Here is a 53,752-nt window from a genome sequence, read left to right on the forward strand (position 1 = left end):
GGATACGGCCTGCCGATGTCGCTGTGCCTGTTCAAGCCCGAGCTGGACGTGTGGGAGCCGGGCGAGCACAACGGCACCTTCCGCGGCAACAACCCGGCGTTCGTCACCGCCACCGCCGCGCTGGAGACGTACTGGGCCGACGGCGCCGCCATGGAGAAGCAGACCCGCACCCGCGGTGAGCAGGTCGAGCAGTGGATGATCTCCATCACCGAGGAGAACCTCGCCGACGTCAAGGAGTACCGCGGCCGCGGCCTGGTGTGGGGCATGGAGTTCCACGACAAGGCCCGCGCCGGACGCATCGCGCACCGCGCCTTCGAGCTGGGGCTGCTGGTGGAGACCTCCGGTCCCGAGTCCGAGGTCGTCAAGCTGCTGCCGGCCCTGACCATCACCCCGGAGGAGCTGGACGAGGGTCTGAAGACCCTGGCCCGCGCCGTCCGCGAGACCGCCTGAGACACCCCTCACCCGCCCGCACCCGTACACCCCTATCTAGGAGGCATCGCACCACCGTGATCGTCCGTTCGTTCAAGGAGATCGAAGGCACCGACCGCCATGTGAAGGCCGCGTCCGGCACCTGGGAGAGCAAACGCATCGTCCTCGCCAAGGAGCGCGTCGGCTTCTCGCTGCACGAGACGATCCTCTACGCCGGGACCGAGACGTCGATGTGGTACGCCAACCACATCGAGGCCGTGGTCTGCACCCGGGGCGAGGCCGAGCTCACCGACCACGAGACGGGGAAGACCCACACGATCACCCCCGGCACCATGTACCTCCTGGACGGCCACGAGCGGCACACGCTCAAGGTCAAGGAGGACTTCCACTGCATCTGCGTGTTCAACCCGCCCGTCACCGGCCGGGAGGACCACGACGAGAACGGCGTCTACCCGCTGCTCACCGAACCCGAGGAGGTGTGAACCGCATGACGGCCACCACGACCAGGAGCACCGTCACGGACCTGTACCCCACCCGCGGCGCCACCGAGGTGACGGTGCCCCGGCAGGACCCGGTCGTCTGGGGAGCCCCGGACGCCCCGGGCCCCTTCCAGCCGGCCGACCTCGGCGCCTTCGAGCGCGACGGCTTCATCGCCGTCGACCAGATCATCACGCCCGGCGAGGTCGCCGAGTACAAGCGTGAGCTGGACCGGCTGGTCACCGACCCGGCGATCCGCGAGGACGAGCGGTCCATCGTGGAGCCGCAGTCCAAGGAGATCCGCTCGGTCTTCGAGGTGCACCGCATCAGCGAGGTGTTCGCGAAGCTCGTGCGTGACGAGCGGGTCGTCGGCCGCGCCCGGCAGATCCTCGGCTCGGACGTGTACGTCCACCAGTCCCGGATCAACGTCAAGCCGGGCTTCGGCGCCAGCGGTTTCTACTGGCACTCCGACTTCGAGACCTGGCACGCGGAGGACGGTCTGCCGCGGATGCGGACGGTGTCCGTGTCGATCGCGCTGACCGAGAACTTCGACACCAACGGCGGTCTGATGATCATGCCGGGGTCGCACAAGACGTTCCTCGGCTGTGCGGGCGAGACGCCGAAGGACAACTACAAGAAGTCGCTGCAGATGCAGGACGCGGGCACCCCGTCCGACGGGGCGCTCACGTCGCTCGCGGGCGAGTACGGCATCCGGCTGTTCACCGGCAAGCCGGGCTCGGCGACCTGGTTCGACTGCAACGCCATGCACGGCTCCGGCGACAACATCACGCCGTACCCGCGCAGCAACGTCTTCATCGTGTTCAACAGTGTGGAGAACACGGCCGTGGAGCCGTTCGCGGCGCCGATCCGGCGGCCGGAGTTCATCGGGGCGCGGGACTTCACTCCCGTCCGGTGAGCTGACCGGACACCGACCACCGGGCCGGGACCTCCTCGTGTGGGACGGGGGGTCCCGGCCCGGTCGTGTGCGCCGGGCCGGGCAGGTGCGCTCAGCCGGACAGCACGTCGAGCAGCCGGTCCACGTCGGCCGTCGTGGTGTACAGGTGGAACGCGGCGCGCAGGTTGCCCGCCCGGTTCGAGACCTCGATGCCCGCGTCGCTCAACTCGCCCTGGCGGCCGCCCAGTCCGGGCACCGACACGATCGCGGAGCCGGGTGCCGGGACCGGCTCGTGGCCGAGGGAGCCGAGCCCCTTGCGGAACCGCTCGGCGAGCGCCACGTCGTGTGCGTGGACGGCGTCCACGCCGATCTCCTCGATCAGTTCGAGGGAGGTGCGCAGTCCGGCGTAGGAGAACAGGGCGGGGCTGACGTCGAAACGCCTCACCGCGTGGGCGAGTTCGGTGACGGGGCCGTAGCAGCTGTCCCAGGGCTGCTCGCCGGAGGACCAGCCGGCGAGCAGCGGCGTGAGCCCGCCGAAGTCCCGCGTGGCGTCCGGGGCGACGAAGAACGCGGCGCCGTGCGGGCCGAGGAGCCATTTGAAACCGACGGCGGCGAGGAAGTCGTAGTCACCCGGGTCGACGGGCAGCCAGCCGGCCGACTGGGAGGCGTCGACGTAGACGCGGGCCCCGTGCGCGCGGGCCGCCTCCCGCACCGCGGGCAGATCGGCGAGGCGGCCGTCGGCGGACTGGGCGGCGCTGACCGCGATGAGCGCGGTGCCGGGCCGGACGGACGCGGCGAGCTCCTCCAGCGGTACGGCGCGCACGGTGAGGTCGGCGCGCATGTGGAAGGGGTTCACCAGGGAGGAGAAGTCGGCCTCGGCGGTGAGGACTTCGGCTCCGGCGGGCAGCGAGGCGGCGATCAGCGCGCCGTACTCGGCGACCGAGCCGCCCATCGCCACGCGTTCGGCGGGGACGCCGGTCAGCCGGGCGAAGGAGGCGCGGACGGCCTCCACGTCCTCGTACAGGGAACCGAGCGGCCTGCCCTCGGCGCGCAGCCGCACCGCCCGGTGCAGGGCGGTCACGGTGCGGGCCGGGAGCAGGCCGTTGCTCGCGGTGTTCAGATAGGTGTTCTCCGGGGCGAACTCGGCGCGGACGAGGCTCTCGAAGGTCTCCATGGGACCACTGTGCGGCCCCGTGAAGTCGCCGTCCATCGCGTATTTTCGCGCGGTACCGTCAAGGCATCCTTATAGGTACGCGCTGACCTGCCGTTTTCTCCGCGTCAGCCGTGCTGCGGCACCGCGCAACCGTCCGGACCGCACGCCTCGGCGCCGCCGCCGTCCAGGAGGGTGAGCGGGGAGCGTTCGCCCCATGCCTGGGTGAGCGCCTGGGTGAAGACCTCGGCACTCTGGGCGCCGGAGACGCCGTAGGTGCGGTCGAGCACGAAGAACGGCACCCCGCGCGCGCCGAGCCGGGCGGCCTCGCGCTCGTCCTCGCGGACGGCGTCGGCGTAGGCCTCGGGGTCGGCGAGGACCGCGCGGGCGGCGTCGGCGTCGAGGCCGGCGGTGACGGCCAGGTCCACGAGCCGCTCGTCGTCGTTGAAGACGGACCGCTCCTCGGCGAAGTTGGCCTTGTACAGCGCGTCCAGCAGTTCGTCCTGCTTGCCCTGCTCCTCGGCGAAGTGCAGCAGGCGGTGCATGTCGAAGGTGCTGCCGTGGTCGCGGCCGTGGGTGCGGTAGTCCAGGCCCATGGCGGCGGCCTGGGCGCCGAGGTTGTCCTCGCCGGCCTGCGCCTGCGCCTCGCTCATGCCGTACTTCTTGGTCAGCATGGTGAGCACGGGCTGGACGTCGTCCTTGGCCCGGCCGGGGTCCAGTTCGAAGGAGCGGTGCACGATCTCCACCTGGTCGCGGTGCGGGAAGGCCGCGAGCGCCTGCTCGAAGCGGGCCTTGCCGACGTAGCACCAGGGGCAGGCGAGGTCGCTCCAGATCTCGACGCGCAGGGTCACGGCTCACTCACTCCAGGGGTCGCGTGGGGGGGGGAACGGGATGCACCGCCCTCTGATATGTGAACGTTCAAGGAGAGGGGTTCATTCCCCGGCGGGTCTCGCGCCCCGGTCCTGTGCGCGGGCCAGGAGAGCCTGTCCCTGTTCGCGCGCGTGCTCGATGGGGTCCGCGAAGGTGTTCAGGCCGTGGGCGACGAGCGCCCCTTCGTGCAGCAGCATGAGCGTGCGGCCCAGTTCACCGGCCCGGTCCGGGGCGATGCCGGCGGCGAGGCCGGTGAACAGGTCGAGCATCCACCGCTTCTGCTCGGTGATGATCGCGTGGGCAGGATGCGACGGGTCGCTGATCTCGGCGTGCGCGTTGACCATGCTGCAGCCTTTGGGGCTGTTCAGCACCGCCCACGCGCGTGAGGCGTCGAAGACGGCCAGGACGCGGGCCACCGGCAGGGCTGCGGCGTCCAGGTACGGGGCGAGGAAGGCCCGCCAGCGTTCATCACGGTCCGCGAGGTACTCCACGACGATCTGCTCCTTGGAGCCGAACCGGTCGTAGAGGGTCTTCTTCGTCACGCCGGCCTCGGCGGCGATCAGGTCCACCCCGACGGCATGGATGCCGCGCTCGTAGAAGAGTCTCGCGGCGGCTTCCAGGACGCGTCGCGCGGCAGGCGTCATCGTGATCCGTCGCGGCCCTTCAGTGGTACTCACACCTCGAGAGTATACCGATCTGTATAGTACGCTGACGGATGGCGGGTATACCGATCTGTTTAGTGGAGGTGGGGCGTGAACATCCTTCTCTCGACCGCCTTCGTGCTCTGCTGGAGCTCCGGGTTCATCGGCGCGAAGCTCGGCGCCGGCAGCGCGGCCGCCGTCACGATCCTGATGTGGCGCTTCCTGCCGGCGACCATCGCCCTGTTAGCCGTCGCCGGCGTCCGCAGAGCCGCGTGGCAAGGGCTCGGCAGGCGGGATGTGGCCCGGCAGGTCGTGATCGGCGTCCTCTCGCAGAGCGGCTATCTGCTCACCGTCTACTACGCGATCCAACTCGGGGTCTCCAGCGGCACCACGGCCCTGATCGACGGCGTTCAGCCCCTTGTCGCCGGAGCGCTCGCCGGACCGTTGCTGCGTCAGTACGTCTCACGTGTGCAGTGGCTCGGCCTGTGCCTGGGAGTGGGCGGCGTCGCCGTCGTCACCCTGGCCGACGCCTCGGTCGGCGCCGGAGTCGCCTGGTGGGCGTATCTCATCCCCTTCCTCGGCATGTTCTCGCTCGTGGGCGCCACGTTCATCGAGGGCCGTTCCCGCGTGCGGGTCGCCCCCGTGGTGTCGTTGACCGTCCACTGCGCCACCAGCGGCGTCGTCTTCACGGCACTCGCCGTGAGCCTCGGGGCCGCGGAACCGCCCGTCGAGCCGTCGTTCTGGGCAGCGATCACCTGGCTCGTGACCTTGCCGACCTTCGGCGGATACGGGCTGTACTGGCTCATCCTGAAGCGCTCCGGAACCACCCGGGTCAACACGCTCATGTTCCTCATGGCTCCGGTCACGGCGGTCTGGGGAGCCCTCATGTTCGGCGAACCGTTCGGCGCGCAGACGGCTCTCGGCCTGGCGATCGGCCTCGCGGCGGTCGTCATCGTCCATCTCGGCGACACCTCGTCCGCCGGGGCGCGGCTCAGCCGGGCCGCCGGCGAATGATCAGGCCACAGCCTCCAGGCGGTGGAACGGGCCCCGGTACGCGCCCGGGGTCGGGCCGGTGCGGCGGACCAGGTGGGGGCGCGCAGGGAGTCCGCCGTGCCCAGGCCGCAGGCGCGGGCCACCTGGTCCATCGGGGGTGCGGCGGTCTCCAGCAGTTCACCGGCCGGCTCCCATGCGCTGGAGCCTGGTTGCCGCGGCAGCACTCTTCGCGGTGACGGCTGTGTTGAGCACACGGCTCGGGCAACGCCGCCGAGGGGCGCGGGAACTGCGCGACCCGCCGCGGCGAACCCGCGGCCGGAGGAGTCCCGCGCCCCTGCGGTGAAACCGCTACCGCTCCAGCCGCCCGTCGAACCGGCGCGGCAGTCCCAGCGGGTTGTCGTCCCGCAGCTCCGGCGGCAGCAGCGCCTCGGGCGCGCCCTGGTACGCCACCGCCCGCAGCCACCGCTCGATCGCGGTGCCGCCCACCGACGTGGACGTGGACGTCGTCGCCGGGTACGGCCCCCCGTGGTGCTGCGCGGGCGCCACCGCGACGCCCGTCGGCCAGCCGTTGACCAGCACGCGGCCCGCCAGCGGCGTCAGCTCCTGGAGGAGCTCCGCCCCGCGGCCCTCCCCGGCGGCCTCCTCCGACGACAGCTGAACGGTCGCGGTGAGGTTGCCCGGCAGCCGGGACAGCACGCCCTTGACCTCGGCCTCGTCCTCGTAGCGGGCCACGACGGTGACCGGGCCGAAGCACTCCTCCAGGAGCAGGTCGTACGCCCCCTCCTCGGCCAGCCTGCTCGCCGGCACCGTGAAGAAACCGGCGCTGACCGTGTGCTCGCCGCCCGCGCCCGGCGTCACCGGCGTCTCGACGTCGGGGAGCTGGGCGCGCTCGGTCACCCCGGCGAGGAAGTTGTCCCGCATCCGGTGGTCGAGCAGGACGCCGGCGTCGGTGTCGCTGACGGCGTCGGTGAGGGACTTGACCAGTCCGTCGCCGGCCGCGCCGGAGGGTACGAGGACCAGGCCGGGCTTGACGCAGAACTGGCCGACGCCGAGGGTCATCGATCCGGCGAGCCCGGTGCCGATGGCCTCCGGGCGCTCGGCGGCCGCGGCCTCGGTCACCACGACCGGGTTGAGGGAGCCGAGTTCACCGTGGAACGGGATGGGCACCGGGCGGGCGGCGGCCGCGTCGAACAGTGCCCGGCCGCCGCGCACCGAACCGGTGAAGCCCGCGGCGGCGACCAGCGGATGCTTGACCAGCTCGACGCCCGCCTCGAAGCCGTGGACGAGACCCAGGACGCCTCCCGGGATGCCGTGCTCCGCGGCGGCGTCCCGCAGGACCTTCGCGACCAGCTCGGACAGCCCCGGATGATCGGGGTGGGACTTGACGACGACCGGGCAGCCCGCGGCGAGCGCGCTCGCGGTGTCGCCGCCGGGCACGGAGAAGGCGAAGGGGAAGTTGGACGCGGAGTAGACCGCGACCACCCCGAGCGGGATCTTGTAGCGGCGCAGGTCCGGGACCGGCGGGGTGGCGGTGTCGTCGGGGTGGTCGATGACCACGTCGAGGAAGGCGCCCTCGTCGACGATGTCCGCGAAGGCGCGCAACTGGTAGCAGGTGCGGGCGAGTTCACCGGTGAGCCGGACCGGGCCGAGCGCGGTCTCGGCGTCGGCGACCTCGATGAGGTGGTCCTTCGCGGCGTGCAGCCGGTCGGCGGCGGTGCGCAGGAAGGCGGCGCGGACGGTGCGGTCGGCGAGCGAGTCGCGGGCGGCGTGCGCGGCGCGGACGGCGGCGTCCACCTCCTGGGCTGTGGCTTCCACCGCAACCTGTTCCCGCTGCTTCCCGGTTCGGGGGTCGACACTCCAGACTGGTGCTGCTGCCACCGTGGGTCCCTCCCAGTATGTCTCCGCCCACCAGGGCGTTCGATATACTGAACACTGTCTTCGATGATGAACAGTTCGGAGACTATTTCCCGTCGAACGAAGGGGTCAAGGGCGATGTCGGCAGGCGAGACGGGCGGCGGGGCGCAGGTCAAATCGGCGGTACGGACGGTGGAGCTGCTGGAGTACTTCGCGGCACGCCCCGGCATGCACTCCCTCGCATCGGTGCAGGAGGCCGTCGGATATCCCAAGTCCAGCCTCTACATGCTGCTGCGCACCCTCGTGGACCTGGGCTGGGTGGAGACCGACGCCACCGGCACGCGGTACGGCATCGGGGTGCGGGCGCTGCTGGTCGGCACCTCCTACATCGACGGCGACGAGGTGGTCGCGGCGGCCCGGCCGACGCTGGACCGGCTCTCCGACGACACCACCGAGACCATCCATCTGGCCCGGCTGGACGGCACCAACGTCGTCTACCTCGCCACCCGGCAGTCGCAGCACTACCTGCGCCCCTTCACCCGGGTCGGCCGCCGGCTGCCCGCCCACTCCACCTCCCTGGGCAAGGCGATCCTCGCCACGTACAGCGACGAGCAGGTCCGCAAGATGCTCCCGGAGACGCTGCCGGCGCTGACCGAGAACACCATCACGGACCGCGAGAAGCTCATCGAGGAGCTGCACCAGGTGCGTGAGCAGGGCTTCGCCGTGGACCGCGAGGAGAACACCCTGGGGCTGCGCTGCTTCGGCGTGCCGATCCCCTACCGCACCCCCGCGCGGGACGCCATCAGCTGCTCGGTGCCGGTCGCGCGCCTCACGCCCGCCCACGAACAGCTCGTCAAGGACGCCCTGTTCGACGCCCGCGACCGGCTGACGCTGGCCACCCGCCGGCTCTGAGACCTCGGCAATCCCGCGGGGCGGCCCGTAGGCTCTGGCGGCATGAACGTCGTCATCCGCGAGGTCCACGACAGTGATCTGCCGGTGTTCTTCCGGCACATGAACGACCCGGAGGCGCTGCGCATGGCCGCCTTCACGCCGAAGGACCCGGCCGACCGGGACGCCTTCGACGCACGCTGGCGGAGGATGAGGGCGTCCTCCGTCGTGCTGCGTACGATCCTCGCCGACGGTGACGTGGTCGGCTCGGCGGCGGTGTACGGGGAGCCGGGTGAGCGCGAGGTGACGTACTGGGTGGACCGGGCCTACTGGGGGCGCGGGGTGGCCACGGCCGCGCTGCGGGCCCTGATCGGCGAGGTGCCCGAACGCCCGCTGTACGCGCGGGCGGCCGCCGACAACGTCGGCTCGCTGCGGGTGCTCGGCAGGTGCGGCTTTCTGGAGACGGCCCGGGCCACGGGGTTCGCGCAGGCGCGCGGCGAGGAGATCGAGGAGGTCGTGCTCCGGCTGCCGGGCTGACGAGTCCGGCAGCCGGTCCGCTGTGCCGGGCGGCCCTGTCCGCCGGGCTGACCCTCTCTCCCCCGCGCGGCGGAGGCGGATCGTCACCGCGCAGGAGGCGAGGCCGCACGGGAGGCGGGAGCGTGGGGGCATGACCCGGTCACTCACCCCTGCACCGGCCGACCGGCCGCGCCGCCTGCTGCGGGCCGTCGCCATCGCCGCCTGCGTGCCGTATCTCGCCCTCAAGGCCGTCTGGATCAGCGGGAGCCGCCTCGGGATCCCGGACGGCAGCCCGCTGCTGGAGCACCCCACCACCATGGCCGTGGCCAACGGGGTCACCGTTCTCATGGACGGCGCGGTGATCGTGCTCGTGCTGCTGCTGACCCGGCCGTGGGGGCGGCGGGTGCCGGCCTGGCTGCTCGTCCTCCCCGCCTGGGTGGCCACCGGGCTGCTCGCGCCGATCATGGCCGGATACCCGCTCCAGCTGCTGGTCACGGCGCTGGGCGGGCGCGCACACGCGGCCGGTGGCGGTGAACCCTTCCTGGACGCCTGGGTGTTCGCCGTGGTGTACACCGGCTTCATCGCGCAGGGCCTGTGCCTGGGCGCGTTGTTCGTGCGGTACGCCGGCGAGCGATGGGGCGGTCTGTGGCGCGGCCGCATCGGGCTGCGGCCGTCCGGAGCTGCGGGGTCCGCCCGGCGGACGGCCGCCGGTGCGGCAGCCGTCCTCGCGCTGCCCGTCATGGCCCCGCATCTGGTCTGGCTGTGCGGCGGCACGGCCGGGCTCAGCGCGGGCCGCGTCACCGGCCGGGACAGCGGCTTCTACGTCATGGAGGCCCTGTACGTCGTCTTCCTCGCGTCGGCCGTCGCCGGTGGCCTGCTGCCGGCGTTCCGCCGGAGCCACCGGCTGCCCGCCGCGCTGCCGTTGGCGCCGGCCTGGCTCGGCTCCGGCGCGACGGCCTGCTGGGGCGGCTGGCTGGCGGTGGCCTCGCTGACCGGCGTGGGAAAGGCCGCCGACCGGCCCACGCCCCTGATGAACCTCACCTACGCTGGCCACATGATCGTCGGGCTTCTGGTCGCCGCCGCCGGCGCGTCCTTCCTCGCGGAGCGGTCGGCGCGGCTCGGCGGACGGCCCGCGCCGGGCGCCGGGCCTGCGGCGGCGCCCGCCGGAGGGGCGGGTGCGGGCGCGGGGCGGGCGACGCCGGGCATCGTGCGCGCGGCCTCCGGCACCGGCCGGGTGCGCTCGGCCCCGGGCCGGCCGGCGGGGGGCCAGGAGCGGCCGGCCGCCACGGCGGGCGCGTCGGACACCGGAGCGACGGCGACCGGGGGGCCGGGCGCGTGAGATCCGGGGCCCGGCTGCTGTTCGGGAGGCGGGCGCGCCGCCGTTGGGTCCATCTGATCCTCGGCGGTGCGCTCGCCATGCCGTACGTCCTCGTCGGCGAGGTGATCATCGGTCCCGCCCTGGGCTCCCGGTACGTCTTCGGTGATCTGCCGCTGCAACTGCTCTCGTTCGCCGTGGGGTTGCCGCTGGCCGCGCTCACGGCCGCCGTGTTCCCGATGACCCGGCCGCTGGAGGCGGGTGCGGCGCGCGCCCTGTGCGGCATCGACGCCGACGCCCTGTCCCCCACGCCGGCCCGGGGCCGTGCCGCGCGCGGCCGGTCGGCGACCTGGTTCACGCTGCATCTCGGGCTCGGCGGGGTCCTGTCCGGGATGTCGCTGGCCGTGCCGCCGTTCGCGGTCGTCCTGATGACGCTGCCACTGTTCGCGGGGCTGCGCGGCGACGGGCTGGGGCTGCCCGGCGTCCTCGTCCACGGCTGGGGCCTGGTGCTGGCCCCCGTCTGCGGGCTCGCCATGCTGCTGGCGCTCGCCGGGTGCGCGGCCGTCTGCGGTGCGCTGCTCGCCCGGTGCGCGCCCGCGCTGCTCGGGCCGGCCCCGGAGGACCGGCTGGCGGCCGCCGAGGCGCGCGCCGCCGACCTCGCCGTGCGCAACCGGCTCGCCCGCGAGCTGCACGACTCCGTCGGGCACGCCCTCAGCGCGGTCACCCTGCAGGCGAGCGCGGCGCGCCGGGTGCTGGACAGCGACCCGGACTTCGTCCGCGAGGCGCTCTTTGCGATCGAGGACACCACCCGGCGTACCGTCGGTGAACTCGACGCCGTCCTCGGCGTGCTGCGCGCCGGGGACGCGCCCGGTACGGCGCCCGCGCCCACCCTCGCCGCCGATCTCGAGGCCCTGCTGCGCCGCACCCGCGCGGGCGGACTGCGGGTACGCGCCGAGGTCGGCGTCGACCCCGCCGGGCTGCCCGCCCTGGTGTCCCGGGAGGCGTACCGGATCGTGCAGGAAGGGCTGAGCAACGCCCTGAGGCACGGCGACGCGGGGACCGCGGTGGACGTGCGGATCGCGGCCGCCGGGGCCCATCTGGAGATCACCTTGACCAACCCCCTCGGCGCCTCGCGCACCCCGGCCGTCCGGCCCGGCGGCGGCCACGGTCTGCGCGGCATCGCCGACCGGGCCCGGCTGCTGGGCGGCGCCGCCGAGGCCGGCCCGGCCGGGGAGGCATGGCGGCTGCACGTCCACCTGCCGATGCGGGAAGCCGCATGACCCGGCCGAGCGGCCGCACGACCCCGCCGAGAGGAACCGCATGACCGCGACGAAGGGTCCCGTATGAGCGTCAAGCCGATCCGGATCGTCCTCGCCGACGACGAGCGCATGGTCCGCACCGCGCTGCACGCCATCCTGTCCGCGGAGCCGGACCTGGAGGTGGTCGGGGAGGCGGCGACCGGAGCCGAGGCCGTCGCCGTCGTGCGCGACCGGCGGCCCGACGTGGTGCTGATGGACGTGCGCATGCCGCAGATCGACGGCATCCGCGCCACCGAGCAGATCCTCGCCACGCTCGCCGACCCGCCCCGCATCGTCGTCGTCACCACCTTCGAGAACGACTCCTACGTGTACGACGCTCTGCGCGCCGGCGCCGCCGGGTTCCTGCTGAAGCGGGTGGACGCCGACACGCTGGTGCAGGCGGTACGGCTGGTCGCGCACAGCGACACCCTGCTGTTTCCCGCGGCCGTGCGCACCCTGGCGGCCGCCCACGCGGGAGCCCGGGCCGCTCCCCCCGCCTGGGTGGCGCGGCTCACGGACCGCGAGCGCGAGGTGCTGCGCCTGATGGCGGCCGGGCTGACCAACGCGGAGATCGCCGGGCGCATGGGCGTCGGCCCGGCGACGGTGAAGACCCATGTCGCGTCGGTGCTGGCCAAGACCGGCACCCGGGACCGCACCCAGGCTGTGATCGCCGCGTACGCGGCGGGCTTCCTGAGCGGACGATGAGAAATCCGGGCGCGAGGGAACGATCGACGCCCTCCTGCTCGTCTTCTGATCGGGATGAACAAGACGATCAGGCGCGCATCGGTCTTCGCGCTGCTCCTGGTGCTCGCCCTGCTGGTGCGGGCGACCTGGGTGCAGTTCTACGACGGCAAGGCGCTCGCGGACGACAAGGACAACCGGCGCAACGCGATCCAGACCTACGCGGAGCCGCTCGGCAACATCATCGTGGCCGGGCGCTCCGTGACCGGCTCGACCCGGACGTCGGGCGGTGACCTGGAGTACAAGCGCACGTACACGGACGGGAGGCTGTACGCGGCGGTGACGGGCTACGCCTCGCAGGCGTACGCCCCGACGCAGCTCGAGGGCATCTACTCGGACCTGCTCAACGGCACGGACCCGCGGCTGCGGACGGTGATGGACACGGTCACCGGCAAGCGGGCCGATCCGGGCGACGTGCTGACGACCATCGACCCGGACGTGCAGAAGGCGGCGTACAAGGCCCTCGGCGGCAAGAAGGGCGGGGCGGTCGCCATCGACCCGAAGACGGGCCGGCTCCTCGCCGTCGTCTCCACGCCGTCGTACGACCCGTCCGCGCTCACCGACGCCAACACCGCGGGCACGGCGTGGAAGGAGCTGAACGCCGATCCGGACAAGCCGCTGAACAACCGGGGGCTGCGCCAGCCGCTGCCGCCGGGCTCCACGTTCAAGCTGGTGGTGGCCGCGGCCGCGCTGGAGGACGGGCTGTACTCGTCGGTGGACCAGCGGACGGTGAGCCCGGACCCGTACCGGCTGCCGTTGACCTCGCAGGACCTGAGCAACGAGAACCCGTCGGCGCCCTGCGAAAACGCCTCCATCCGGGTCGCCCTGCAGTACTCCTGCAACAACGTCTTCGCGAAGATGGCGGTGGATCTGGGGCAGGACAAGGTGCGGGCCATGGCCGAGAAGTTCGGCTTCAACGACGAGCAGCAGGACGTGCCGGTGCGGGCGTACCCGAGCGTGTACCCCAAGGACATGGACAAGGCGCAGACCGGCCTGAGCGGCATCGGCCAGTTCGACGTGACGGCGACCCCGCTGCAGATGGCGATGGTGTCGGCGGCGATCGCGAACGGCGGCAAGCTGGTGGCGCCGCACATGGTGTCCCAGGTCACCGACAGCGGCGGCGATGTGCTGCAGAACTACGACAACGACGCGCAGAGCAAGGAGATCGTCAGCTCCCGCACCGCCGAGCAGCTCCAGTCGGCCATGCAGACGGTCGTCGAGGAGGGCACGGGCACCAACGCCCGGATCTCCGGCGCGACGGTCGGCGGCAAGACGGGTACGGCGCAGCACGGCGAGAACAACAGCAAGACGCCGTACGCCTGGTTCACCTCCTACGCCAAGGCCGGCGACAAGGAGGTCGCGGTGGCGGTCATGGTCGAGCAGTCCGACGCGGCGCGCTCCGAGGTCAGCGGCAACGGGCTGGCCGCGCCGGTGGCCAAGGCCATGATGAAGGCGGCGCTGAATAAGTAGCGGGGCGTGGGGACTTGGGGGCAGCCGCTCGGGGGCTGCCCCCTCACCTCGTGGCCCCCTCGCCCGACGGCGTGGTTCATAGCGCCCGAGAGCGCCCCCGCCGGTGACGACCGGCTGGGGCGCTCCTCCCTGCTGACGTGCGCCGCGCCTAGCCCACGTAGTACGTCGGGTTCGGCAGCTTGTACGTCCGGTCGGCGTAGCCGCCCTCGAGGTCGGAGTACTGGTCGCCGAAGTTGGCGATGATCTCGTAGCCGAGGTCGTCCTCGATGTGCCGGCGCGTGCCCGCCTTGTACTGCACGGTGGTGCAGTTCCAGGTGCCGGGCGTGGCGCAACCGCTCAGGTACGCCGGCGGGTTCGCCTTGTCCTTGAGGAACATGTGGCCGGCGTCCAGGTTCACGTCTGCGCCGGCCTTCTTCAGGTTGTCGACGGCGGCGGTGCGCTGGGCGTCGGTCAGGCCGGAGTTGTAGAAGACCGCGACGCCCTGGGACGCGGCGTAGCGGACCAGCTCGGGGCTGCCGAAGACGGCCGGGCGGTCGGCCTTGTCCACGTACGCGTTCCAGGTGGCGCCGTTGTACGTGTAGTTGGTCTTCTTCTCGTAGTCGAGGCTGAGCAGCAGCGTGTCGTCGATGTCGAAGACGACGGCCGGCTTCTCGCCCTTCTTCAGCGCCTTGCGGGCGGCCTTGTCGATGTACTTCCGGGCGGCCGCGTCGATCTGCGCGAGGTCCTTGGCGTACGGGCTGGTGGGCGAGGCCTGGTAGACGCCGCCCGCGTCGAGCGTCGTGCCGTAGTAGGTGTCGATGTCCTTGGCCAGGACGCCGATGTTGTACGGCTCGTGCGTGGAGTTGGCGGTCGACTGGTCGGCGGTGGCCGCGCCGGCGCCGTACAGGGCGGCACCGGCGACGGCACAGGCGGCCGCGGCGGCCGCGAAACGCAGTGGCTTATGCATGACAGGTTTCTACGCGCGTCACCCCCTCGGGCGCGAGGCCCGTGGCCCGATCGATACCTCTTTCCCAGGCAAAGATCCGGTCAAGTCACGTGTCTCACGCCCTCCCTGACCCGGTGACGCCTTTACACCGACGGTCTCCAGTCGCCGAGGCAGGTCTGCCGGGTGTGCTGCCGGGCCGCCTCCGCGTCGGGCTCCGGCCGGTTCTCCGGCACGGAGACGACGGCGCCGGGCCCCGTGGAAGTCGACCTCACCCTCGGGGTACCTGCACCGCGCGGGGGCCACGTAATCAGGTCGACGCAGGTCAGCGCGATACTCGATCATGCGTTCATGCCCCTGAGCGAGACCCTTGCCCGAGCCGAGGCAGACCTGGCCGCCGGCCGGATCCCTGTCGCACGCCAGCGTCTGCGCGGTCTCGTGTCGTCCTTCCCGCACGACCTGACGCTCCGCCGGCGTCTGGCCGAGGTGTACCGGCTCTACGGCGACGCCGCCGAGGCCGGACGCTGGATGTACCTCGAAGAGGACCGGGACGCCGACGAGACCGCCGCCTTCGAGGCGCGATACGGGTCTCCCGGGTGGCGGATGAAGGCCCTCGCCTGGCACGGTCCCGAGACGAGGGCCGCCACCGCCTTCGCGGAGCGGCAGCTGGTAGCGGTGCGGGCCGCCTGCGCCGAGGCATTGGGGCATCCCGTCGACTGGGACCACCCCGCCTCCTACCGGGACGACCTGGAAGGGGAGTACGCGGCGCCCTCCGAGCCGCGGACGGTCGGCGGTGTACTGGCGGGCGCCGGCTGCCTGATGGCGGCCCTGGCGTTCCTCGCGATCTGGGTGACCGGGCTCGTCACCCTCTTCGACTGACTCACGTCACCGAGGCCGGTGAGGAGCCCCGAGAACGCCCGACGCAGGGGCGAGTGGTCTCCAGGCTGCTGACGGTCTCGCATACGGACGAGAGATCACTGGTGCCGTCGGGCACGATCGTACGGACGGCGACTACACGGGACCGGTGGTGAGGACGAGAACGGCTGCAGCAGCCAGGAACAGACTCAGCCCTATGACCAGCCAGCCGGAGATCGCGAGCGAACGCAGTCGGGCAGGGGAGGCAGCCATGGCCGGCTCGCCCCCTGTCATCTTCTTGCGCCGCAGCCTGAAGATCATCGACGCGCTCCAGAGGCCGGCCAGAGCAGTGATCAGATATTCGACGCCCTGATTCGCCTGGTGCGCGACAGCAAGGAAGATCACGGCCTACTCCTTGAAATGATCATGACTGGTTCGCGCGATCTACTCACAGTGGACGCGGACCCGTCAAGACCAGGAGCGATCGGCGGCGGAGCCGGCCGAACCGTTCACGGGCTCAGGCTCGGGCTCGGGCTCGGGCTCGGGCAGCGAACACGAGCCTGACGACCCGGCACTACGCCCGCCCGGTGGCCGGCCGTGACACCGTTGCGTCACCCCTCCGGTCGCGTCCACTGCGGGTCGCGGCCGCTCAGGGCGACCGCGCTGTCCAGGAGTGGGGCGTCCTCGGGGACCGGGATCACCGGGCCGAAGACGCCGTTGCCGTTGTCGGCGGCGGATGCCTGGAGGAAGGTGTGCGCCGCCTGGACCGCGACCGGGTCGGGATCGTACGGCTGGCCGGTGGCGCGGGCCAGGTCCCAGGCGTGGATGACCAGTTCGTCGATGGCGACGGCCGCCGTGACCGCGGCGGGCAGGTCGATGCCGCCCGCGCGGGTCATGCCGGTCCGGGCGGCCGGATCGCGCCAGGCGTCGGCGAGTTCGTCGAGGGCCTTGGGCAGTGCCGCTCGCCAGTCGGGGGCGATGTCCGGCACATGCGCGCCCGGCGGGGTGTCCGTGGTCGGCCCGAGATCCTTGCGCGCGGCGTCCCGGAAGGCGACGGCGAGGCCGGCGAGGTGGCCGAGCAGGTTGCGGACCGCGTAGTCCGGGCAGGGCGTGGGATCCGCGAGCTGCTCGTCGCGCACGCCCTCCGCGAGGCGGGCCACGATCCGGGCCTGCGGTCCGAAGTCGAAGGTCGGCGTGTCGTCACTCATGCGGTGCTCCCGGAGCGGATCGAGGGCCACGCGGGTCGTGGGCCACTCGGAAGGTGGACCGGGGCGAGCCGCGGAACTCATCGGTGCCGGGGCGGCGGATGACGGTACGGAGCACGGCACCTTCCCGACCCGTCCCGGGGCCTCAGCCGCACGATGCCGCCTCGCCGCCCGCGTCCCCCGCGGACCGCTGTTCATCGGTGCTTCCTGCAGGGCACCGTCACCGCGCCGGACGCCGCAGCCCGCACGGTGGGCCCCGCGCGGGGCCGCCGGGGCCGCGCGTCCGGCGTGGACCGGTCAGCCCCCGCTCAACGCCTCCCGCACCGCCGCCAGGTCGGCGTCCGACGCGAGGCCCGCGTGGTACAGCCGGAGCTCGGTCGCGCCCAGCTCACGCGCGCGTGCCGTGTCCGCCGCCAGCGTGTCCGGGCTGCCGCCCATGCCGGTGACCACGGTGAGGTTGGCGGCGAGTACGCCCCGGCGCTGTTCGGCGAACGGGGCCAGGAGGTCCGGGCCGCCGGTGCAGGGGACGACCACGCCGTCCGCGACGGAGAGGATGTGCGCCGGGTCGACGCCCGCGTTGGCGCCGCAGTGGTACGACACCGGGTCGGCGTGCAGCAGCACCTGGAAGCCCTGCGGCGCGGCGGCGCGGACGGCGGCGACGGCCTCCTCCTGGAGGGTGCGGGCGGTCTCGACGCGGTACGCGCGCGTGGCGGCCGCCGTGGACTCGCCGAGCAGCTTCTCGACACCGGCCCACCCGGGCTCGCCCGGCTCCTCGCGCCACACCGGCTCCAGCGCGGTGCGCACCGCCTCGGCCAGCTCACCGGCGCCCAGCCCGTGACGGCCGTAGCCCTCCCGGCAGGCGGGGCAGAAGCACAGGGACATCAGGTACTGCCCGGCCTCGTTCAGCCCGACGCCGCCCGTCTTGTCGTGGGCGTGCAGATGGGCGAGCCCGTACCAGCCGAGGGACTCCAGCTCGGTGCCGTGCGCCCCGGGGCGTACCGCGGCCTCGGCGGCGAGCGTGACGAGGTACGCGCGGGTGGCGGGCTGCGCGATGCACGGGGCCCATGGGTAGCGGTCGCCGTAGGCGTTGACGACCGAGGTGTGCGGATGGCGGGCGCCCAGGCGGGAGTTGTGGGCGAGGACCACCCAGCTGTGCACCTCCAGGCCCGCGTCGGCGAGCGCCGCGGCGGCCTCGCCGTAGGCGTCGCCGGGCGCCCAGTCGCCGGCCGGGCAGGGACGCAGGACACGGTCCTGCCAGACCTCGCCGGGCGGGTAGAGCACGGCGGCGTACTCGGCGGTGACGACGCGGTGCCGCGGGTGGCGGGGCGTCAACGCGCGCGTGGAGTGGTAGGCGGCGGCCAGGGTCACCTGTTCCACGCCGAGGGCGGCGATCCGGGCCGCCGCCCGCGGGTCCCCGGTCACGTCCCAGGGGTAGACGAACGCCGACGCCTTCACTCGTCCTCCTCCAGCAGGGCCTGTCCGCGCTCGATGAGCCGCGCGAGCTGCTTGACATGCTCCTCGGCCGGCTCGTGCAGCGGCGGCCGCACCTGGCCCACGTCCAGCCCGCGCAGCCGTACGCCCGCCTTGACCAGGGAGACGGCGTAGCCGCGGCCCCGGGCGCGCAGCTCGACGAAGGGGCGGTAGAAGCCGTCCAGCAGCCGGTCGGCACGCGCCTGGTCGCCGTCCTGGAGCGCCCGGTAGAAAGCGAGGGCGATCGCGGGGGCGAAGCAGAACACGGCGGAGGAGTACAGCGGGACACCGACGGCCCGGTAGGCGCTCTGGGTCAGCTCGGCGGTGGGCAGGCCGTTGAAGTACAGGAAGCCGCCCGGCGCGTCGGTGCGCACGGCGCTGATGGTGCGCTGCATCAGGCCGAGGTCGCCGAGGCCGTCCTTGAGACCGATGACGCCTTCGGTGCGGGCGAGTTCGACGACGGTGTCCGGGGTGAACACGGCGTTGTCGCGCTGGTAGACGATCACCGGCAGGGCGCTCGCGGCGGCGATCTCGCGGTAGTGCCGCAGCAGCCCCTCCTGCCCGGCGACGACGAGGTAGGGCGGCATGGCGAGCAGCCCGTCGGCCCCGGCGTCCTCGGCGAGCCGGGCGTAGTGGACGGCGAGTGCGGTGCCGTACCCGGTGCCGGCGAGAACGGGGACGCGCCCGCCGGCGGCGTCGACGGCCGTGCGCACGCACGCCGCGAACTCCTCGGGCGTCAGCGCGTGGAACTCCCCGGTGCCGCAGCAGGCGAACACGGCGGCGGCCCCGTCCTCGACGCCCCGGCGCACATGGGTGCGGTAGGTGCCGAGGTCGACGGAGCCGTCGGGGCCGTAGGCGGTGACGGGGAAGAACAACGGCCCGCCGGGGACGCCGAGTCGAGCGGCGAGCGGGACTGACGTCACAGGCACTCCCTGGAGGCGCGGCACTCATGATTCCGGCCGGGCTCATGATTCTGACCGGACTCATGAGTCCGACCGGCCCACGATCCTGACCAGCGTCCATATGCATGAACATCATCAGCCTAGGGAGCCCCTTCGGCGACGGTCAAGCACGGGGGCCGGGCCGAACGCGCCGGTCACAACGTGAGGCCATACGGACTCCACCGCTCCGCGCGCCCCTTGACGACGCGGCGCACCGATCTTTAGCGTGTCCACGCATGTGAATGCCAGCCCCCCATGCGGCCGTTGACGCAAGGAGTCCGAGGATGCCCGCTCCCCGCACCGTTCTGCTCACCGGCGCCGCCGGCGGACTCGGCACCCTGATGCGGGACCTGCTCCCCGCCCACGGCTACGCGCTGCGCCTGCTCGACGTCCGCCCGGTCGAGGGCGCACCCGAGGCGATCACCGCCGACCTCGCCGACGCGGACGCCCTGCGGGAGGCCGTCCGGGGCGTCGACGCGATCATCCACCTCGCGGGCATCTCCCTGGAAGCCCCCTTCGCCCAGATCCTCTCGGCGAACATCGAGGGCACCTACCACCTGTACGAGGCCGCCCGCCAGGAGGGCGTGCGGCGCATCGTCTTCGCCTCCTCCAACCACGCCGTCGGCTACACCCCGCGGCCGCGGGGCGACGACCCGGTGATCCCCGTCGACACCCCGCGCCGCCCCGACACCTTCTACGGCCTGTCCAAGTGCTTCGGCGAGGACCTCGCCCAGCTGTACTGGGACAAGCACGGCCTGGAGACCGTCTCGGTGCGCATCGGCTCCTGCTTCCCGGAGCCGACCAGCGTGCGCATGCTGTCGCTGTGGATGAGCCCGGCCGACGGCGCCCGCCTCTTCCACGCCGCCCTGACCGCGGAGCACGTCGGCCACACCGTGGTGTACGGCTCGTCCGCCAACACCCGCCTGTGGTGGGACCTGACCTCCGCCCGCGCGCTCGGCTACGCACCGCAGGACGACTCCGAGCCGTACGCCGCGAAGCTGATCGCCGAGCAGGGCGAACTGGATCCGGACGACGAGGCCCACGCGTACCTGGGCGGCCACTTCGTCACCGACCCGCCGATCTGGCCGTACTGATCCGGCGGAAAATGTCCGTCCCCGGCGCGGGCGGGCACCGAACGGGCCCGCCCGCCGCCGTATCCGGGCACCGGACGTGCCCGATCCCACGCCCGCGCACCGCTGACCCGCAGGTCCGCGGCGGGCGCCGCGCCGCGGACACGGGCACATCCGGGCAGCATCGGGCCCGCAACAGACCTGGTCAGCGCCGGGCACCCGCTGTAGAACTTCCCCCAGGGCCCGAACGGGCACCGCGGTGAGGGAGGTGAACCGGTCATGACGACGAGGAGTGCGGAGGAACGCCAGCGGGAGATCGTGCGGGTCGCCCGCGCCACCGGGTCGGTGGACGTCACCGCGCTCGCCGCCGAACTGGGCGTGGCCAAGGAGACCGTACGACGGGATCTGCGCGCCCTGGAGGACCACGGGCTGGTCCGCCGCACCCACGGCGGGGCCTACCCGGTGGAGAGCGCCGGGTTCGAGACGACGCTCGCCTTCCGCGCCACCAGCCACGTCGCCGACAAGCGCCGGATCGCGGCCGCCGCGGCCGAGCTGCTCGGGGACGCCGAGACGGTCTTCGTCGACGAGGGCTTCACCCCGCAGCTCATCGCCGAGGCCCTCCCCCGGGACCGGCCGCTGACCGTCGTCACCGCGTCCCTGCCGGTCGCGGGCGCGCTCGCCGAGGCGCCGAACACCTCGGTGCTGCTGCTCGGCGGCCGGGTCCGCTCCGGCACGCTGGCCACGGTCGACCACTGGACGACGAAGATGCTCGCCGGGTTCGTGCTCGACCTCGCCTACATCGGCGCCAACGGCATCTCCCGCGAGTACGGCCTGACCACGCCCGACCCCGCGGTCGGCGAGGTCAAGGCGCAGGCGATGCGCGCCGCGCGGCGCTGTGTCTTCGCGGGCGTGCACACCAAGTTCGGAGCGGTGAGCTTCTGCCGGTTCGCCGAGGCCGGCGCGCTGGAGGCGATCGTGACGAGCACCCAGCTCCCGGCGGCCGAGGCCCACCGCTACTCCCTGCTGGGCCCGCAGGTCGTCCGGGTCTGAACCAAGCCAACTCCCCTCCCGGGACGCCGCCTTGCCCGCGGCGCCCCTTATCTCCCCATACCTCCAGGAGCGATCCATGCGCACCCCGAGCCGACGGAGGCCGCGAGCCGCGCTCGCCATGGCCACCGCAGGGATGCTGCTCGCCCCGCTGCTGTCCGGCTGCTGGGCCGGCGCGGGCGGGTCCGGTTCCGGCGGCGACTCCCTCAACGTCCTGATGGTCAACAACCCGCAGATGGTCCAGCTGCAGAAGCTGACCGCCACCCACTTCACCCGCGAGACCGGCATCAAGGTCAACTTCACCGTCCTGCCGGAGAACGACGTCCGCGACAAGATCAGCCAGGACTTCGCCAACCAGGCCGGCCAGTACGACGTGGCGACCCTGTCCAACTACGAGATACCGATCTACGCCCGCAACGGCTGGCTGCACGCGATGGACTCCTACGTGGCCCAGGACCCGGGCTTCGACGAGAAGGACGTCCTGCGGCCCATCGCCGAGTCCCTCACCGGCGACGACGGAAAGCGCTACGGCCAGCCGTTCTATGGCGAGTCGTCGTTCCTGATGTACCGCAAGGACGTCTTCGCGGCCAAGGGCCTGACCATGCCCGCCCACCCCACCTGGCAGCAGGTCGCCGCCCTGGCGGCGAAGGCGGACGGCGCCGAGCCCGGCATGAAGGGCATCTGCCTGCGCGGACTGCCCGGCTGGGGCGAGCTGACGGCTCCCCTGACGACGGTCGTGAACACCTTCGGCGGCACCTGGTTCGACAAGGACTGGACGGCGCGCCTCGACTCCCCCGCCTTCGAGAAGGCGACTCAGTTCTATGTCGACCTGGTCCGCGCCCACGGCGAGTCCGGCGCCGCCCAGTCCGGCTTCGCCGAGTGCCTGAACAACATGACCCAGGGCAAGGTCGCCATGTGGTACGACGCCACCTCGGCGGCCGGTTCCCTGGAGGCCGCGAACTCCCCCGTGAAGGGCAAGGTCGGCTACGCGCCCGCGCCCGTGGAGCGCACCCGCTCCGCCGGGTGGCTCTACACCTGGGCCTGGGGCATCCAGCAGGCCTCCCGCAACCCCGGCAAGGCCTGGAAGTTCGTCTCCTGGGCGTCGGGCAAGGGCTACGAGCAGCTGGTCGGCAAGGAGTTCGGCTGGTCCGACGTCCCCGCCGGCAAGCGCGCGTCGACGTACACCGACCCGGCCTACGTCAAGGAGGCGGCCGCCTTCCAGGAGATGACCCGCGAGGCCATCGAGACCGCCCGCCCCCGCGACCCCGGAGTGCAGCCGCGCCCGGCGCCCGGCATCCAGTTCGTCGGCATCCCCGAGTTCACCGACCTCGGCACCAAGGTCTCCCAGGAGATCAGCGCGGCCATCGCCGGACGCCAGTCCGTCGGGACGGCCCTGAAGAAGTCCCAGCAACTCGCCGAGCGCATCGCGAAGGAGTACGAGGGACGATGACCGCCACCACCACGACACCCGTGGCCACAGCCCCCGTCCGGGCGCTGCGGCAGCCCTCCGCGCGGCTGCGCGCATGGGCCACCCGCGCCCCGCTGCTGCCCGCCCTGATCTTCATGATCGCCGTGACCCAGCTGCCGTTCGTGGCCACGCTGGCGATCTCCTTCTTCGACTGGAACGCCCTCTACCCCAAGGGCCGCCGCTTCACCGGCCTCGACAACTACCGCCAGGTCCTCACCGACGCCGGCCTGCGCCACTCCGTGTGGACGACGGTGCTGCTCACCGCGGCCGTGGTGCTGGCGAGCCTGGTCCTGGGCCTGGCCCTCGCGCTGCTGCTGGACCGCAGGTTCCGCGGCCGGGGCGTGGTGCGCACCCTGCTGATCGCGCCGTTCCTGATCGTTCCGGTGGCGGCGGCCCTGCTGTGGAAGCACGTCCTGTACAACCCCGAATACGGCCTGCTCAACGGCCTGTTGCACTACGTCGGCGGCCCGCAGCCGGACTGGATCTCGAACACCCCGCTGCTCGCGGTCGAGGCGTCCCTGGTGTGGCAGTGGACCCCGTTCATGATGCTGATCCTGCTCGCCGGGCTGCAGAGCCTCGACCCGGAGCAGATGGAGGCCGCGCGGGTGGACGGCGCGAGCGACTGGCAGGTCTTCCGCCACCTCACGCTGCCGCACCTGCGCCGCTACCTCGAACTGGGCGGCCTGCTGGGCTCGATCTACATCGTGCAGAACTTCGACGCGGTCTTCACGATCACGTCCGGCGGGCTCGGCACCGCGAACCTGCCCTACACCGTCTACCAGAGCTTCTACCAGGCCCACGAGAACGGCCTCGCCTCCGCCGCGGGCGTCCTGGTCGTCATCGGCTCGATCGTCATCGCGACCCTCGCGCTGCGCGTGGTGTCGTCCCTGTTCCGTGAGGAGGTGGCGCGCTCATGAGCGCCGTACTGCGCCGAGGCGGCCTGGGGCTGCTGGCCTGGCTGGCCGGGATCGTGTTCTTCCTGCCCGTCGCCTGGATGGCGCTGACGTCCCTGCATTCCGAGCAGGACGCGGCGACCAACCCGCCGTCGTTCGCCGCGTCGCTGACGCTCGACGGCTACCGCGAGTTCTTCGGCGCGGGCGGCGGGGCGAGCCCCTGGCCGGCGCTGGTCAACTCGGTGGTGGCGTCGGTCGCGTCGACGGCACTGGTGCTGCTGCTGGCGCTGCCGGCGGCGTACGCGCTGTCGATCCGGCGGGTACGCAAGTGGACGGACGTGCTGTTCTTCTTCCTGTCCACGAAGATGCTGCCGGCCGTGGCGGGCCTGCTGCCGGTCTATCTCTTCGCCAGGAACGCGGGACTGCTGGACAACATCTGGCTGCTGGTCGTCCTGTACACCTCGATGAACCTGCCGATCGCGGTGTGGATGATGCAGTCCTTCCTCGCCGAGGTCCCGGTCGCGGTCATCGAGGCGGCGCGGGTGGACGGGGCCAGGCTGCCGACGATCCTCGCGCGCGTGGTCGCGCCGATCGCCCTGCCGGGCATCGCCGCCACCGCCCTGATCTGCTTCATCTTCAGCTGGAACGAACTGCTCTTCGCCCGGGTGCTCACCGGCGTCGTCGCCGAGACCGCGCCCGTCTTCCTGACCGGCTTCATCACCAGCCAGGGCCTGTTCCTGGCGAAGGTGTGCGCCGCGTCGCTCGTCGTCTCCCTGCCGGTGCTCGCCGCGGGGTTCGCCGCCCAGGACAAACTCGTCCAGGGCCTGTCGTTGGGAGCTGTGAAATGAAGGCCGCCGTCATCGAGTCCGTGGGCCGTGCCGTCGTCACCGAGGTCCCCGATCCGGCGCCGGGGCCGCGCGAGGTCGTCGTCGAGGTGGCGGCCTGCGGGCTGTGCGGCACCGATCTGCACATCCTGCAGGGCGAGTTCGCGCCGAAGCTGCCGATCGTGCCGGGGCACGAGTTCGCGGGGACGGTGGTCGCCGTGGGCACGCAGGTCACGGAGGTCGCGGAGGGCGACCGGGTCGCCGTCGACCCCTCCCTGTACTGCTACGAGTGCCGCTACTGCCGCAGCGGCCACAACAACCTGTGCGAGCGGTGGGCCGCGATCGGCGTGACGACGGCGGGCGGCGCGGCGCAGTTCGCGCTCGCCCCGGTCGCGAACTGCGTCAAGCTGCCCGAGCAGGTGCGCACCCAGGACGCGGCGCTGGTGGAGCCGCTGTCGTGCGCGGTGCGCGGCTACGACGTGCTGCGTGCCCGTCTCGGCGCGCACGTCCTGATCTACGGCTCCGGCACGATGGGGCTGATGATGCTGGAGCTGGCCAAGCGCACGGGCGCGGCGAGCGTGGACGTGGTGGACGTGAACCCGGCCCGCCTGGAGACGGCCCGCCGGCTGGGCGTGTCCGCGGCGGCCGCGGGCGCCGACGAGCTGGACCGCCCGCAGGGCTGGGACGTGGTCGTGGACGCGACGGGCAACGCGGCGGCGATCCAGGACGGGCTGGGCCGGGTGGCGAAGGCGGGCACGTTCCTGCAGTTCGGGGTCGCGGACTATGCGACGCGGGTGACGATCGACCCGTACCGCGTCTACAACCAGGAGATCACGATCACCGGTTCGATGGCGGTGCTGCACAGCTTCGAACGGGCGGCGGAACTCTTCGCGAACGGCATCCTCGACCCGGACGTCTTCATCAGCGACCGGCTGCCGCTGGAGCGGTACCCGCAGGCTCTGGAGCAGTTCGCGGCGGGGGTGGGACGCAAGATCGTGGTGGTGCCGTAACCCGTTCGGCAGGTAAGGGAACGGTAAAGGGGTGTCGTTCGTTCACCCGGCATGACAGCTATGACCCCTGGCTCGAACATCCCTCTGCCGGCCGCGCGCGTGACGGTGGACGTCGCCGCTCCGGTGCGGCTCGACGTGTCGGGCCTGCTGCTCACCGCCGACGGCAAGGTGCGCTCCGACGCCGACTTCATCTTCTACAACCAGCCCGCCGGCCCGGGCGTGGCCTACCGCTCGGGCGGCGGCACGGCCCCGGACGCGATCACGGTCGACACGGCCGCGCTGCCGCCGGGCATCGAGAAGGTGGTCGTCACCGCCAGCCCGGACGCCGCCGGGCAGACCTTCCAGGGCATCGAGCCGACGGCCACCCTGCGCAACGCGGACGACGGCTCGGTCCTGGCCACCTTCACGCCCCCGCAGCTGGGCGCCGAGACGGCCCTGGTCGTCATGGAGATCTACCAGCGCGGCGGCCAGTGGAAGGCGCGCGCCGTCGGCCAGGGGTACGCCGACGGCCTGGCCGGCATCGCCACGGACTTCGGTGTGACGGTGGAGGAGCCCGCCCCCGCCGCGGCCGCCCCGCAGCCGGTGGCCCCGCCGCAGCCGGCGGCGCCCCCCGCGCCGGTCCAGGCCCCGGCCGCGCCCCCCGCTCCCCCGGCCGCACCGGCCGCCCCCGCTCCCGGCGCCGGGAAGATCAACCTCGACAAGGGCCGCGTCAGCCTGCAGAAGAACCAGACCGTGTCGCTGGTCAAGGGCGGCCGCCCGCTGCTCAGCCAGGTGCAGATGGGCCTCGGCTGGGAGCCCGCGTACCGGGGCAAGGACATCGATCTGGACGCCTCGGTCATCGCCTACGGCCCGCAGCGCAACCACATCGACAGCTGCTACTTCGGCAAGCTGACGATCGTGGGCGGCGCGATCCGGCACTCCGGTGACAACCTCACCGGTGAGGGCGGCGGCGACGACGAGGTGATCACCGTCGACCTGGGCCGGCTGCCGCAGGAGGTCACCGGCCTGGTGTTCACGGTGAACTCCTTCTCCGGCCAGAAGTTCACCGAGGTCGCCAAGGCCTACTGCCGGCTGCTGGACGCGGCCACCGGTGAGGAGCTGGTCCGCTTCGACCTCACCCACGCCGAGGCGCAGACCGGCGTGATGATGGCCAAGCTCATCCGCCAGTTCTCCGGCGAGTGGGAGATGACGGCCCTGGGCGACTTCGTGAAGGCCCGCACGGTGCGCAACATGGTCAAGCCGGCGGCCGAGTCCCTGTAGCGCCGGCGATCCGGCGGGTTCCGTACGACGCCGGGCGCCCCCGTGCGGGGCGCCCGCGTCCGGGCTCTCAGCCGCGCGTCCGCAGGCCTTCCGTCAGCAGGGACAGGTACCGCGGAATGCACCGGTCGGCGTCGTCGGCGAGTTCCGAGGCCGTCGCGATGCCGTGGGCGAGCCGCAGGATGTCGATCGGCTCGACGTCCGGGCGCAGTGTGCCCTCGGCCTGAGCCGCGCGGACGAGGAGTTCACCGGCGCCCTTGAGCAGGGTCCCGCAGGCCGTGCCCGCCGTGGAGCCGCCGTCGGCGACGGCGGAGCCCAGCAGTGCCTTCAGGCCCCGGACCTGGATCATGCCCTCGGTGAGTTCCCGCAGCCACTGCCACAGCGCCCGGCCGGGCGGCAGCTCCCGGGCGATGGCGTCGGCCCGCGCTCCGAGCGCCTCGACCCGGTCCACGTACGCCGCCTCCAGCAGCGCCTGACGTGTGGGGAAGTGCCGGTACAGCGTGCCGGACCCGACCCCGGCCCGCTTGGCGATGTCGTCCAGCGACGCGCCCTCCCCGTGCTCGGCGAAGGCCTGCGCCGCCACGGTCAGCAACCGCTCGTAGTTGCGCCGGGCGTCCGCGCGCATGGGCTTGACCTGCGTCATCCAGCAACTCCTTGGCGAGAGGGCGGGACCGGGGAGCCTCTCCGCATGGTATGCCCCCGCGTGCTCGGCCAGGTCGTGCGGGGAGGCCGGAGAGCCATGCGGGGAGCCGGAGAACGGCGCGGCCCGGACGATCCGCGCGGATGCGCTGCTCGTCCGGGCCGTCGTGTCCCACCCGTCACAGGAGACGGGTCACCGCTTCTGGCGCTTCCAGGGCCCGGTGATCGCCAGCATGATGCCCGGCTCCTGGATGTTGGCGAACAGCGTCCGGCCGTCGGGCGAGAAGGTGACGCCGGTGAACTCGCTGTACTGCGGCTCCTCGGCGGTGCCGAGGTTCAGCTCGTTGCGGGCGATGGGGTAGGTGCGGCCGCTCTCGGTGGCGCCGAACAGGTGCTGCACGCCCTCGCCGTCCTCGGCGATCACGAGGCCGCCGTACGGGGAGACGGTGATGTTGTCGGGGCCGTCGAAGGCGCCGTCCTGTGCCGGGTCCGGGTTCACCCCGAGCAGCACCTTCAGGGTCAGGGTGCGCCGCTTGGGGTCGTAGAACCAGACCTGCCCGTCGTGCTGGACGGGGCTCTCGTCACGGGCGAAGGAGGAGACGATGTAGGCGCCGCCGTCGCCCCACCACATGCCCTCCAGCTTGCGGGCGCGGGTGACCTGGCCGGTGGTGAACTGCTTGCGCACGGAGACGGTCTTCGCGTCGCGGTCGGGGACGTCGACCCAGTCGACGCCGTAGACCGTGCCGGTCTTCGTGGCGCGGGAGAGGTCGTCGACGAACTTGCCGCCGGAGTCGAAGCACTTGAAGGCCTGCAGCACACCGGCGTCGGCGGCGAGGGTGCGCAGCTTGCCGCGGCCGTGCTCGAAGCCGTGCGGCGGAACCCAGCGGTAGAGCAGGCCGTTGGGGCCGGCGGCGTCCTCGGTGAGGTAGGCGTGGCCGCGCTTGGGGTCGATGACGACAGCCTCGTGGGCGTAGCGGCCCAGCGCCTTGATGGGCTTCGGGTCGCGGTTGGCGCGCCGGTCCTCGGGGTCGACCTCGAAGACGTAGCCGTGGTCCTTCGTCATGCCGTTCTGGCCGGCCTTGTCCTCGGTCTCCTCGCAGGTGAGCCAGGTGTCCCAAGGGGTGCGGCCGCCCGCGCAGTTGGTGGAGGTGCCGGCGATGCCGACCCACTCGGCGACGTGGTCGCGGCGCACCTCGACGACCGTGCAGCCACCGGAGGCGGCCGGGTCGTACACGAGGCCCTCGGTGAGCGGCACCGGGTACTTCCAGTTCGCCCGCGGGCCCTTGAGCTCGTGGTTGTTGACCAGCAGGGTCGCGCCGCGCGGGCCGTCGAAGGTGGCGGTGCCGTCGTGGTTGGACGGGGTGGACTCGCCGGACTCCAGCGTGGTCTTCCCGCTGTAGGTGATGACGCGGTAGGAGAAACCGGCGGGCAGGGCCAGGATGCCCTTCGGGTCGGACAGGAGCGGGCCGTAGCCGACTCCGTGGTGGGCGTCGGCCGACGCCTCGTCCGCCGTCTCGGTCCCGGTGTCGGCGAAGGCGAGGGCGTTGGGCGCGCTGGCCAGGGCGCCGACGGCGCCGGCCAGGGCGACCCCGGCCCCGGTGGCCGCGGTGTTCCTGCCGAAGTCCCTGCGGGTGAGCGACATGCGTGTCTCCTGAGACGGTGGGTGTTCCGTGGAGGGTGGCGGACCTCTGCGTCGGCGCCACCGTCGCGCCCGCGGCTGAACGGGGGTTGAACGCGCGGCGTCATGACCGGGTGCGCTTCCATGAATCCGTACGGCGCGGCCCATGAATCCGTATGGATCCCCCCAAGTTCGCGTACGGCTGCGCCCGTGCCCCTGGCCGGACGGGCGCGCACGTGATCCGGCACGACCGCACGGGCGCTCCCCCATCGGCCCCGCCCTTGATCTCGTACGCCCGCGCCCCTGATCTCGCCGCGCCGTCCTCCACGCGTCCGTGTCGCCGTCCGTGTCGCCGTCCGTGTCGCCGTCCGGGGCCCGCCGGTGATCCGGCAACGCCGCGCCCGCGCTCCCGCTCGGCCCGCCCGCGGGCCACCGCACTGCCCGCGCGCCGCACGGCCCCGTCCGCCGGACGCACGAAAGGGCCCCCGCGCGGCAAGCGGCGGGGGCCCGGTCGTGCGGTGGGGCAGGCGCTCAGGCGCCGTGCGCCGAGCGCGCCTTGAACGCGGCCTTCCGCGCCTCCTTGGCGACCTTCTTGTCGGGGTGCAGCCGCCCCATCGCCTCCAGTACGTCGGCCGTGGCGGGGTGGTCGACGCGCCAGGCGGCGGCGAAGAAGCCGTCGTGCTGGGCGGCCAGGCCCTCCACCAGGCCCTGGAGTTCCTCGGAGTTGCCCTCGGCGGCGAGCTGGGCGGCGACGGTGTCGATGGTGAGCCAGAAGATCAGGTCCGGGGAGGGCGCGGGCACGTCCTGCGCGCCGTGCTCGGTGAGCCAGACCCGGGCCAGTCCGCCCAGTTCCGGGTCGTCCAGCACTTCCCGCAGGGCCGGCTCGGCGGCCGTACCGACGAGGGACAGCGCCTCCTGGCAGCGCAGCCGCCGCAGCGGGGCGCCGGCGTCGCTGCCGCGCGCCGCGGCGAGCAATTCCCGCGCGGCGGTGAGGGGTTCGCGCCGGGACAGCCACAGCTCGGTCTCGGCGCCGGCGGACCGCGGGCCGTAGTGGGCGGTGCCGTCGAGCAGCGCGTCGGCGCCCTTGTCGGCGAGTTCGCCGACGACCGGCACCGTGAACCCGGCCTCCAGCAGCCGGGCCCGCAGCCCGTACCGGCCGAGCGGGGTGAGCCGGACCATGCCGTAGCGGGCGACGTCGGTGTCGTCGACGGGCGCGGCGGGCTCCTCGTCGGCGTCCGCCATCAGGGCCTCGTCGACCGGCTGGTACTCGACCAGCCCGACCGGCTCCAGCAGCCGGAACTGGTCGTCAAGACGCATCATCGCGTCGGAGACCTGCTCCAGCATGTCGTTGGTGGGCTCGCCCATGTCGCCGGGCACGATCATCGACGCGGCGAGCGCGGGCAGCGGCACCGGTCCGTCGCCGGGCCCGTCCTCGCTCACGGACAGCAGATAGAGGTTGCCGAGGACGCCGTCGAGGAACGCGGCCTCCGCCTCGGGGTCCCACTCCAGCTGCGAGAAGTCGACCTCCGCGCCCTCGTCGAGCGCGTCGACCAGGTCGTCGAGGTCGGGCACGCTCGCGTCCGCGATCACCGTCTCCAGGGCGCCGAGCCAGAGGCCGAGCACGTCCTGCGGCGAGCCGGTGAGCAGCGCCAGGTCCGGCCCGGCGGCCACGGTGCCGGCCTCCTCGTCGGTGATCTCCACGAGCCCGGTGTCTACGGCGACCCGCCAGGCCTCGCTCGCGTACGCCGCCGCGTCGTCCCCGGTCAGCCCGAGCGCCTCGGCGGCGCCCTCGAGCTGCTCCTCCACCAGGCCGCCCCCGGCGTCCACACGGGTGTCGGGCCCGGCCCAGCGGGCGAGTTTCGCGGCCCGGGCGAGCAGCGGCGTGGACAGGGCGTCCCGCGCCAGCTCCGCTTCCGGGGTCAGCCGGACCGGGGGCAGGGGGGAGCTGTCTGACATGGGCTGGTTCTCCTAGGACGCGATGTACCACTCTGCCGTTCAGCCTAGACGGGTTTCTACCCATGCCGCCCGGTTCATCTCTCCGTCGCCGGCCGTACATGGCCGAAACCTTGACAACCGCCCCGGCCAGGCTGGAAATTGACGCGCGTAGAAAGAAGGGAACGACCGTTCACTCGCTTCTACGCGCGTCATGCGCCGCTCCTGCTCCACCCTCGTCCCGGCGCCTGAAGTCACGTCCCCGGAGGGAATCCCTTGCCGAGCAAGTCGTCCGCGCGTCTCGCCGCGCTCACCGTCGCCGCCGTGTGCTCCGCGGCGTCCACCGTCGTCCTCAGCTCCGCCGCGCACGCCGACTCGGTGCGCATCCACGACATCCAGGGCACGACCCGGACCTCCCCCTACGCGGGCCAGAAGGTCACGGATGTGGCCGGAATCATCACCGGCATACGCACCTACGGCTCGTCGAAGGGCTTCTGGATCCAGGACCCGAACGCGGACGACAACCCCGCGACCAGCGAGGGCGTCTTCGTCTTCACCAGCTCCACGCCCAAGGGTGTGGCCGTCGGCGACGCGGTGAAGGTGTCCGGCACAGTGTCGGAGTACGTCCCCGGCGGCACCTCCTCCGGCAACCAGTCGATCACCGAGATCACCAAGCCGGCGGTGACCGTGGTCTCCAGCGGCAACGCGGTCCCGGCCCCGGTGGTCGTGGACGCCCGCTCCGTCCCGGACGCGTACGCGCCCGCCGGGGACAGCGCCGCGAGCAACTCGGTCAACACCCTGCCGCTGCGGCCCGCGCAGTACGCCCTGGACTACTACGAGTCCCTGGAGGGCATGAACGTCCAGGTCGCCGACACCCGCGTGGTCGGCGCCAGCGACCCGTACACCGAGCTGTGGGTCACGGTGAAGCCGCACGAGCACGCCGACCGCCGCGGCGGCACCGTCTACGGCTCCTACGACTCCCAGAACACCGGCCGCCTGCAGATCCAGTCCCTGGGCCCGACCTCGGCCTTCCCCGTCGCGAACGTCGGCGACACCCTCACCGGCACCACCACCGGCCCGCTCGACTACAACCAGTTCGGCGGCTACACCCTCGTCGCGAACAGCCTCGGCACCCTGCAGAGCGGCGGCCTGGAGCGCGAGACCACACGCAAGCAGAAGAACGGCGAACTGGCCGTCGCCACCTACAACGTCGAGAACCTCGACCCGTCGGACGGCACCTTCGCCGCGCACGCCTCCGCGATCGTGAACAACCTCCAGTCGCCCGACATCGTGTCCCTGGAGGAGATCCAGGACAACAACGGCGCCAAGGACGACGGCACGACCGCCGCCGACGTGACGGTGAACAAGCTGATCGACGCGATCGTCGCCGCCGGCGGCCCGCGCTACGACTGGCGTTCCATCGACCCGTCCAACGACACCGACGGCGGCGAGCCCGGCGGCAACATCCGCCAGGTGTTCCTGTTCAACCCCGAGCGGGTGTCGTTCACCGACCGCCCCGGCGGCGACGCGGCCACCGCCGTCGGTGTGACCCGGGAGCACGGCAAGGCGGCGCTCACCGTCTCCCCCGGCCGGATCGACCCGGCGTCCGACGCCTGGAAGTCCAGCCGCAAGCCGCTGGCCGGCGAGTTCGTCTTCCGCGGCCGCACGGTCTTCGTGATCGCCAACCACTTCGCCTCCAAGGGCGGCGACCAGGGGCTGACCTCCCAGTACCAGCCGCCGGTGCGCAGCTCCGAGACGCAGCGCCACCAGCAGGCGGCGGAGGTCAACACCTTCGTCAAGAGCCTGCTCGCGGTGCAGAAGAACGCGGACGTCATCGCGCTCGGCGACCTCAACGACTTCGAGTTCTCCGACACCGCGAAGATCCTCGAGGGCGACGGCGAGCTGTGGTCGGCGATCAAGTCGCTGCCGCGGAGCGAGCGGTACACGTACGACTACCAGGGCAACAGCCAGGTGCTGGACCAGATCCTGATCAGCCCGGCGATCCGGCGCGGCTGTGACTTCGAGTACGACAGCGTGCACCTGAACTCGGAGTTCCACGACCAGATCAGCGACCACGACCCGCAGGTGCTGCGCTTCCACCCGTAAGGGCGGGCGCCGGTCTCCTCCCCCGTGCCGACGGGGTCAGGCGGGGAGGAGACCGAGGGCGTGCCGGTAGCGGGTGGGGGTGAACCCGGTCACGGCCGGGTACGTCCGCACCCGCTCCCACTGCTCGGTGGGCGCGCCGATGCCCGCACCGGGGGCGGCGAGCACCTCGTCGTAGGCGCGCTCGCTCTCCCACTCGGCGTAGTTGAGGACGTGCCCGCCGTCCGTGCTGAGGTGGAAGTGGGCGGAGATCAGGCCACGGTGGCCGACGGGGTCGTCGTCGAGGGCCTTCAGCACCAGGTCGATCCAGTGGCGCCGCTCGTCGGCGGCGGCCGGGTCGAAGTCGATCCGCACGGCGACGATCAGTCCGGGCACCCGTGTGTCGTCCGCGGCGCGCTCACGGCTGCGGTGGTGCCGGTAGCGGTCGAGTCCCAGCCGCTCGATGTCCGGCACGGCCGTGTCGATCTCGTCCACCCGTTCCTGGCGCCGGGTGCGCACGAACGCCTCGTACGCCTGCTCGCTCGCCCACTGCGAGTGGTGCATCAGCGTGGAGCCGTCGTGGCCGGTGTAGACGTGGTAGCTCAGCAGGTCGCCGGTGGGCCAGGGCCGCCGCTCCCAGGTCCGCGCGATCGCCTCCACGGTCAGCCGCTGCCGCTCGGGCGTGCCGACCCGCCAGGTGCTGAAGAAGGGCGCGCCGGCGCGCGGGTCGGTCGGGTCGGGGTGGGCATCGGTACGACGGGTCATGACGGCCTCCGGTGATCGGCAGCGAATGCGTGCAGGGATCACCTTTCAACCTCAAGTGCTGTCGAGGTCAAGGGCGTCGGGGAAGACGTGCGGTAGGCGGGCCGTATCGGAAGACGTCCCGCGGCCCGGGCCGGATGTGCACCCCGGCCCGGGCCGCGACCCGCCGCAGCCGCGTCTTCGGCTGCTTCACTCTTCTTCGACTGCTTCGCTCTTCTTCGACTGCTTCGCTCGTCATCGACTGCTTCGCTCGTCTTCGGCTAGTCCATGTGCCGGTACGCCCGCCAGGCTCCCCAGGCGCCGGCCGCGGTGAGCGCCGCCAGGGTGGCCCAGGCCAGCCCCGGATGGCGCCGCCCGGTCGCGTAGACGGTCTGCACCGGCCGCGGGAGCTGCCGCTCGACGCTGTGCCGGCCGTGGGCCGCCCGGTCCTGCGCGGCGTGGCCGGCGCGGGAGGCCCGCTCCTGGACCGTGTGGCCCATGTGGGACGCCCGTTCCTGGACCGTGTGGCCGACGTGGGACGCCTTGTGCTGTACCGCGTGCCCGGCCTGCGCCGCGCTGCTGCGCAGCTGGACCGTCATGGCGCCGGCCTTGTCGCGCAGGTCGGCGGCGCGGGCCCGGGCCCGCCCCTTCACGTCCGCCTTCGCGGCCAGTTCCTCGACCGTCGCCCCGAGCTGGCTGCGTGTCTCGGCGATCTGCCGCCGCAGCTCGTCGGGGCCTTTGGCTCCCCGGGCGGCCTTGCCGGGAGGGTCGTTCCTCGGGTCCGTCATCGATGCGCCCTTTCCCTGATCTCCTCCACATCGGCCCTGACGCTGCCGAGCGCCTGCTGGGGCGCGGGCGGCGCGGCACGGCGCAGCTGGGCACGGCCGGCGGCGGCCAGCAGGCCGGCGACCGCGAACAGCAGCGCCGTCACGATCAGCGCGGCGGCCCACACGGGCAGCGCCAGCGACAGCGCGGCGATCGCCGTGCCCGCGGCGGCGAGCAGCCCGGCGTAGGCGAAGGCCCCGGCGCCGCCCAGCAGTCCACCGCCGCGTCCGGCGCGCCGGCCCTTCTCGGCCAGTTCCTCCTTGGCCAGGCCGATCTCCTGCCGCACCAGGCGGGAAAGCTGCTCGGTGGCCTGCCCGACGAGGTCGCCGACGGAGTGGTGTGCGGTTTCGTGCGAGGCCCGTCGCTCCTCGTGCACGGGCCGGGTGTCCAAGGTCCCGGTCACGGTGTTCCGCCTCCTCTCGGTCACGGAGACTCCCGGGTACCCTGACCGGCCGTCACTAGACGGCCCGCGCGAACCGCCCCCGGCCGCGCGGAGCCCGGTCCGCGCGGGCGCCCCGGCGACGCGGGGACCCGGCCGGGTGCGGGCGCCCCGGCGACGCGGGGACCCGGCCTGGTGCGGGCGCCCCGGCGATGCGGGGACCGGCTGGTGCGGGGACCGTCTGGTGCGGGCGACCCAGCGACACGAGGACCGGGCAGGGGGGCGCCCCGGCGACCCGGGGCCCCGGCCGGGGCGGCCGCAGCGCCGCGCCCTCCGTCCCCGCTATCCCTGCGGCGCGCTCCCGGGGCCGCGCTCGCCGAGCCGGGCCAGCTGGGTCTGGAACCAGTCGAGCCGGGCCTGCAACAGGGCCGCCTCGGCGACGAGTTCGGGCACGTCGAGCCCGTCGCCGGGCTCCCGGCGGGCCTCCCCGCCGACCGCGCCCACCACCCGCAGCCCCTCCCCGGCCAGCCGGGCGAACGCGGCGGGCGACAGGGACGTACGCGCCCGGACGCATCCCGCGCAGGACGGGGCGAGCGCGCGCCACCCGGGCCGGCCCCAGCCGGCGTCGGCCAGCGCCACGGCGGGGGCGCCGCAGGCGCACGGCCCGACGGTCGCCGTGCGCACCCGCTGGCGGGCGCTGCGGAAACCGCGCTCGAAGCGGATGTAGGCGCCGAGGACCGACACCTGGAGCAGGACGGCCGCCCGGTGCTCGGTGGTGCTGAGCAGGGCTTCGGCGTCGGCACGCTCGTGCACGCTGTGGAAGCCGCAGTCGCACAGCCGGGCGGGCGGCCGGTGCCGGCGGCCGTAGACGCAGGACGCCTCGGCCAGGACGCCGTACGGGAGCGCCCCGCCGAGCGAGATTCCGGTGAAGCCGGCCCGGGTGCCGTCCTGGGAGAGCACCGGGTGGGCGATCTTGTATCCGGTGGGCGGCTCGGGCGGGCGCTCCTGCGGGAGCCGCAGCCTCATCGGGCGGCGGGCACCTCTTCGGGCACGGAGATCTCCCGGTCCGTGATCTCCTGGGTGGGTTCGGGTTCCTCGTCGCGGATCTGCGGCTCTTCCTCCGCGACGCCGGTGGCCAGTGCCTTGCCGAGCTTCATGACGCCTCCATGAGCGGTGGGTGCATGACCGTTCTGAAAGCCATGGTGACTCATCAGGGGCCGACTTGGACATAGGGCGGCTATCGGACTCCCCTGGCCCCCCACCCCGCAGCATCGCTTACCCATACCTCGTAGCAGATTTAAGTGGAGCTTCACGATCGGGCTGCCGACACTACTCCCATGACGTACTCAGCCTCCTCCGCACCTCCCTTCGGCCGCGCCCTGTGCGCGATGATCACGCCCTTCACCGAGGAGGGCGCCCTCGACGTGGCCGGCGCGCAGCGGCTGGCCGCGCATCTGGTGGCGCAGGGGTGCGAGGGCTTGGTGCTCTCCGGGACGACGGGCGAGTCACCGACGACGAGCGACGCGGAGAAGGCGGACCTGATCCGCGCGGTGCGCGAGGCGGTGGGCGAGCGGGTGCCGGTCGTCGCCGGGGCCGGCACCGCGGACACCCGTCACACGGTGCGGCTGGCCCTGGAGGCGGAGAAGGCGGGCGCGGACGGCGTCCTGCTGGTGACGCCGTACTACAGCCGGCCGCCGCAGGACGCGATCGAGGCCCACTTCCTGGAGGTGGCGGACGCGACCGGCCTGCCGGTGATGCTGTACGACATCCCGGCCCGCACCGGCACCCGCATCGCACCGGACACGATGCTGCGCCTCGCGGAGCACCCCCGGATCGTGGCGGTGAAGGACTGTTCCTACGACTTCCTCGCCGCCCAGAAGGTCCTGGCCGCGACGGGCCTGGCGTACTACGCCGGCTGCGACGAGCACAATCTCGCGCTGTACGCGGTCGGCGCGGCGGGCTGCGTCAGCACGGTGGCGAACGTGGCCCCCCGCCACATCCGCGCGGTCCTGGACGCCTTCGACGCCGGCGACACGGCCCGGGCGACCCTCCTCCAGCTCGGCCTGACGCCCCTCATCGCCCGCATGATGGCCACCGACCTCCCCGGCACGGTCACCGCCAAGGCCCTCCTGGCCACCCTGGCCCTCCCCGCCGGTCCCGTCCGCCCACCCCTGCGCCCCGCCGACGGACCGACGACGACAACCCTGCGGGCGACGTACGACGACCTCGTCGCCGCCCGGCACATTCCGTAGGGTTCCCCCATGGTGACTGCGACGGTCCGCGAATGGCGCGAGGAGGAGGGGTGGGGCGTCCTCGACTCGCCCGAGACACCGGGGGGATGCTGGGCCCACTACTCCCACATCCGGATGGAGGGCTTCCGCACCCTCTCCCCGGGCCAACGGGTGAACCTCCACTGGGAAGCCCCGGGCTTCGAGCAGGACGGCTACGCCTACCGGGCGCTCAGCATCGTCCCCTGACACGCACGCCCCGACGCACGCGAGCGCCCTTCCACCCGCCGGTGGAAGGGCGCTCGCGTGCGCGTGCCGGTCAGTTGTGGCTGTGCAGGATGTCGTTCAGGCCGCCCCAGACCGCGTTGTTCGGGCGGGCCTCCACCGAGCCGGTGACCGAATTGCGGCGGAAGAGGATGTTGGACGCGCCGTTCAGGTCGCGGGCCTTGACGATCTGGCCGTCGGGCATGGTGACGCGGGTGCCGGCGGTGACGTACAGGCCCGCCTCGACCACGCACTCGTCGCCCAGCGCGATGCCGACGCCGGCCTCGGCGCCGATCAGGCAGCGCTCGCCGATGGAGATGATCACGTTGCCGCCGCCGGACAGCGTGCCCATGGTGGAGGCGCCGCCGCCGATGTCCGAGCCGTCGCCGACGACGACACCGGCGGAGATGCGGCCCTCGACCATGGAGGTGCCGAGCGTGCCGGCGTTGAAGTTGACGAAGCCCTCGTGCATGACGGTGGTGCCCTCGGCGAGGTGCGCGCCGAGGCGGACCCGGTCGGCGTCGGCGATGCGCACGCCCTTGGGGGCGACGTAGTCCGTCATGCGCGGGAACTTGTCGATCGAGGTGACCTGGAGGTGCAGGCCCTCGGCGCGGGCGTTGAGGCGCACCTTCTCGACGTCGTCCACGGCGACCGGGCCGAGCGAGGTCCAGGCGACGTTGGCGAGGTGGCCGAAGATGCCGTCCAGGCTCTGGCCGTGCGGCCTGACCAGGCGGTGCGAGAGCAGGTGCAGACGCAGGTAGACGTCGTGCGCGTCGATCGGCTTCTCGTCCAGGGAGGCGATGACCGTGCGGACCGCGACCACCTCGACGCCCCGGCGGGCGTCCGGGCCGGTCGCCGCGGTCGCGCCGCCGCCGAGGAGCTGGGCGGCCTGCTCGGCGCTGAGCCGCTCGGTGCCGGCGGGGCCGGGCTGCTCGACCAGCTCGGGCGCCGGGAACCAGGTGTCGAGGACGGTGCCGTCGGAGGCGATGGTGGCAAGGCCGGCGGCGACGGCGCCGGTGGTGCGAGAAGCAGTCGAGTCGGTCATGAGGGCAACCTAACCGGCCGGGGGCCACGGAGGCCAACCAGCGGGCCGTTGTCTCAGGTGGCGGGCGGTGGGACGGGGGCCCGTGCGCCTGCCGCCGGAGCTTCGGCGCGGCGCTCTCACAGCAAGGGGCCGCGGCGCCGCCCCGCACCCACCGGCGCGGCGGCGGCCGCCTCCCCCGCCCGCGCCCCGGGGAGCCGGCGCACGCGCCCCCGCTCCAGTCGTCCCGCCGCCGCCACCGCGCAGGCGGCCACCGCGGCGGCGGTCGCGCACAGCGGCCACAGCCACCCTGGTGCGGCCTGGTACAGCGCGCCGCCGAGCGGGGCGGCCAGGGCCACGCCGGTGATGGACGCGCCGGCGTACAGCGACTGGAAGCGGCCCTGGACGTGCGCCGGGGCGCGGTCGGCGACGTAGGCCGTGGCGGGGGTCTTGTAGAGGAGCTCCCCGAGGGTCATCAGGGTCATCATCGCCACCGCCGTGCCGATTCCCGCGCCCGCGACCAGGGTGCCGTAACCCGCCGCCACCAGCAGCAGCCCCGCCGCCACGACCGGCAGCGGTGAGCGACGGCGCAGGGCGAGCGCGGCGGGCAGTTCCAGGCAGAGCAGCACTCCGCCGTTGACGGCGAGCAGGGCGCCGTAGACGCCGGTGTCCAGGCCGTGGCCGGCGAGGTAGACGGGGAAGGTCGTGTACTGCTGCCGGTAGACGACGTCCACGACCACGATCGCCGCGAGCAGCACCAGGACCGCGGGGCGCGCCCGCAGCGCCGCCCACAGGCCCTCCCCGGCGGCCGCCCCGCGGATCTGCGCCCTCGCGCGCCGCCGTACGTTCACCGCCGCCGGGACCACCCGTGCCGTCCAGCACGCCAGACCGACGCTGCCGAGCCCGTCGGCGACGTACAGCCAGTCGTACGACAGCCGGGTCGCGACCAGCGCGCCGAGCAGCGGGCCGGCGGTGAACCCTCCGTTGCCCGCCGCCCGCATCACAGCGAACGCCTGCCGCCGCGACCCCTCCGGCACGATCACCGCGACCAGCGCGGAGCTCGCGGCGCGCTGCGCCCCGGCCGCGTACTGGGCGAGCGGCAACGCGGCGTACAGCGCGGGCGTCGGCAGCACGGGTACGGCGGCCAGCAGCAGCCCGCCCGTGGTGGCGGAGGCGAGGAGGGCCGGGCGGTGACCGAAGCGGTCCCCGAACCAGCCGCCCGTGAAGTTGCCGGCGAGCAGGCCCACTCCCCCGGCGCCGGCGAGCAGGCCCGCCTGGCCGGGACCCAGGCCGCGCGGGCCGGTCAGGTAGAGGAAGAGGTAGGCGAAGGTCACGCTCACGGTCATGTTCACGAAGGTCCCGGCGGCCAGCAGCCACACCGCGCGCGGAACATCCCTCAGACCTGGCACCGGCCCACCCCCGAGTAAGTTTCTTTTGGGAACTGACTATGTCAGCATGGCAGCCTCGGGGTCAACGACGACCGGTGGACGAAGGGGTGGAGCGGCATGGCCCGCAGAACGAGCCTGGAGGATTCCACCTGCGCCATCGCCCAGGCACTGGACGTGGTCGGCGACTGGTGGACGCTGCTGATCGTGCGGGACATCGCACGCGGCGTGCACCGCTTCGACGAGCTCCAGCGCGAGCTGGGCATGTCCCGCAAGGTGCTCACCGAGCGGCTGCGGCTGCTCGTGGAGGCGGACGTCGTCACCCGCGTCCCCTACCAGGACCGCCCGGTGCGCCACGAGTACCGGCTCACCCCGCGCGGCCGCGCCCTGCTGCCGGTGCTGGTCGCGCTGCAGGACTGGGGCGACGCCTGGGTCCTGGGCGACGGCACCACGTCGGCCACGGCGGCCGGCGCGTCGACCGAGGCCCGGCGGGTGCACGAACTCCTCGGCACGCACGTCCCCGGGCTGACCCTGCCCGACGACACCGGCGCACCCCGCGACCCGGTCGCCGCGGGCACCCCCTTCACGGTCCTGTACTGCTTCCCCGGCGCCTACGCCCGCGCGGACGCCTATCCGCCGGGCTGGTCCGAGATCCCCGGCGCGCCCGGCTGCACCCTGGAGTCCTGCACCTACCGCGACCGGCTCGCCGACTTCACCGCCGCGGGCGCCACGGTGTACGGCGTGTCCACCCAACGCCCGGACGAGCAGCGGGCGTTCGCCGAGAAGGAGCGGCTGGGCCAGCGTCTGCTGTCGGACGCCGGGCTGGAACTGGTCACCGCGCTGCGCCTGCCGACGTTCCGCGCGGCGGGGACGAGCCGGCTCAAGCGGCTGACGCTCGTGGTGGACCGGGAGCGGGTCGTCCGGCACGTGCAGTACCCGGTGAGCGACATCGCGGGCAGCGTCGATGCCGCGCTGGCGGCCGTCAGGGGGCCGGAGGGCGCCCGGGAATGACGCGCGCCAGCACCTCGCGGGCGTAGCCCTCGTCGTACACCGAGTCCGTCAGCAGCACCTGCAGGCATATGCCGTCCATCAGGGCCACCAGCGCCCGCGCCGTGACCTCGTCGGTGCGGCGGGCGAGCAGGCCGACGAGGCTGTCCACCCACTCGGCGGCGACCGGGCGCAGGGCGGGCCGGCGCAGGGCGGCGAGGTAGAGCTCGTACTCCAGCTCGACGGCGGAGCGTTCGCCGGCCAGCCAGGCGCCGAGCAGGGCCGCCAGTTCGGCGGCCAGGTCGGTGCGGGCGTCCGTCAGGCCGCCGCGCGCCCCGAGCAGGTTGCCGAAGCCCTCGGTGGACTGCCGCAGCGCGGCCACCATCAGCTCGTCCAGGCTCGCGAAGTGGTAGGTCGTGGAGCCCAGCGGGACGTCCGCCTCGGCGGCGACGCTGCGGTGGCTCAGCCCCGCCAGCCCCTTGTGGGCGACGACCCTGAGGGCCGCGTCGATGATCCGCTGCCGGCGTTCGGGGTCGTAGCGCCGGGCCATCAGTGGGTGCCTCCGAGACTGAGCACGGCCACGCCCACGATGATCAGCACGATCCCGGCGATCTTCGCCGCGCCCAGCCCCTCCCCGAAGAAGATGAGCCCGATGGCCGCGATGCTCGCCGTGCCGAGCCCCGACCAGATCGCGTAGGCGGTGCCGACCGACACCGATTTCAGGGTCTGGGCGAGCAGGACGAAGGAGAGGACGTACCCCACGGCGGTCAGCACCGAGGGCCACAGCCGGCTGAAGCCGTCGCTGTACTTCAGGGCCGTGGTCGCGGCCACCTCGGCGGCGATGGCGGCGACGAGCGTGAGGTATCCCATGTGTACGACCGTACACATGGGGCCTGGACGGCGCGAGAGCGGACACGGAAAACGCGTGAACGGGCATGGAAAAGGGCGACACCCCCGGGGGTGTCGCCCTTTCGCGGCCGGTGACCGTCAGACGTTGAAGCCGAGCGCCCGCAGCTGCTCGCGGCCGTCGTCGGTGATCTTGTCCGGGCCCCACGGCGGCATCCAGACCCAGTTGATGCGCAACTCGTTGACCAGGCCGTCCGTGGCGGACTTCGCCTGGTCCTCGATGACGTCGGTCAGCGGGCAGGCCGCCGACGTCAGGGTCATGTCGACGGTCGCGATGTTCGCGTCGTCGACGTGGATGCCGTAGATCAGGCCGAGGTTGACGACGTCGATGCCCAGCTCGGGGTCGACGACGTCCATGAGCGCCTCGCGGAGCTCCTCCTCCGAGGCCGGCTTCATCTCAGCGGTGTCGGTCATGCCGTCTTCCTTTCGGCGTCGGCGCCACCCAGTGCCTGGGCCGTCGCGTCCTTCCACGCCATCCAGCTGAGGAGGGCGCACTTGACCCGGGCCGGGTACTTGGACACCCCGGCGAACGCGACCGCGTCCTCCAGGATGTCCTCCATCGCGTCGTCGGGCTCGATCCTGCCCTTGGACTGCATCAGCTCCAGGAAGGTCTCCTGGATCCGCTGCGCCTCGGCCACGTCCTTGCCGACCAGCAGCTCGTTCAGGACGGAGGCGCTGGCCTGGCTGATGGAGCAGCCCTGGCCCTCGTACGACACGTCCGTGACCTTGGTGCCGTCGTACTTCACGCGCAGCGTGATCTCGTCGCCGCACGTCGGGTTGACGTGGTGCACCTCGGCGTCGCCGTCCCGCAAGCCCCGTCCGTGCGGGTTCTTGTAGTGGTCCAGGATGACTTCCTGGTACATCGAGTCCAGCTTCACGGTCTTAAGCTCACACCCCTCAGCCGAAGAAGTTCCGTACGTGCTCCAGCCCGTCGACCAGTGCGTCGATCTCGGCCGGGGTGGAGTACAGATAGAACGACGCTCGCGTGGTCGCAGGAATTCCGTAACGGAGGCAGACCGGCCGCGCGCAGTGGTGGCCGACGCGGACCGCGATGCCCTGCTCGTCGAGGACCTGGCCGACGTCGTGCGGGTGGATGTCGCCGAGCGTGAAGGAGATCGCCGCACCGCGGTCCTCGGCCGTGGTCGGGCCGATGATCCGCAGACCGGGGACCTCCGCCAGGCGCTGCACGGCGTACTCGGTCAGCGCGTGCTCGTGGGCGAGGATCTTGTCCATGCCGATCGAGTTCAGGTAGTCGATCGCGGCGCCCAGACCGACCGCCTGCGCGATCGGCGGGGTGCCCGCCTCGAACTTGTGCGGCGCCGGGGCATACGTCGAGGAGTGCATCGAGACGGTCTCGATCATCTCGCCGCCGCCGAGGAACGGAGGCAGGTCCTCCAGCAGCTCCTGGCGGCCCCAGAGCACGCCGATGCCGGTCGGGCCGCACATCTTGTGGCCGGTGAAGGCCACGAAGTCGGCCTGCAGGGCCTGCACGTCGACCGGCATGTGCGGCGCGGCCTGGGAGGCGTCGATGCACACGAGGGCGCCGACCTCCTGGGCGCGACGCACGATCGCCTCGACCGGGTTGAGCGTGCCCAGGATGTTGGAGACCAGCACGAAGGAGACGATCTTCGTCTTCTCGGTGATGACCTCCTCGATGTTGGACAGGTCGAGGCGGCCGTCGTCGGTGAGGCCGAACCACTTCAGCTTCGCGCCCGTGCGCTGCGCCAGCAGCTGCCACGGCACGATGTTGGAGTGGTGCTCCATCTCGGTGATGACGATCTCGGTCTCGTGGTCGACCCGGTAGGGCTCGTCGGCCCAGCCGAGCATGTTCGCCACGAGGTTCAGCGACTCGGAGGCGTTCTTGGTGAAGATCACCTCGTCGCGGCTGGGCGCGTTGATGAACTCCGCGACCTTGTCCCGCGCGCCCTCGTAGAGTGCCGTGGCCTCCTCGGCGAGCACATGCACACCGCGGTGGACGTTGGCGTTGTAGCGCTCGTAGTACTCACTGAGAGCGTCCAGCACCTGTCGCGGCTTCTGGCTGGTGGCCGCGTTGTCCAGGTACACCAGCTTCCTGCCGTCGTGGATCACGCGGTCCAGGATCGGGAAGTCCTTGCGGATCGCCTCGGTGTCGAGGAGGCCCGGCAGCTGTGTCACGCGGATGCGCCACCCTTCACGTACGACTCGTAGCCCTCGTTCTCCAGCTTGTCGGCGAGCTCGGCGCCGCCGGACTCCACGATCCGGCCGGCGGAGAAGACGTGCACGAAGTCGGGCTTGATGTAGCGCAGGATGCGCGTGTAGTGCGTGATCAGCAGAGTGCCGACCTCGCCGGTCTCGCGGACGCGGTTGACGCCCTCGGACACGACGCGCAGCGCGTCGACGTCCAGGCCGGAGTCGGTCTCGTCGAGGATCGCGACCTTCGGCTTGAGCAGCTCCAGCTGGAGGATCTCGTGGCGCTTCTTCTCACCGCCGGAGAAGCCCTCGTTGACGTTGCGCTCGGCGAAGGAGGGGTCCATGGAGAGGCGCTCCATGGCCTCCTTGACCTCCTTCACCCAGGTGCGCAGCTTCGGGGCCTCGCCGCGCACGGCGGTGGCGGAGGTGCGCAGGAAGTTGGAGACCGAGACGCCGGGGACCTCGACCGGGTACTGCATCGCCAGGAACAGGCCCGCGCGGGCGCGCTCGTCGACGGACATCTCCAGGACGTCCTCGCCGTCGAGGGTGACGGTGCCGCCGGTGATCGTGTACTTCGGGTGACCCGCCAGCGAGTAGGCGAGGGTCGACTTGCCCGAGCCGTTGGGGCCCATGATGGCGTGCGTCTCGCCCTGCTTCACGGTGAGGTCGACGCCCTTGAGGATCTCCTTCGTGGCGTTGTCGGCCTCGACGGTGACGTGCAGGTCTCGGATTTCAAGCGTTGCCATGGGTGCCTCAGGACTCCTGGGTGAGGGAGACGAGCACGTCGTCCCCTTCGATCTTTACGGGGTATACGGGGACGGGACGCGTCGCCGGAAGACTGTCGGGCTTTCCGGAGCGCAGGTCGAAGCGCGAGCCGTGCAGCCAGCACTCGATGTGGCAGTCGTCGACCTCTCCCTCGGACAGGGAGACGTTCGCGTGCGAGCAGATGTCGTGGATGGCGTAGACGTCGCCCTCGGTCCGCACGATGGACAGGGGCGTGCCGTCGAGTTCCACCCGTTTCGGGGTGTCCTCCTCCAGCTCGCTGACGCCACAGGCGCGTACGAAGGTCATGCGACCGAGGCCTCCAGCTCCTGCGCGATCTTGGCGAGCAGGCGCTCCTCGATGTCGGCGACGCCGATCTGCTGGATCAGCTCGGCGAAGAAGCCGCGCACGACCAGACGGCGGGCCTCGTGCTCCGGGATGCCGCGGGCCATCAGGTAGAACAGCTGCTCGTCGTCGAAGCGGCCGGTGGCGGAGGCGTGGCCGGCGCCGACGATCTCACCGGTCTCGATCTCCAGGTTCGGCACCGAGTCGACCCGGGCGCCGTCCGTGAGGACCAGGTTCCGGTTCATCTCGTACGTGTCCGTGCCCTCGGCCTTGGCCTCGATGAGCACGTCGCCGATCCACACCGCGTGCGCGTCCTCGCCCTGGAGCGCGCCCTTGTAGACGGCGTTGGACTTGCAGTGCGGCACGTTGTGGTCGACCAGGAGACGGTGCTCCTGGTGCTGGCCGGCGTCGGTGAAGTACAGGCCGAACAGCTCGGCCTCGCCGCCGGGGCCGGCGTAGGCCACGCGCGGGTGCAGACGCACGACGTCGCCGCCGAAGGTGACGACGACCGACTTGAAGGAGGCGTCGCGGCCGACGAGGGCGTTGTGCTGGGCCACGTGGACGGCCTTGTCGTCCCAGTCCTGCACGCAGACGACGGTCAGCTTGGCCCCGTCGCCGAGGAGGTAGTCGACGTTGGCGGCGAGCACCGCGTCACCGGTGTGGTCGATGACCACGACGGCCTCGGCGAACGCGCCCAGCTCGATGACCTGGTGGCCGTAGCGGGTGCCGCCCTCGCCGTGCACCGCGATGCGGATCGGCCCGGTGAGGACGGTCTCCTTCGGCACGGTCACGACCGAGGCCTTCTCGAAGGACGAGTACGCCTGGGCGGCGACGCGGTCCACCGGGGTGCCGGCCTTGCCGAGCCGCGCGTCGTCGCGGCCGACGGTCTCGACGATGACGCCCTCGGGGGCCTGCACGTCGACCTTCACGCCGTCGCCGGTGGCGGTGGCGGTGCCGTCGTGCAGCCCGCGCAGGCGCTCCAGCGGGGTGAACCGCCACTCCTCCTCACGGCCGTGCGGGACCGGGAAGTCCGCGACGTCGAAGGAGGGCGGGGCGCTCATGCGGGTGGCGACGGTGGACTCCCCGGCCACCGCGATGGCGCCGGAGGTCGTGGACCCCACCGGGATGTTCTGGGCCTCAGCCATGGCTGTCGTAGTGCTCGCTTTCCGTTACGTATGGGGCTTGATGGGGACGGCAGGCGGCTGGGTCAGCCCACCGCGCCTTCCATCTGCAGCTCGATCAGCCGGTTGAGCTCCAGCGCGTACTCCATGGGCAGCTCCTTGGCGATCGGCTCGACGAAGCCGCGCACGATCATCGCCATCGCCTCGTCCTCGGCGAGACCGCGGCTCATCAGGTAGAAGAGCTGGTCCTCGGAGACCTTGGAGACGGTGGCCTCGTGACCCATGGAGACGTCGTCCTCGCGGACGTCGACGTAGGGGTAGGTGTCCGACCGGGAGATCGTGTCCACGAGCAGCGCGTCGCACAGCACGTTGGACTTCGACCCGGCGGCGCCCTCGCCGATCTCGATCAGACCACGGTAGGACGTACGGCCGCCACCGCGCGCCACCGACTTGGAGACGATGTTGGAGGAGGTGTTCGGCGCCATGTGCACCATCTTGGCGCCGGCGTCCTGGTGCTGGCCCTCGCCCGCGAAGGCGATGGACAGCGTCTCGCCCTTGGCGTGCTCGCCCATCAGGTAGACGGCCGGGTACTTCATCGTCACCTTGGAGCCGATGTTGCCGTCGACCCACTCCATGGTCGCGCCCTCGTAAGCCACGGCACGCTTGGTGACCAGGTTGTAGACGTTGTTCGACCAGTTCTGGATGGTCGTGTACCGGCAGCGGGCGTTCTTCTTGACGATGATCTCGACGACCGCGGAGTGCAGCGAGTCCGACTTATAGATCGGCGCGGTGCAGCCCTCGACGTAGTGCACGTAGGCACCCTCGTCGACGATGATCAGGGTCCGCTCGAACTGGCCCATGTTCTCGGTGTTGATCCGGAAGTAGGCCTGGAGCGGGATCTCGACGTGCACGCCCTTCGGCACGTAGATGAAGGAGCCGCCGGACCACACGGCGCTGTTCAGCGACGCGAACTTGTTGTCCCCGACCGGGATGACCGTGCCGAAGTACTCCTTGAAGAGCTCCGGGTGCTGCTTCAGCGCGGTGTCGGTGTCGAGGAAGATGACGCCCTGCTCCTCCAGGTCCTCGCGGATCTGGTGGTAGACGACCTCCGACTCGTACTGGGCGGCGACACCGGCGACGAGGCGCTTCTTCTCGGCCTCCGGGATGCCCAGCTTGTCGTAGGTGTTCTTGATGTCCTCGGGCAGGTCCTCCCAGGACTCCGCCTGCTTCTCCGTGGAGCGCACGAAGTACTTGATGTTGTCGAAGTCGATCCCCGACAGGTCCGAGCCCCAGTTCGGCATGGGCTTCTTCTCGAAGAGCCTGAGGCCCTTGAGGCGGAGCTTCGTCATCCACTCCGGCTCGTCCTTCTTGGACGAGATGTCACGGACGACGTCCTCGTTCAGACCACGCTTCGCCGACGCACCGGCCTCGTCGCGGTCGGCCCAGCCGTATTCGTACTTGCCCAGGCCCTCGAGCTCAGGGTGGGCAGTCTCCGTGGGGAGAGTCATGCGGGGTTCCTCCCGGCCGTGCTTGCAGATGCGTTAGGGGAAATCGTGGGGTCGTTCCTGGGGATGAACGTCGTGCAGACGCCGTCGCCGTGGGCGATCGTCGCGAGCCGCTGCACATGCGTACCGAGGAGTTCGGCGAAAAATTCCGTCTCGGCCTCGCACAGCTGCGGGAACTGCTCGGCGACGTGGGCGACCGGGCAGTGGTGCTGACACAGCTGCTCACCGACGGGCGCGCTCCGCGCGGTAGCAGCGTACCCGTCCGTGCTCAGGGCCCTGGCCAGCGCTTCGGTCCGCTTCTCCGGGGGCGCCGCCTCGACCGCCTTGCGGTAGGCGCCGGCCTGCCCGGCGATCCGGGCGCGGGCGAAGGCGGCGACGGCGTCCCGGCCGCCCTCCTGCTGGGCGATCCAGCGCAGGGCGTCGGCGGCGAGCTTGTCGTAGGACTGGTCGAAGGCGTCCCGGCCGCAGTCGGTCAGCGCGAAGACCTTCGCGGGGCGCCCGCGCGTGCGCGTGCCGTACACCCGCTGCTCGCGTGCCTCCACGACGTCGTCGGCGACGAGCGCGTCCAGATGACGGCGTACGGCCGCCTGGGTGAGGCCCAGCCGCGTGGCCAGCTCGGCGACGGTCGACGGGCCGTGGTCCAGGATCGACCGCGCGACCCGGTTGCGTGTGGAACGCTCCCCGGTCGCGAACTCTTCCTGCGGGGGCCCCGTGGGGGTCTCCCGAGCCTCGCCGACGTTTTTCACAACGCCATTGTTGCGTAATTCTTCGGAGCGTGACAAGCGGCGTCCTGACGGGTGGACGGTGCCCTGCATCACTTAGGCCAACCTAATCCGACCTGCGGAAACGATCTCTGATCGCTCAAAAGGGTGGCGTCCTCGCAGCTCATCGGCCAGACTGCGGACCCATGGCGACACCGTCTCCGGCCGGCCCACTGGTCACACGGGACACTCTGGCCGCACAGCTACGGCAGCTCGGCGTGGCGCCCGGCGAGACGCTCCTCGTCCACTCCTCCCTGAGTTCCCTCGGCTGGGTGAACGGCGGCCCGGTCACAGTCGTGCGGGGCCTGCTCGACGCCCTCGGCCCCGCCGGCACGCTGGTCGTCCCCGCCCAGAGCGGCGACCTGTCCGACCCGGCCCTGTGGAGCAGCCCGCCGGTACCCCGCGCCTGGTGGGACACGATCCGCGCCACGATGCCGCCGTACGACCCGCTGGTGACGCCCACGCGCGGGGTCGGCGTGATCCCGGAGACCGTGCGCACCTGGCCGGGCGCGCTGCGCAGCGCTCACCCCCAGACGTCGTTCGCGGCGGTGGGCCCGCGTGCGGCGCAGATCGTCGAAGGCCACGCGCCCGACTGCCGGCTCGGGGAGCGCAGCCCGCTGGCGACGCTGGAGCGGCTCGGCGCCCGGGTCCTGCTGCTCGGCGCCGGCTACGACTCCTGCACCGCCTTCCACCTCGCCGAGTACCGCATCCCCTCGCCCCTGACCGAGGTGGGCCGCCCCGCGCCGGGCGGGGGCTGGGAGACGGTGATCGAGGTGTCGATCACCTCGGACCGCTTCGACGAACTGGGCCACGACTTCGAACGGGACCGCCCGGTCGTGCGCGGCCGGGTCGGCGCGGCCGAGGCCCGCCTGTTCCCCGTCGCGGACGCGGTGGCCTACGCGGAACGCTGGCTGCCGGTCCACCGCCCCCGCGAGGAGGAGATCCCGCACCGACCCGCCTGACCGGCAGTTCGGCACCCGCGCGCCAAAGCCCCCTGAGGGCTCCCTAGACTCGGGTGTCATGCGAGATGAGCCCGCCCACCCGTCTCCCGACCACCACCCCTCGAGGAGACGCTCCGCGTCGCACCCGCTCATCGAGGTCCAGGCCCTGGTGAAGCGGTACGGCACGAAGACCGCGGTGGACGGCCTCGACCTGGTGGCCCGGGCGGGCGTGACCGCCGTCCTCGGTCCCAACGGCGCCGGGAAGACGACCACGGTCGAGACCTGCGAGGGGTACCGGAAGCCGGACGCCGGCACGGTGCGTGTCCTGGGCCTCGACCCGGTCAGGGACTCCGCCGCGCTGCGGCCCCGGATCGGCGTGATGCTCCAGTCCGGCGGCGTCTACTCCGGTGCGCGCGCCGACGAGATGCTGCGGCACATGGCCAAGCTGCACGCCCACCCGCTGGACGTGGACACGCTCATCGAGCGGCTCGGACTCGGCTCGTGCGGCCGGACGAGCTACCGGCGCCTGTCCGGCGGCCAGCAGCAGCGGCTCGCGCTCGCCATGGCCGTCGTGGGCCGCCCCGAGCTGGTCTTCCTGGACGAGCCGACCGCCGGCCTCGACCCGCAGGCCCGCCGGGCCACCTGGGACCTCGTGCGCGACCTGCGCGCCGACGGCGTCTCGGTGATCCTCACCACGCACCACATGGACGAGGCCGAGCAGCTCGCCGACGACGTCGCCATCATCGACGCCGGCAAGGTGATCGCCCACGGCTCCCCCGAGGAGCTGTGCAAGGGCGGCGCCGAGAACACCCTGCGCTTCTCCGGCCGCCCCGGCCTCGACGTCGCCTCCCTGCTCAAGGCCCTCCCGGCCGACTGCTCGGCCGCCGAGCTGACCCCCGGCTCGTACCGGGTGAACGGCAAGGTCGACCCGCAGCTGCTGGCCACCGTCACCTCCTGGTGCGCCCAGCACGGCGTGATGCCCGACAAGATCTCCGTCGAGCGGCACACCCTCGAAGACGTCTTCTTGGAACTGACCGGCAAGGAGCTGCGCTCGTGACCGCCACCGGCACCTACGCCCCGAACCCCGGGGCGGCGCCGCTGTCCCGCATGATCGCGGCCCAGGCGGCGCTCGAGACCCGCATGCTGCTGCGCAACGGCGAGCAGCTGCTGCTCACCGTGATCATCCCCACCCTGCTGCTGGCGCTCTTCAGCTCCGTCGACATCATCGACACCGGCGCGGGCAAGGCCGTCGACTTCCTCGCCCCCGGCATCCTGGCCCTCGCCGTGATGTCGACGGCGTTCACCGGCCAGGCCATCGCGACGGGCTTCGAGCGGCGCTACGGCGTGCTGAAGCGGCTGGCGTCCTCACCGCTGCCCCGCTGGGCGCTGATGACCGCGAAGACGGCGTCCGTGCTGGTCACCGAGGTGCTCCAGGTGATCCTGCTGACCGTGATCGCCTTCGCCCTGGGCTGGTCGCCGCACGGCAACCCGCTCGCCGTGGTGCTCCTGCTGATCGTCGGCACGGCCGCCTTCTCCGGGCTCGGTCTGCTGATGGCCGGCACGCTCAAGGCCGAGGCCACGCTGGCCGCCGCCAACCTCGTCTTCCTGCTGCTGCTCATCGGCGGCGGCGTGATCGTGCCGCTGGACAAGTTCCCCTCCGGCGTCCAGGACGTCCTGGGCCTACTGCCCATCTCCGCCCTGTCCGACGGTCTGCGGGACGTGCTCCAGCACGGCGCCGGCCTGCCCTGGGGCGACCTCGGGATCCTCGCCGCGTGGGCGGTCGTGGGACTCGCGGCCGCGGGGAAGTTCTTCCGCTGGGAGTAGGCCGTGACGGACCCTCGTGAAAGCGTGCACAAGCAGGCGCCTACCATGGTGCCCGTGCCCAAGCTGACCCGCGCCGACGCCACCGCGGCCGTGCGCAACCCGCTCGCCTTCATCGCCGCACGCTGGACGCCGACCCCGAGGACGGTCCAGCGGGCGGCCCTGTCCGCCGTCGTGATGGCCGTGATCATCGTCGTCACCGGCGGCGCCGTCCGGCTGACCAGCTCCGGACTCGGCTGCCCGACCTGGCCCAAGTGCACCGACGACTCGCTCACCGCCACCAGCGCGATGGGCTTCCACGGCGCCATCGAGTTCGGCAACCGCATGCTGACGTACGTGCTGTGCGCCGCCGTCGGCTGGGCGATCATCGCCGCTCGTGCCGAGAAGCCGTGGCGGCGCGCCCTGACCCGGCTGGGCTGGGCCCAGTTCTGGATCGTCATGGGCAACGCCGTGCTCGGCGGCATCGTCGTGCTCGTCGGCCTCAACCCGTACACGGTCGCGGCGCACTTCCTGCTCTCCACGGCGCTGATCGCCGTGGCGACGCTGATGTGGCAGCGCACCCGCGAGGGCGACGCCGCGCCCCGGCCGCTGGTCGGCAGGTCCATCCAGCAGCTCGTGTGGTTCCTGGTGGCCGCCTCCGTGCTGCTGATCGCGGTGGGCACCGTGGTGACCGGCGCCGGTCCGCACGCGGGCGACTCCAGCGAGGTGGACCGCATCCCCGTGGACTGGGAGGCCGTCGCCAAGCTGCACGCGGTGCTGGCGTGGATCGTGGTCACGCTGACCTTCGCGCTGTGGTTCGTGCTGAAGGCGGTCGAGGCGCCCAAGGGACCGCTGGCGCGGACGCGGGATCTGTTCCTGATTCTGCTGAGCCAGGGTGTCATCGGTTACGTCCAGTACTTCACCAAGCTCCCGGAGCTGCTGGTCGGGCTGCACATGCTCGGCTCGGCGCTGGTGTGGATCGGGGTGCTGCGGGTGCTGCTGGCCCTGCGGGAACGTCCGGAGACCGTGAAGGCGGACCTGCCGGGGCCGTCCGCCGAGGCGAAGCTCGCCAAGGCCTGAGGCCCGGGGCCTGAGGCCTGAAGGCCCGGGGCCCGGGGCCCGGGGCCTGAGGCCCGGGGCCCGGGGCCTGAGGCCTGAGGCCCGGGTCCGGGTGGGTCACTCCAGCCCGTACACCCGCACGGCGTTCCCCGACGCCAGCATGACCGCCACGCGTTGCGCGTCCTCCACGCACCAGGCGCCCTCGGCGACCCAGCCGCCCAGCACGCGGCCGAGTGCCTCGCGGAACAGGCGGGCCGCGACCACGTGCAGCTCGGGCAGTCCGCGCGCCCCGCTGGAGAAGAGGATCTTGCCGAAGGGGGCCAGCTCCAGCACCTCGGCGAGCACGCTCGCCGCGCGGGCCCCGGTGCGCACCAGCGCGGCCCCCGCGTCGGCGTAGACGTGCGGGAAGACTCCGGCGAGGTGGGCGGCGTGCCGGTGGTGGGGGAAGCCGTGCAGCAGGACCAGGTCGGTGCCGAGTCCGGCGGTCGCCCGGACGAAGTCCGTCAGCAGCACCGGATCGGTGCGGTCGGCGCGCTGCCCCGGCTCCCCGAGCCCCGCGTGCAGCTGGAGCGGCAGCCCGGAGGCCACCGCGATCCACAGCAGGTGCCGTAACAGCACCGGGTCGCTCAGCTCGTCCCCGGCCCGGCGCCCGGCCAGCCAGCGCCCGGCGGCGCCGCGCACCTGTCCCGGCCCGGGCGGCTCCGGCGCGAGCGCGAGGCCGTGCCGTACCCCTGCCACGGAGGTGAAGGCGACGGCGTGCGCGGCGGCGCCGTGCACCGATTCGGCGAGGTTGGCGAGGAAGGACTCGACGGTCCCGGAGGTGTCGGCGACCTGCTCGGCGAGCAGCTCCAGACGGACGATCTCGTGGGCGTCGGCGTCCCCGGCGGCGGCCATCTCCCCGGGTCCGGTGAGGTCGCCGGGCAGCCCCGTGTCGACGAGGTAGGTGGTGACGCCGCTGCCGCGCAGCAGCCTGCGGCCGGCCTCCAGGACGCCCAGCTCACGACGCCGGGCCAGATAGCGGGCCGGCGGGCAGTGCGGCTCCAGGCCGAGCAGGGGCGGACACCAGCGACGCACGGCGAAGCCGGTCTGGGTGTCGAACAGGGTGGTGCCGGGGGCGGGTGGTCCCTCGGTGCGGGCCAGCTGGGCCTCGAAGGTGCCGAGGCCCAGCTCCGTTCTCAGTACGCCGTGGCAGTACTGGTCCACGAGGGACGGCGTTTCGATCATCCGGACTCCCGTGGGTGGACCGTGCGCTCCTCACACGTCCTAACGGGTGAACCGGGTGTCAGGTGTTGCTCCGGCCCGGACTCAGCCGTTGCCGGGTCCGCCGACCTGGATACCGGCCATCCGGCTCCACTCGTACGGCCCGGTCTTCACCTTGGCCGCGAACTCGCCGTCGAAGGACTCGGGGGCGGTGATGCCGGACTTCTCGACGGCCTTCTCGGCGATCTCGTACGACGGGGCCACCACGTCGCCCCAGCCGCCGTCCTCGCCGACGAGGACGATCCGCGCGCCGCGCTCGCCGAGGTAGGCCACCTGGCCCTCGGCGCCGCCGTGCGCCTTGGAGAAGGCGCTGATCCGCCGGGCGAGCTTGTCCGCCGTCCGCTCGGCCTTCGCGTCAACCTGCTGCGTGTCTGCCATGGTCAGGATGCTACTCAGCGGTAGATCGAACGGCGACGGGCGGGGTGCGTGGCATACACCACCCACCCCGCCCGGGATGTCCGGCAATGTGCGGAATTACCGCAGGAACGGGTCCACGGCCACCGCCACGAACAGCAGCGAGACG

The 53,752-nt window shown here is 72.4% G+C and carries 58 protein-coding genes and 2 pseudogenes (1 of these 60 cut by a window edge); 26 read left to right on the forward strand and 34 right to left on the reverse strand.

Annotated elements, in window-relative coordinates; translation table 11 throughout:
* The 3 genes from AC0B9F_RS00005 to thpD form a co-directional block, all read left to right on the forward strand.
* On the forward strand, positions 1–450 hold a 450-nt coding region (locus AC0B9F_RS00005; protein WP_471997860.1), incomplete at its 5' end, for an aminotransferase class III-fold pyridoxal phosphate-dependent enzyme.
* Positions 451–506: 56 nt separating this feature from the next.
* Positions 507–911, forward strand: a complete 405-nt coding sequence (locus tag AC0B9F_RS00010; protein ID WP_361636407.1) for an ectoine synthase — start codon at positions 507–509, stop codon at positions 909–911.
* Positions 912–916: 5 nt separating this feature from the next.
* The gene (gene thpD, locus AC0B9F_RS00015; protein ID WP_471997861.1) at positions 917–1,822 is read left to right on the forward strand and encodes an ectoine hydroxylase; all 906 of its coding nucleotides are present in this window, start codon (positions 917–919) and stop codon (positions 1,820–1,822) included.
* 91 nt (positions 1,823–1,913) lie between these two features.
* On the opposite strand, the gene AC0B9F_RS00020 is transcribed toward thpD, so the two are convergent.
* From AC0B9F_RS00020 to AC0B9F_RS00030, 3 genes are all read right to left on the reverse strand, one after another.
* Positions 1,914–2,975, reverse strand: a complete 1,062-nt coding sequence (locus AC0B9F_RS00020; protein ID WP_471997863.1) for an aminotransferase class V-fold PLP-dependent enzyme — start codon at positions 2,973–2,975, stop codon at positions 1,914–1,916.
* A gap of 104 nt (positions 2,976–3,079) precedes the next feature.
* Complete coding sequence (locus AC0B9F_RS00025; RefSeq protein WP_471998964.1) at positions 3,080–3,796, reverse strand: DsbA family oxidoreductase; 717 nt, start codon at positions 3,794–3,796, stop codon at positions 3,080–3,082.
* Between the two features lie 87 nt (positions 3,797–3,883).
* On the reverse strand, positions 3,884–4,465 hold the full coding sequence (locus AC0B9F_RS00030) for a TetR/AcrR family transcriptional regulator (protein ID WP_471998965.1): 582 nt from the start codon (positions 4,463–4,465) through the stop codon (positions 3,884–3,886).
* A 108-nt stretch (positions 4,466–4,573) separates the two neighbouring features.
* Between AC0B9F_RS00030 and AC0B9F_RS00035 the strand changes: the two genes are divergently transcribed.
* Positions 4,574–5,476 carry a DMT family transporter gene (locus AC0B9F_RS00035; protein ID WP_471997864.1) on the forward strand — a complete coding sequence of 301 codons (903 nt, stop codon included), beginning with the start codon at positions 4,574–4,576 and terminating at the stop codon, positions 5,474–5,476.
* Here AC0B9F_RS00035 and AC0B9F_RS00040 read toward each other — a convergent pair.
* Both AC0B9F_RS00040 and AC0B9F_RS00045 read right to left on the reverse strand, forming a co-directional pair.
* A pseudogene (locus tag AC0B9F_RS00040) lies at positions 5,477–5,646 on the reverse strand (AraC family transcriptional regulator); the annotation flags it as partial.
* 157 nt (positions 5,647–5,803) lie between these two features.
* Positions 5,804–7,333: an aldehyde dehydrogenase (NADP(+)) gene (locus AC0B9F_RS00045; protein ID WP_471997865.1), complete on the reverse strand. Its 1,530-nt coding sequence runs from the start codon at positions 7,331–7,333 to the stop codon at positions 5,804–5,806.
* A 114-nt stretch (positions 7,334–7,447) separates the two neighbouring features.
* Between AC0B9F_RS00045 and AC0B9F_RS00050 the strand changes: the two genes are divergently transcribed.
* The 6 genes from AC0B9F_RS00050 to AC0B9F_RS00075 all read left to right on the forward strand — a co-directional run bounded on the left by AC0B9F_RS00050 (position 7,448) and on the right by AC0B9F_RS00075 (position 13,537).
* Positions 7,448–8,221 (forward strand): IclR family transcriptional regulator, encoded by a 774-nt coding sequence (locus AC0B9F_RS00050; RefSeq protein WP_471997866.1) that lies wholly within the window; start codon positions 7,448–7,450, stop codon positions 8,219–8,221.
* Positions 8,222–8,263: 42 nt separating this feature from the next.
* Entirely contained in the window at positions 8,264–8,734 is a 471-nt protein-coding gene (locus AC0B9F_RS00055) for a GNAT family N-acetyltransferase (protein ID WP_471997867.1), read from the forward strand.
* A 130-nt stretch (positions 8,735–8,864) separates the two neighbouring features.
* Complete coding sequence (locus AC0B9F_RS00060; RefSeq protein ID WP_471997868.1) at positions 8,865–10,052, forward strand: hypothetical protein; 1,188 nt, start codon at positions 8,865–8,867, stop codon at positions 10,050–10,052.
* Entirely contained in the window at positions 10,049–11,308 is a 1,260-nt protein-coding gene (locus AC0B9F_RS00065) for a sensor histidine kinase (RefSeq protein WP_471997869.1), read from the forward strand. Before AC0B9F_RS00060 ends, AC0B9F_RS00065 begins: the two co-directional genes overlap by 4 nt.
* A gap of 63 nt (positions 11,309–11,371) precedes the next feature.
* Positions 11,372–12,031: a response regulator transcription factor gene (locus AC0B9F_RS00070; RefSeq protein WP_471997870.1), complete on the forward strand. Its 660-nt coding sequence runs from the start codon at positions 11,372–11,374 to the stop codon at positions 12,029–12,031.
* Between the two features lie 54 nt (positions 12,032–12,085).
* On the forward strand, positions 12,086–13,537 hold the full coding sequence (locus AC0B9F_RS00075) for a peptidoglycan D,D-transpeptidase FtsI family protein (RefSeq protein ID WP_471997872.1): 1,452 nt from the start codon (positions 12,086–12,088) through the stop codon (positions 13,535–13,537).
* A gap of 148 nt (positions 13,538–13,685) precedes the next feature.
* On the opposite strand, the gene AC0B9F_RS00080 is transcribed toward AC0B9F_RS00075, so the two are convergent.
* The gene (locus AC0B9F_RS00080; protein ID WP_471997873.1) at positions 13,686–14,483 is read right to left on the reverse strand and encodes an HAD family acid phosphatase; all 798 of its coding nucleotides are present in this window, start codon (positions 14,481–14,483) and stop codon (positions 13,686–13,688) included.
* A gap of 122 nt (positions 14,484–14,605) precedes the next feature.
* A pseudogene (locus tag AC0B9F_RS00085) lies at positions 14,606–14,722 on the reverse strand (pectinesterase family protein); the annotation flags it as partial.
* An 88-nt stretch (positions 14,723–14,810) separates the two neighbouring features.
* Between AC0B9F_RS00085 and AC0B9F_RS00090 the strand changes: the two are divergent.
* The gene (locus AC0B9F_RS00090) at positions 14,811–15,338 is read left to right on the forward strand and encodes a DUF6584 family protein (RefSeq protein ID WP_471997874.1); all 528 of its coding nucleotides are present in this window, start codon (positions 14,811–14,813) and stop codon (positions 15,336–15,338) included.
* Positions 15,339–15,470: 132 nt separating this feature from the next.
* Here AC0B9F_RS00090 and AC0B9F_RS00095 read toward each other — a convergent pair whose 3' ends face one another.
* The 4 genes from AC0B9F_RS00095 to AC0B9F_RS00110 all read right to left on the reverse strand — a co-directional run bounded on the left by AC0B9F_RS00095 (position 15,471) and on the right by AC0B9F_RS00110 (position 18,912).
* Positions 15,471–15,719, reverse strand: coding sequence for a hypothetical protein (locus AC0B9F_RS00095; protein ID WP_471997876.1), 249 nt, complete (start codon positions 15,717–15,719; stop codon positions 15,471–15,473).
* A gap of 206 nt (positions 15,720–15,925) precedes the next feature.
* Positions 15,926–16,522, reverse strand: coding sequence for a TIGR03086 family metal-binding protein (locus AC0B9F_RS00100; protein WP_471997877.1), 597 nt, complete (start codon positions 16,520–16,522; stop codon positions 15,926–15,928).
* A 294-nt stretch (positions 16,523–16,816) separates the two neighbouring features.
* Entirely contained in the window at positions 16,817–17,974 is a 1,158-nt protein-coding gene (locus AC0B9F_RS00105) for a hypothetical protein (RefSeq protein WP_471997879.1), read from the reverse strand.
* Positions 17,971–18,912 carry a 5-dehydro-4-deoxyglucarate dehydratase gene (locus AC0B9F_RS00110; protein WP_471997880.1) on the reverse strand — a complete coding sequence of 314 codons (942 nt, stop codon included), beginning with the start codon at positions 18,910–18,912 and terminating at the stop codon, positions 17,971–17,973. The genes AC0B9F_RS00105 and AC0B9F_RS00110 overlap by 4 nt, the downstream gene beginning before the upstream one ends.
* Positions 18,913–19,214: 302 nt before the next feature.
* Here AC0B9F_RS00110 and AC0B9F_RS00115 point away from each other — a divergent pair, with 302 nt between their 5' ends.
* The 7 genes from AC0B9F_RS00115 (at position 19,215) to AC0B9F_RS00145 (ending at position 26,502) form a co-directional block, all read left to right on the forward strand.
* Positions 19,215–20,024: an NAD-dependent epimerase/dehydratase family protein gene (locus AC0B9F_RS00115; protein WP_471997881.1), complete on the forward strand. Its 810-nt coding sequence runs from the start codon at positions 19,215–19,217 to the stop codon at positions 20,022–20,024.
* Positions 20,025–20,279: 255 nt separating this feature from the next.
* Positions 20,280–21,050 (forward strand): DeoR/GlpR family DNA-binding transcription regulator, encoded by a 771-nt coding sequence (locus tag AC0B9F_RS00120; protein ID WP_471997882.1) that lies wholly within the window; start codon positions 20,280–20,282, stop codon positions 21,048–21,050.
* 76 nt (positions 21,051–21,126) lie between these two features.
* Positions 21,127–22,497 carry an ABC transporter substrate-binding protein gene (locus AC0B9F_RS00125; RefSeq protein ID WP_471997883.1) on the forward strand — a complete coding sequence of 457 codons (1,371 nt, stop codon included), beginning with the start codon at positions 21,127–21,129 and terminating at the stop codon, positions 22,495–22,497.
* Entirely contained in the window at positions 22,494–23,432 is a 939-nt protein-coding gene (locus AC0B9F_RS00130) for a carbohydrate ABC transporter permease (RefSeq protein ID WP_471997885.1), read from the forward strand. The genes AC0B9F_RS00125 and AC0B9F_RS00130 overlap by 4 nt, the downstream gene beginning before the upstream one ends.
* A complete protein-coding gene (locus AC0B9F_RS00135) occupies positions 23,429–24,256 on the forward strand; it encodes a carbohydrate ABC transporter permease (RefSeq protein WP_471997886.1) in 828 nt (275 codons plus the stop codon). Before AC0B9F_RS00130 ends, AC0B9F_RS00135 begins: the two co-directional genes overlap by 4 nt.
* Entirely contained in the window at positions 24,253–25,242 is a 990-nt protein-coding gene (locus AC0B9F_RS00140; protein WP_471997888.1) for a zinc-dependent alcohol dehydrogenase family protein, read from the forward strand. Before AC0B9F_RS00135 ends, AC0B9F_RS00140 begins: the two co-directional genes overlap by 4 nt.
* Positions 25,243–25,302: 60 nt before the next feature.
* Positions 25,303–26,502 (forward strand): TerD family protein, encoded by a 1,200-nt coding sequence (locus AC0B9F_RS00145; protein WP_471997889.1) that lies wholly within the window; start codon positions 25,303–25,305, stop codon positions 26,500–26,502.
* 67 nt (positions 26,503–26,569) lie between these two features.
* On the opposite strand, the gene AC0B9F_RS00150 is transcribed toward AC0B9F_RS00145, so the two are convergent.
* The 3 genes from AC0B9F_RS00150 to AC0B9F_RS00160 form a co-directional block, all read right to left on the reverse strand.
* Complete coding sequence (locus tag AC0B9F_RS00150) at positions 26,570–27,142, reverse strand: TetR/AcrR family transcriptional regulator (protein ID WP_471997891.1); 573 nt, start codon at positions 27,140–27,142, stop codon at positions 26,570–26,572.
* 189 nt (positions 27,143–27,331) lie between these two features.
* On the reverse strand, positions 27,332–28,780 hold the full coding sequence (locus AC0B9F_RS00155) for an alkaline phosphatase PhoX (protein ID WP_471997892.1): 1,449 nt from the start codon (positions 28,778–28,780) through the stop codon (positions 27,332–27,334).
* A 507-nt stretch (positions 28,781–29,287) separates the two neighbouring features.
* Positions 29,288–30,712 (reverse strand): hypothetical protein, encoded by a 1,425-nt coding sequence (locus AC0B9F_RS00160; protein ID WP_471997893.1) that lies wholly within the window; start codon positions 30,710–30,712, stop codon positions 29,288–29,290.
* Between the two features lie 252 nt (positions 30,713–30,964).
* On the opposite strand from AC0B9F_RS00160, the gene AC0B9F_RS00165 reads away from it, so the two are divergent.
* Positions 30,965–32,794 carry an endonuclease/exonuclease/phosphatase family protein gene (locus tag AC0B9F_RS00165; RefSeq protein ID WP_471997894.1) on the forward strand — a complete coding sequence of 610 codons (1,830 nt, stop codon included), beginning with the start codon at positions 30,965–30,967 and terminating at the stop codon, positions 32,792–32,794.
* A 36-nt stretch (positions 32,795–32,830) separates the two neighbouring features.
* On the opposite strand, the gene AC0B9F_RS00170 is transcribed toward AC0B9F_RS00165, so the two are convergent.
* From AC0B9F_RS00170 to AC0B9F_RS00190, 5 genes are all read right to left on the reverse strand, one after another.
* Complete coding sequence (locus AC0B9F_RS00170; RefSeq protein ID WP_471997895.1) at positions 32,831–33,535, reverse strand: antibiotic biosynthesis monooxygenase; 705 nt, start codon at positions 33,533–33,535, stop codon at positions 32,831–32,833.
* A gap of 257 nt (positions 33,536–33,792) precedes the next feature.
* A complete protein-coding gene (locus AC0B9F_RS00175; RefSeq protein ID WP_471997896.1) occupies positions 33,793–34,299 on the reverse strand; it encodes a DUF3618 domain-containing protein in 507 nt (168 codons plus the stop codon).
* Positions 34,296–34,739: a phage holin family protein gene (locus AC0B9F_RS00180; RefSeq protein WP_471997897.1), complete on the reverse strand. Its 444-nt coding sequence runs from the start codon at positions 34,737–34,739 to the stop codon at positions 34,296–34,298. Before AC0B9F_RS00180 ends, AC0B9F_RS00175 begins: the two co-directional genes overlap by 4 nt.
* Positions 34,740–35,057: 318 nt before the next feature.
* Entirely contained in the window at positions 35,058–35,741 is a 684-nt protein-coding gene (locus AC0B9F_RS00185) for a hypothetical protein (RefSeq protein ID WP_471997898.1), read from the reverse strand.
* A complete protein-coding gene (locus AC0B9F_RS00190; RefSeq protein ID WP_471997900.1) occupies positions 35,738–35,872 on the reverse strand; it encodes a hypothetical protein in 135 nt (44 codons plus the stop codon). The genes AC0B9F_RS00185 and AC0B9F_RS00190 overlap by 4 nt, the downstream gene beginning before the upstream one ends.
* A 180-nt stretch (positions 35,873–36,052) precedes the next feature.
* Between AC0B9F_RS00190 and dapA the strand changes: the two genes are divergently transcribed.
* Together dapA and AC0B9F_RS00200 are read left to right on the forward strand one after the other, a co-directional pair.
* Positions 36,053–36,967, forward strand: coding sequence for a 4-hydroxy-tetrahydrodipicolinate synthase (gene dapA / locus AC0B9F_RS00195; RefSeq protein WP_471997901.1), 915 nt, complete (start codon positions 36,053–36,055; stop codon positions 36,965–36,967).
* Positions 36,968–36,976: 9 nt separating this feature from the next.
* Positions 36,977–37,192 (forward strand): cold-shock protein, encoded by a 216-nt coding sequence (locus AC0B9F_RS00200; RefSeq protein WP_471997902.1) that lies wholly within the window; start codon positions 36,977–36,979, stop codon positions 37,190–37,192.
* A gap of 70 nt (positions 37,193–37,262) precedes the next feature.
* On the opposite strand, the gene dapD is transcribed toward AC0B9F_RS00200, so the two are convergent.
* Both dapD and AC0B9F_RS00210 read right to left on the reverse strand, forming a co-directional pair.
* Positions 37,263–38,252 carry a 2,3,4,5-tetrahydropyridine-2,6-dicarboxylate N-succinyltransferase gene (dapD, locus tag AC0B9F_RS00205; RefSeq protein ID WP_471997903.1) on the reverse strand — a complete coding sequence of 330 codons (990 nt, stop codon included), beginning with the start codon at positions 38,250–38,252 and terminating at the stop codon, positions 37,263–37,265.
* A 116-nt stretch (positions 38,253–38,368) separates the two neighbouring features.
* Entirely contained in the window at positions 38,369–39,637 is a 1,269-nt protein-coding gene (locus AC0B9F_RS00210; RefSeq protein WP_471997904.1) for an MFS transporter, read from the reverse strand.
* 96 nt (positions 39,638–39,733) lie between these two features.
* Between AC0B9F_RS00210 and AC0B9F_RS00215 the strand changes: the two genes are divergently transcribed.
* Positions 39,734–40,624 (forward strand): winged helix-turn-helix transcriptional regulator, encoded by an 891-nt coding sequence (locus tag AC0B9F_RS00215; RefSeq protein WP_471997906.1) that lies wholly within the window; start codon positions 39,734–39,736, stop codon positions 40,622–40,624.
* Here the strand turns inward: AC0B9F_RS00215 and AC0B9F_RS00220 are convergent.
* The 10 genes from AC0B9F_RS00220 to AC0B9F_RS00265 form a co-directional block, all read right to left on the reverse strand.
* Positions 40,596–41,150: a TetR/AcrR family transcriptional regulator gene (locus tag AC0B9F_RS00220; RefSeq protein WP_471997907.1), complete on the reverse strand. Its 555-nt coding sequence runs from the start codon at positions 41,148–41,150 to the stop codon at positions 40,596–40,598. The two genes, AC0B9F_RS00215 and AC0B9F_RS00220, sit on opposite strands and share 29 nt — an antisense overlap.
* Positions 41,150–41,470 carry a DMT family transporter gene (locus AC0B9F_RS00225; RefSeq protein ID WP_471997909.1) on the reverse strand — a complete coding sequence of 107 codons (321 nt, stop codon included), beginning with the start codon at positions 41,468–41,470 and terminating at the stop codon, positions 41,150–41,152. The genes AC0B9F_RS00220 and AC0B9F_RS00225 overlap by 1 nt, the downstream gene beginning before the upstream one ends.
* 117 nt (positions 41,471–41,587) lie before the next feature.
* Entirely contained in the window at positions 41,588–41,920 is a 333-nt protein-coding gene (locus AC0B9F_RS00230) for a metal-sulfur cluster assembly factor (RefSeq protein WP_190018343.1), read from the reverse strand.
* Positions 41,917–42,384 (reverse strand): Fe-S cluster assembly sulfur transfer protein SufU, encoded by a 468-nt coding sequence (gene sufU / locus AC0B9F_RS00235; RefSeq protein ID WP_471997912.1) that lies wholly within the window; start codon positions 42,382–42,384, stop codon positions 41,917–41,919. Before sufU ends, AC0B9F_RS00230 begins: the two co-directional genes overlap by 4 nt.
* A 19-nt stretch (positions 42,385–42,403) precedes the next feature.
* On the reverse strand, positions 42,404–43,660 hold the full coding sequence (locus tag AC0B9F_RS00240) for a cysteine desulfurase (protein WP_471997913.1): 1,257 nt from the start codon (positions 43,658–43,660) through the stop codon (positions 42,404–42,406).
* Entirely contained in the window at positions 43,657–44,421 is a 765-nt protein-coding gene (gene sufC, locus AC0B9F_RS00245; protein ID WP_471997914.1) for a Fe-S cluster assembly ATPase SufC, read from the reverse strand. Before sufC ends, AC0B9F_RS00240 begins: the two co-directional genes overlap by 4 nt.
* A gap of 7 nt (positions 44,422–44,428) precedes the next feature.
* Positions 44,429–44,746, reverse strand: a complete 318-nt coding sequence (locus AC0B9F_RS00250) for a non-heme iron oxygenase ferredoxin subunit (protein WP_471997915.1) — start codon at positions 44,744–44,746, stop codon at positions 44,429–44,431.
* Positions 44,743–45,927, reverse strand: coding sequence for a Fe-S cluster assembly protein SufD (gene sufD, locus AC0B9F_RS00255; RefSeq protein WP_471997916.1), 1,185 nt, complete (start codon positions 45,925–45,927; stop codon positions 44,743–44,745). Before sufD ends, AC0B9F_RS00250 begins: the two co-directional genes overlap by 4 nt.
* Positions 45,928–45,989: 62 nt before the next feature.
* A complete protein-coding gene (gene sufB / locus AC0B9F_RS00260) occupies positions 45,990–47,411 on the reverse strand; it encodes a Fe-S cluster assembly protein SufB (RefSeq protein WP_471997917.1) in 1,422 nt (473 codons plus the stop codon).
* Entirely contained in the window at positions 47,408–48,154 is a 747-nt protein-coding gene (locus AC0B9F_RS00265; RefSeq protein ID WP_471997919.1) for a helix-turn-helix transcriptional regulator, read from the reverse strand. The genes sufB and AC0B9F_RS00265 overlap by 4 nt, the downstream gene beginning before the upstream one ends.
* 161 nt (positions 48,155–48,315) lie before the next feature.
* Here AC0B9F_RS00265 and AC0B9F_RS00270 point away from each other — a divergent pair, with 161 nt between their 5' ends.
* Genes AC0B9F_RS00270 through AC0B9F_RS00285 form a run of 4 tightly spaced genes read left to right on the forward strand, consistent with a single transcriptional unit; the run spans position 48,316 to position 51,990 of the window.
* Positions 48,316–49,131, forward strand: coding sequence for an AAC(3) family N-acetyltransferase (locus tag AC0B9F_RS00270; RefSeq protein WP_471997920.1), 816 nt, complete (start codon positions 48,316–48,318; stop codon positions 49,129–49,131).
* A gap of 58 nt (positions 49,132–49,189) precedes the next feature.
* Positions 49,190–50,167 carry an ABC transporter ATP-binding protein gene (locus tag AC0B9F_RS00275; protein ID WP_471997921.1) on the forward strand — a complete coding sequence of 326 codons (978 nt, stop codon included), beginning with the start codon at positions 49,190–49,192 and terminating at the stop codon, positions 50,165–50,167.
* Between the two features lie 50 nt (positions 50,168–50,217).
* Positions 50,218–50,934: an ABC transporter permease gene (locus AC0B9F_RS00280; RefSeq protein WP_471998966.1), complete on the forward strand. Its 717-nt coding sequence runs from the start codon at positions 50,218–50,220 to the stop codon at positions 50,932–50,934.
* A 45-nt stretch (positions 50,935–50,979) separates the two neighbouring features.
* On the forward strand, positions 50,980–51,990 hold the full coding sequence (locus AC0B9F_RS00285) for a COX15/CtaA family protein (RefSeq protein WP_471997922.1): 1,011 nt from the start codon (positions 50,980–50,982) through the stop codon (positions 51,988–51,990).
* Between the two features lie 96 nt (positions 51,991–52,086).
* Here AC0B9F_RS00285 and AC0B9F_RS00290 read toward each other — a convergent pair whose 3' ends face one another.
* From AC0B9F_RS00290 to AC0B9F_RS00300, 3 genes are all read right to left on the reverse strand, one after another.
* Positions 52,087–53,193, reverse strand: a complete 1,107-nt coding sequence (locus tag AC0B9F_RS00290; RefSeq protein ID WP_471997923.1) for an amidohydrolase family protein — start codon at positions 53,191–53,193, stop codon at positions 52,087–52,089.
* A gap of 81 nt (positions 53,194–53,274) precedes the next feature.
* Positions 53,275–53,607 (reverse strand): hypothetical protein, encoded by a 333-nt coding sequence (locus AC0B9F_RS00295; RefSeq protein ID WP_471997924.1) that lies wholly within the window; start codon positions 53,605–53,607, stop codon positions 53,275–53,277.
* Positions 53,608–53,703: 96 nt separating this feature from the next.
* On the reverse strand, positions 53,704–53,752 hold the end of the coding sequence (locus AC0B9F_RS00300) for a heme o synthase (RefSeq protein WP_471997925.1). 953 nt of this gene lie beyond the right edge of the window; 49 of the gene's 1,002 nt are visible here — the last part of the coding sequence; the start codon falls outside the window, past its right edge; it ends in the stop codon at positions 53,704–53,706.

This window comes from Streptomyces sp. NPDC097129 (assembly GCF_055668065.1).

What these genes read in the sequence shown, in the direction of transcription:
- thpD (WP_471997861.1), top strand. Translation starts at nt 917, where the DNA reads ATGACGGCCACCACGACCAGGAGCACCGTCACGGACCTGTACCCCACC.
- AC0B9F_RS00020 (WP_471997863.1), bottom strand. Translation starts at nt 2,975, where the DNA reads ATGGAGACCTTCGAGAGCCTCGTCCGCGCCGAGTTCGCCCCGGAGAAC.
- AC0B9F_RS00030 (WP_471998965.1), bottom strand. Translation starts at nt 4,465, where the DNA reads ATGACGCCTGCCGCGCGACGCGTCCTGGAAGCCGCCGCGAGACTCTTC.
- AC0B9F_RS00050 (WP_471997866.1), top strand. Translation starts at nt 7,448, where the DNA reads ATGTCGGCAGGCGAGACGGGCGGCGGGGCGCAGGTCAAATCGGCGGTA.
- AC0B9F_RS00055 (WP_471997867.1), top strand. Translation starts at nt 8,264, where the DNA reads ATGAACGTCGTCATCCGCGAGGTCCACGACAGTGATCTGCCGGTGTTC.
- AC0B9F_RS00060 (WP_471997868.1), top strand. Translation starts at nt 8,865, where the DNA reads ATGACCCGGTCACTCACCCCTGCACCGGCCGACCGGCCGCGCCGCCTG.
- AC0B9F_RS00070 (WP_471997870.1), top strand. Translation starts at nt 11,372, where the DNA reads ATGAGCGTCAAGCCGATCCGGATCGTCCTCGCCGACGACGAGCGCATG.
- AC0B9F_RS00075 (WP_471997872.1), top strand. Translation starts at nt 12,086, where the DNA reads ATGAACAAGACGATCAGGCGCGCATCGGTCTTCGCGCTGCTCCTGGTG.
- AC0B9F_RS00080 (WP_471997873.1), bottom strand. Translation starts at nt 14,483, where the DNA reads ATGCATAAGCCACTGCGTTTCGCGGCCGCCGCGGCCGCCTGTGCCGTC.
- AC0B9F_RS00090 (WP_471997874.1), top strand. Translation starts at nt 14,811, where the DNA reads ATGCCCCTGAGCGAGACCCTTGCCCGAGCCGAGGCAGACCTGGCCGCC.
- AC0B9F_RS00100 (WP_471997877.1), bottom strand. Translation starts at nt 16,522, where the DNA reads ATGAGTGACGACACGCCGACCTTCGACTTCGGACCGCAGGCCCGGATC.
- AC0B9F_RS00115 (WP_471997881.1), top strand. Translation starts at nt 19,215, where the DNA reads ATGCCCGCTCCCCGCACCGTTCTGCTCACCGGCGCCGCCGGCGGACTC.
- AC0B9F_RS00120 (WP_471997882.1), top strand. Translation starts at nt 20,280, where the DNA reads ATGACGACGAGGAGTGCGGAGGAACGCCAGCGGGAGATCGTGCGGGTC.
- AC0B9F_RS00125 (WP_471997883.1), top strand. Translation starts at nt 21,127, where the DNA reads ATGCGCACCCCGAGCCGACGGAGGCCGCGAGCCGCGCTCGCCATGGCC.
- AC0B9F_RS00130 (WP_471997885.1), top strand. Translation starts at nt 22,494, where the DNA reads ATGACCGCCACCACCACGACACCCGTGGCCACAGCCCCCGTCCGGGCG.
- AC0B9F_RS00135 (WP_471997886.1), top strand. Translation starts at nt 23,429, where the DNA reads ATGAGCGCCGTACTGCGCCGAGGCGGCCTGGGGCTGCTGGCCTGGCTG.
- AC0B9F_RS00140 (WP_471997888.1), top strand. Translation starts at nt 24,253, where the DNA reads ATGAAGGCCGCCGTCATCGAGTCCGTGGGCCGTGCCGTCGTCACCGAG.
- AC0B9F_RS00145 (WP_471997889.1), top strand. Translation starts at nt 25,303, where the DNA reads ATGACCCCTGGCTCGAACATCCCTCTGCCGGCCGCGCGCGTGACGGTG.
- AC0B9F_RS00150 (WP_471997891.1), bottom strand. Translation starts at nt 27,142, where the DNA reads ATGACGCAGGTCAAGCCCATGCGCGCGGACGCCCGGCGCAACTACGAG.
- AC0B9F_RS00155 (WP_471997892.1), bottom strand. Translation starts at nt 28,780, where the DNA reads ATGTCGCTCACCCGCAGGGACTTCGGCAGGAACACCGCGGCCACCGGG.
- AC0B9F_RS00160 (WP_471997893.1), bottom strand. Translation starts at nt 30,712, where the DNA reads ATGTCAGACAGCTCCCCCCTGCCCCCGGTCCGGCTGACCCCGGAAGCG.
- AC0B9F_RS00170 (WP_471997895.1), bottom strand. Translation starts at nt 33,535, where the DNA reads ATGACCCGTCGTACCGATGCCCACCCCGACCCGACCGACCCGCGCGCC.
- AC0B9F_RS00175 (WP_471997896.1), bottom strand. Translation starts at nt 34,299, where the DNA reads ATGACGGACCCGAGGAACGACCCTCCCGGCAAGGCCGCCCGGGGAGCC.
- AC0B9F_RS00185 (WP_471997898.1), bottom strand. Translation starts at nt 35,741, where the DNA reads ATGAGGCTGCGGCTCCCGCAGGAGCGCCCGCCCGAGCCGCCCACCGGA.
- AC0B9F_RS00190 (WP_471997900.1), bottom strand. Translation starts at nt 35,872, where the DNA reads ATGAAGCTCGGCAAGGCACTGGCCACCGGCGTCGCGGAGGAAGAGCCG.
- dapA (WP_471997901.1), top strand. Translation starts at nt 36,053, where the DNA reads ATGACGTACTCAGCCTCCTCCGCACCTCCCTTCGGCCGCGCCCTGTGC.
- AC0B9F_RS00200 (WP_471997902.1), top strand. Translation starts at nt 36,977, where the DNA reads ATGGTGACTGCGACGGTCCGCGAATGGCGCGAGGAGGAGGGGTGGGGC.
- dapD (WP_471997903.1), bottom strand. Translation starts at nt 38,252, where the DNA reads ATGACCGACTCGACTGCTTCTCGCACCACCGGCGCCGTCGCCGCCGGC.
- AC0B9F_RS00215 (WP_471997906.1), top strand. Translation starts at nt 39,734, where the DNA reads ATGGCCCGCAGAACGAGCCTGGAGGATTCCACCTGCGCCATCGCCCAG.
- AC0B9F_RS00220 (WP_471997907.1), bottom strand. Translation starts at nt 41,150, where the DNA reads ATGGCCCGGCGCTACGACCCCGAACGCCGGCAGCGGATCATCGACGCG.
- AC0B9F_RS00225 (WP_471997909.1), bottom strand. Translation starts at nt 41,470, where the DNA reads ATGGGATACCTCACGCTCGTCGCCGCCATCGCCGCCGAGGTGGCCGCG.
- AC0B9F_RS00230 (WP_190018343.1), bottom strand. Translation starts at nt 41,920, where the DNA reads ATGACCGACACCGCTGAGATGAAGCCGGCCTCGGAGGAGGAGCTCCGC.
- sufC (WP_471997914.1), bottom strand. Translation starts at nt 44,421, where the DNA reads ATGGCAACGCTTGAAATCCGAGACCTGCACGTCACCGTCGAGGCCGAC.
- AC0B9F_RS00250 (WP_471997915.1), bottom strand. Translation starts at nt 44,746, where the DNA reads ATGACCTTCGTACGCGCCTGTGGCGTCAGCGAGCTGGAGGAGGACACC.
- sufD (WP_471997916.1), bottom strand. Translation starts at nt 45,927, where the DNA reads ATGGCTGAGGCCCAGAACATCCCGGTGGGGTCCACGACCTCCGGCGCC.
- sufB (WP_471997917.1), bottom strand. Translation starts at nt 47,411, where the DNA reads ATGACTCTCCCCACGGAGACTGCCCACCCTGAGCTCGAGGGCCTGGGC.
- AC0B9F_RS00270 (WP_471997920.1), top strand. Translation starts at nt 48,316, where the DNA reads ATGGCGACACCGTCTCCGGCCGGCCCACTGGTCACACGGGACACTCTG.
- AC0B9F_RS00275 (WP_471997921.1), top strand. Translation starts at nt 49,190, where the DNA reads ATGCGAGATGAGCCCGCCCACCCGTCTCCCGACCACCACCCCTCGAGG.
- AC0B9F_RS00280 (WP_471998966.1), top strand. Translation starts at nt 50,218, where the DNA reads ATGATCGCGGCCCAGGCGGCGCTCGAGACCCGCATGCTGCTGCGCAAC.
- AC0B9F_RS00285 (WP_471997922.1), top strand. Translation starts at nt 50,980, where the DNA reads ATGGTGCCCGTGCCCAAGCTGACCCGCGCCGACGCCACCGCGGCCGTG.
- AC0B9F_RS00290 (WP_471997923.1), bottom strand. Translation starts at nt 53,193, where the DNA reads ATGATCGAAACGCCGTCCCTCGTGGACCAGTACTGCCACGGCGTACTG.
- AC0B9F_RS00295 (WP_471997924.1), bottom strand. Translation starts at nt 53,607, where the DNA reads ATGGCAGACACGCAGCAGGTTGACGCGAAGGCCGAGCGGACGGCGGAC.